This is a genomic window from Pseudomonas cyclaminis (assembly GCF_015163715.1).
In the GTDB taxonomy this organism is placed as follows: Bacteria; Pseudomonadota; Gammaproteobacteria; order Pseudomonadales; family Pseudomonadaceae; genus Aquipseudomonas; species Aquipseudomonas cyclaminis.
On record NZ_JADDUM010000092.1, the window covers coordinates 1 to 52525 of the forward strand.

The following is a 52525-nucleotide window of genomic DNA, read 5'->3' on the forward strand; positions in this document are numbered from 1 at the left end:
CTCGGAGGGGACACATCAATCTCACCGGAGAATATCGGCTGGCCAAAGCCTTAGCGTCAGATTCCGCCCCTCCCGCAACGACCCCTTCTCTCGCCGATCGCGCTGACGCTCAGGCGACCTTCGCGGTAGAGGGTTTCGGCCGCCATGGCGGTGGCCTCAGCCTTGGCTGGCAGGCCCTTGGGACGGCCACCGATCCGGCCACGCGCCCGTGCGGCCGACAGACCCGCCTGAGTCCGCTCGCGGATCAGCTCGCGCTCGAACTCCGCCAGCGAGGCGAACAGGTTGAACACCAGGCGGCCTTGGGCGTGGGTGGTGTCGATGGGGTCATTCAGGCTCTGTAAGCCGACCTTGCGCTCTGCCAGCTCGCCGACCAACTCGACCAGGTGCTTGAGGGAACGCCCAAGGCGATCCAGCTTCCAGATCACCACGGCATCACCCGGCCGCACGTTGGCCAGCAGTTTGTCCAACTCCGGCCGGGCGCTTTTCGCGCCGCTGGCGATGTCTTGGTAGATGCGTTCGCACCCGGCCTGTTTCAGGGCATCGACTTGTAGGTCGGCTTTCTGATCCCGAGTGCTCACTCGCGCATAACCGATCTTCATCAAAAGTACTGTTTACTCGACTACGTTAGTAATAGTTGAACTTTGATTAAGCGTACCAGTTATTTGAACCGTAGCGCGGGGAGCTTAACGAACCGAGCCATTCCTCGATAGAGTTCGGCAAAACCTTCGTTTTGTCGAACCATTGCATCGCCCTTTGTGATTGGCGTATAAACACACAAACACCTATTAGCGGAGAACGCTATGAATACCATTCGCTGGAATGTCGCCGTCTCGGCCGACACCGACCAGTCGCTTCGGATGTTTCTGGCCAGCCAGGGCGGCGGCCGTAAGGGCGACCTGTCGCGCTTCATCGAAGAAGCGGTACGGGCACACATCCTGGAGCTGAGCGCTGAGCAGGCCAAGGCCGCTAACGCCCATCTGAGTGAGGCAGAATTGACCAACGCGGTTGACGAAGCGCTCGACTGGGCACGTAAGCGCTGATGCGGGTCGTGTTGGATACCAACATCCTGTTCAGCGCCCTGATCTCGCCACATGGCGCGCCCGATGCGATCTACCGTGCCTGGCGGGCGGCGCGTTTCGAGGTGGTGACCTCGCGGATGCAACTCGATGAAATTCGTCGAGCCAGCCGCTATCCCAAGCTTCAGGCCATCCTACAGCCCGCCAAGGTGGGCGCCATGATCAATAACCTGCAACGGGCTGTGGTACTGGAGCGCCTGACCATCGAGGTCGAAGCCGATGATCCGGATGACTCGTTTTTGCTGGCCATGGCCTTGGCGGGCGATGCGGACTACCTGGTAACCGGTGATCGCCGCGCCGGCCTGCTGCAACGCGGGCACATCGAACGCACGCGGATCGTCACGCCCGCCGTGTTCTGCGTCGAGGTGCTGTGATCAATGCCGGTCGGTTTTCTGACTCAAGAGCAACGCGACGGTTTTGGCCGCTATGTTGATTCGCCCAGCCGTGAAGAGCTGGAACGTTACTTCCACCTGAGCGATGAAGACCGTGAAGCCATCCAGGTGCTGCGGGGTAACCATAACCGTCTGGGTTATGCCGTTCTGCTGACCACCGTCCGCTTCGTTGGCGTTCTGCCGGACAAGCCCGCCGCCGTGCCGGTGGAAGTCCTGCAGGTGCTTTGCCGACAACTGGCGATTCCAGACCCCGACTGCCTCCAGCGCTATAGCGATCATCGCCGCTGGATACATGCCACCGATATTCAGAACCGCTTTGGCTATCGTCATTTCACCGATCCGGGCATCGGCTTTCGCTTGAGCCGCTGGCTGTATGCCCTCTGCTGGACGGGCACCGACCGGCCGGGAGTGCTGTTTGAGCGAGCCACCTCGTGGCTGTTCACACAGAAAGTCCTCCTGCCTGGTGTGTCTCAACTAGAGCGCTTTATCGCCCAGTTGCGCAGTCGGGTCGAAGAACGCCTCTGGTTTACGCTGGGCCGCAGCGTGACTGAGGAACAGCGATTGCAACTGCAAGACTTGCTGACGGTGGCCGAAGGCAACCGCAGCTCCCGGCTGGATCAATTGCGCTCCGGCCCGGTCATGGTCAGTGGCCCCGCGTTGATTCGGGCACTGCGCCGGCTCGATGACGTGCGCGGCATCGGCATCACCTTGCCGGCGGCGGCGCACATCCCTCCCAGCCGTATCGCCGCCCTGGCCCGCTTCGCCAACACGGCCAAGGTCACCGCGATTAATCGGCTGCCGGCGTCGCGGCGGATGGCGACACTGGTGGCCTTCGCACTCTGCCTGGAGGCGACTGCGCACGACGACGCACTGGAAGTCCTGGAGGCCTTGCTGCGCGACCTGTTCAGCAACGCGGAGAAGGCCGACAAGAAAGCCCGCATGCGCAGCCTGAAAGACCTGGATCGGTCGGCCGCGACGCTCGCCGCCGCGTGCAAGGTCGTGCTGGACAGCTCGATCAGCGATGACAACGTGCGCGCCCGGCTGTTCAACGACCTGCCGAGGACCACCCTGGAAAAGGCCCTGGAAGAGGTCAACGCGCTGATCCGCCCGGTAGATGACGTCTATTTTCTTGCATTGGAAGCGCGCTACCGCAGCGTGCGCCGCTTCTGCCCGACCTGCTCAAGCACATCCGCTTCGGCTTCAGCCCGGCCGGCAAGGGCGTGGCGGCTAGTCTGGAGTGGCTGCAACTGAACCTGCCGCGCCGGAAGCCAGAGGATGACGCGCCGCAGGAGATCGTGGCCAAGGCTTGGCAGAAGCACATCACCCGCGAAGATGGCTCCCTCGACATGGGTGCCTATGTGTTCTGCACGCTCGATGCGCTGCGCACGGCCCTGCGCCGCCGCGATGTCTTCGTCTCGCCCAGTTGGCGCTATGCCGACCCGCGCCTTGGCCTGCTCGACGGTGCCGAATGGCTGGCGGCGCGACCGATCATCTGCCGGTCACTGGGCCTGACCATCGACGCCAAAACCACCCTGGACGCCTTGTCCGTCGAGCTGGATGCAACCTGGCTGGCAGTAGCCGCGCGCCTGCCCGACAACCCGGCGATTCAACTGAGCGAGAACACCGAGGGCAAGACCGAACTGTCGCTCGGGGCGCTGGACAAGCTGGACGAGCCCTGCTCGTTGCTGCAACTGCGGGCGGCCGTGTCTGACCTGATGCCGCGTGTCGATCTGCCGGAAATCCTCTTGGAAATCGCCGCCCGCACTGGCTTTTCCGAGGCCTTCACCCATGTCTCCGAACGCAATGCACGCGCCGACAACCTGGTCACCAGCCTCTGCGCGGTGCTGTTGGGCGGGGCCTGCAACACCGGCCTGGAGCCCTTGATCCGCACCGACAACCCGGCGCTGCGCCGTGACCGGCTGTCCTGGGTCAGCCAGAATTATATCCGCGACGACACCCTGTCAGCGGCTAACGCCATCCTGGTCGGAGCGCAAAGCCAACTGGAACTGGCCCAAGTCTGGGGTGGCGGCGAGGTCGCCTCCGCCGATGGCATGCGCTTCGTCGTACCGGTGCGCACCGTGCATGCCGGCCCCAATCCGAAGTATTTCGGCACCGGCCGGGGTGTCACCTGGTACAACCTGATTTCCGACCAATTCTCCGGCCTCAACGCCATCACCGTGCCCGGCACGCTGCGCGACAGCCTGGTGTTGCTGGCGGTCGTGCTGGAACAGCAGACCGAGTTGCAGCCGACGCAAATCATGACCGACACCGGGGCCTACAGCGATGTGGTGTTCGGGCTCTTCCGCCTACTTGGCTACCACTTCAGTCCGCGGCTGGCCGATGTCGGCGGTACCCGCTTCTGGCGCACGCGCCCGGACGCGGACTACGGCAAGCTCAACGGGCTGGCCCGCCAGTCGGTCAAACTCGACCTGATCGCCGAGCACTGGGACGACCTGCTGCGCCTGGCCGGCTCGCTCAAACTCGGCCGGGTGCCGGCGACTGGCATCATGCGCACGCTGCAAACGGGAGATAGACCCACCCGGCTGGCCCAGGCGCTGGCCGAATTCGGGCGGATCGAAAAGACTCTGCACACGTTGACCTATATCGACGACGAGTCCAAGCGCCGCGCCACCCTGACCCAGTTGAACCGAGGCGAAGGCCGGCACAGCCTGGCCCGCGCCGTGTTCCACGGCAAACGCGGCGAGCTCCGCCAGCGCTACCGCGAAGGCCAGGAAGACCAGCTCGGTGCTCTGGGCCTGGTGGTGAACATCATCGTGCTGTGGAACACCCTCTACATGACGGCGGCCGTGGAACGGCTCAAGCAGCACGGCTATCCAGTGCTGGAAGAGGATTTGGCCCGGCTATCGCCGCTGATCTACGAGCACATCAACATGCTCGGGCGGTATTCCTTTGCGGTACCGGAAGAAGTTGCGCGCGGCGAGCTGCGGCCACTGCGTAATCCAGACGACGACCTGTGATCCCCCTAAACGCTATGAGCAACACCCAAGCTGCTGCTGGATCGGCGGGCACTTCACCGAGCCGAACGAACAGAAAACGCAGCAATCCCCTGGGTTGGGGCGCAGCAGCGCCTTGCAGTTGCTGCACTCGTAATAGAACTGGCAGGCGTCCGTGGGCATGGTTTCCGGCTTGGCGAAGCCGCAGCGCGGGCAAGTCAGCACGGACTCAAGGACAATGGCGCTCATCGTGACCTCACTTCTGCACTGTGGAGGGGTATCCCGCGTTCGCGGTCGCCTCAGTCAGTGCCTCGGGCTGGGCCTTATCGGGATCGTAGGTGACGGTCGCCGTCTTCTGGTCGAAATTGACCTGGACGTCACTCACGCCGGACACCTTCTCCAGCGACTTCTTGACCGTGATCGGACAGAGTCCGCACGTCATGTTCTGCACGTCGAGCGTGACGGTTTTCGGGGGAGCCGCCAGCGCCACGAAGGGCAAGGCGAAAAGCACGGCGATCAGCAGTTTGCGCATGGTTAATCTCCTTCAGTAGAACAGCGGGGCGAGCCACGGCACGGCCAATAGGCCGAGCAGCAGCACGCTGACGATCCAGAACACGAGTCGCTGTCGCACGAGCGTGCGCGGATCGGCGCAGGGTGTACCTGGCGTACAAACCTGTGGCACCAGGTAGAGCTTGCGGAATGCCAATCCCAGGAACAGTAGAGTCAACCCGATGAAGAGGGGGCGTAGTGGCTCCATCATGGTCAGAGCGCCCACCCACGTACCGCCGACACCGAGTGCCAACAGCACCAGTGGCCCGACACAGCACACCGACGCACCGATGGCGGTCAGCGAACTCGCGACCAGCGAGCCTTTCCCGGTGAGTTGCATCCCCATTCCCATCTCCTGAGCCTGATTGCCTAGGTGCTATTCTAAACTCCGTACCAAAGTACGGAATCAAGGAGAAAGTGATGGCCACAGAGCTGACCATTGGCAAGCTGGCAGACGCCGCCGGGGTGAACGTCGAGACGATCCGCTACTACCAGCGACGCGGGCTGCTGGATGAACCAGCCAAACCCTTGGGTGGCCATCGGCGCTATCCGGTGGACATGGTGAAGCGACTGCGTTTCATCAAGCGGGCTCAGGCGCTGGGTTTCACGCTCTCGGAAGTCGGTGGACTGCTGACGCTGGATGAGTCGTGCGCCTGTGCCGAAACGCGAGCACGGGCTGCACGCAAGCTCGCGTTGATCGAGCAGAAGATGGCCGACTTGGTCGTCATGCAGCAACTGTTAGGCGAACTGGTGCAGCAATGTGATGCGGGAGACGGCGGAACGATCTGCCCGATCATCGAGGCACTGATCAGAGAGTAATGCCTGGCGGGTGAGCTGGAGATCGGAAAGCCCCTTTACGGTGGGATTCAGAGCTTACGTTGGTTTTTGGTTCCATTGCTCCCCAAACCCCGTATAGAAAACGTCCGACTCTTGCTCAATCGCGGCTATTTGGTTAGCCGGCGCATCCTGTGCTGAATCAGCATCTTCATCATCGTCAAGCGGCACCGGCGGAGGCAGGGAACCGTTTTTTTCTGAGGGCGGAAGTGGCTTATTGGTCAATGCAGGTTTCGATCTGCCCTCCTCCCTCATGTCCTTCGCGGCCTTACGAATAGCCTTAGGCCCACGGCTACACAACTCTTGCTGTGCTTCTTTCCCCAGCTTAGCCACCTGTTCAGCTGCGGATACGCTCACTTCGCCGGACTTGACAGCATCCAGCAGCTCTTGGGCACCGTCCCGCACAACCTTGCACGCAGAAGACACAGAGCGCGGACTGATACCCAGGACTTTGGCTGCCTCCTCAATAGCCATTTTGGCGGCTTCCAGCTCCTGCCCGGCGGCCTTCTCCAGGTCAACAGTGATAGCGCTACTCCCGCGCAGTGAGGACAGCTCGGCAGCGATCAAAGCCCGTTGTGCCACGGTGAGCTGCCGTCGATAGAGGTTCAGAGAGAGGACATAACCCAGGGCATCATCTCCTGTGTATTCCTCTGTTCGGGGTTCGATCAGCAGATCCTTGCAAACGCGGTATCGGTTGCGCCCATCAAGGATCTTTCCTTCATGGAGAACGATCGGGGCACGCTGTCCGTTGGTATCGATATCTTCAAGCAGGGCTTCGTAGTCATCACCAATGATTAGCGGAAATAGCTGAGCGTAATCGTGAAACTCCAAATCATAGCTTTGCATGAGCAGCTTCTCGTTCCATGTTCATCTAGGAACGATAAGTCGAATACATACATAAATGACGCTTTTTCAGGTCGTTTTTGCGTCTGAATTTGCGATCATTTTGCTGACCTGTCGTCGATATTCACGCAAAAAAAACCCTGCCGTTTAAGCAGGGGTTGTGATCTACAGAAGCCCAGGACAATAAATCTAAATCAATATTAAATCTTCTCTTGAAGTTGGCTTATTAATTCCTCGAGAGCTTCTTGATCTGGTTTTGTGTCAACGAATCTAAGTGACTTGTCTGAAAGGACTTCCATGACACCCCATTTCAATTCATGTAAATCCTGGCCCGGCTCCGGTGGCGTCTCCCAGTAGGGAAAGCTTCTGACTACATGAGGCGGCATCTTTGTGATCATGGCTGAATCTCGGTATTTTCTGTCAAGGCAAAGGCTGCATGCTAATCAGTGTATAAATATACAGTTCTGCACCACCACACAAAAAACGGCGTCAAAAGTTCGTCATCTTTTCAGCTCGTAAACTGGTTGCAGAACGGCAACACCTATAAAAGTTGTCTCATAGCACAGCATAAGCTAGGGCCATGTCTACAGCAAACATTAGGCCATCACTGACCATTTAGGGCGTGATAAGTTTCATTAATTTGGTGCTTTTTGAGTTTTTTGACCGCCGTAAGCTCGATCCCTTCCTACAGAAGGAAAGTGGGCTGGCTGTGGTTGAAGCATAGGTTATCGCGGAGATCTATGTAGATCATTTCCCGTCCGGAGCCTGGGACAGCGCGTGGACAGCCTCCCTTGGAGCTTCTGTGCTAGGCCTGCGGCTCTCGGCCTACTCTCCGTGCGTACTCAAGCAACCAGAGTAGCGAATGAGCTGGGCGGTCAATTGCGATTCGTGCAAAGGGATGCGCTTGTGAGCTTCCTGGATATCGATTTCAAGCGCCTCGACCTCAGAGCATGGCATCGGCCTCGGTTCATTCACACTCTCTCACTGACACCTTCGGCCTTAGCCAGCCTTGCCTGCGCACCTCCCCCATCGCCGCTTCCAGCTCAGGAATCGAGGAGATGTCGCAAGACACCGTTGGCTTTTTTCCTTTGCGGTCTGTGGGCAACTGCAATATGACCTGCTCAGGATCGCTTAGAGAGACCTGGAATTTTATGCTCGGGAGCCCGCTGAAGATGATGCTCGCCTTCGTTAGGTTCAACTCAGCTGAAGCCTGCCGCACCTCACCTTCGTGCTCATACGCCAGCGAGATACGGTGTTTGGTTGAATTGCTCATAGATAACCCCTGGCGCTTGGTCTGCGCAAATTTGCGTGACGCTTAATGCTTTGTTTTGAGCCCGCGCCTCGCCGCGGATGAACCGATCTTCGCTGCTCAACATGTGAATCCGCGCGGGGGCTGAACACTTCAGCCAGTGCTCTGAAATCACTGAAAACAGCTCGATACGACTTAGGCCGAGCAAATGCTCAGGCTCAATCTTTGGCAGCTGTGCGAGAGCGGTGAATCGTGTCTGCGGTTGCACCACTCTGAGTTCTGGTTGCGCGACTGCGGTTGCCATATATCCCTATCTCGAAGTCTGAAAAACCATATTCTGTCATGGCACTTCGCCTTCGTGTTCACGTTTTCTAACCAGTTTCGCGTCTGAAATCATTCATTACAATATAATTGATAATCATTCGCTTGTAATCAGGGAGCGATCTATGGTTTTCAAAAAGGCCTCAAATTGTTCAGCCAGCCGCTTCGCGTCGACAGTTTTCTCGCATCGAAGCTCGACCTTTTTCCCATCTACACGAACCTTGCCTATCCCACTGATCTCTTTGTCGGTGAACTTGCTCGGCGTTTTCTGCTGATCACGCGAGGCAACCTCCTTCGCTAACCACCGCAGAGCATGTTCCTGCGTCCATTGATGATCGCGCATAGAGGTAACTGCTTGCAGAAGCAGCGCCGGCTCGGTACGACTGAATTCAATGAAGTCTTTTGCCCATTTCCCACCGATAAGCCCTGGGTTCGTGTCGAGTATCGCTCGAACCTCCTCTGGCAGATCCATTAGGAGAAGGCATCTGCTAACTATCGAATGGTTGACCCCTACTCTGCGCGCCAGAGCACGAATCGAACTTTCTTCCCCAGCTCGCATAATCGCGGCATAGGAACGACCGCGCTCATACTCGGTTAGAGCTTCCTGTCCCTCGTTGTCGGTCAAGGCCAGGATCTTCGCCATTGCATCCGTAACGGAGCGAACATAGGCGGTGACGGTTTCTCTGCCCAGCAGCTTGTGAGCACGCCAACGACGCTCGCCGCCGATCAGCTCATACGCTCCTTCCCCTATAGGACGAACCGTCAACGGCTTTACCAGCCCAACAGAGGCGATCGAGTTCGCCAGATCCTCAATAGCAGCCTCGCTGAAGGTCAGGCGAGGCTGAAAGGGAGATACCCGAATCGACTCGACCTTTACTTCAGCGAGGACGCCGCTGTCACTTGCGGCAAGAGATTCATCGTTATGGCCTGGCGTTGGAGCTGCAACCGGGGTTGGAACTGGAGCGATGTCCTCCTGTTCCGCCCGTTGCGCTGCGAGCATGTCTGCAACGGAAACCCTTAGATTCGGCTCAGCAATTTCCGCTGGCGGGCGAACCCCGGTGACCCAAAGAGGGGGGGTCTTTTTTTGACCTGGGTAATCCTCCGACTTGGCCATACTTCCTCCGAAACCTAGTGGTGGTGCTCCGAGCACCCCTCATATTCTCAAGTTATAAGTGGTGCTCCGAGCACCACCATTTTCTGAACTCGCTGAGTGGTGCTCCGAGCACCACTCAAATCTAACGGCTCTGGTGCTCCGAGCACCACCTCAAATCACTGAGCGGCCAGATCGCGTATTCGTTTCAACGCCTCACCGAAAACACTGCGCATCGAGTCAATAGTCTTGGAAGAGGCACCTTTCCAGACCAGCAGGGGAACGCCTTGATCAAGCGCTTTACCGTAATCCTCGGAGTAATAGAGTTTTTCCTCAGATACCCGACCAGGGAAAAGATCGTTCAGGACGACCAGGTTGTTGAGGATGCGTTTGCGGTTGCGAATGAACATCGTAGGGATAGCGAGCACTCCTGGAGAGCGGCGATATGCTTTCGCAAATCGAACCATCCAGTCGTTTAGCCGCATCAGCGCCCTGAATGAAAACTTATCCATCCGTACAGGGCAGAGCACAAAGTCGCTGGCAACAATGGAGTTCTTGGTGAGCCTGGAGGCGGTAGGCGCGTTGTCGAACAGAATCACATCATAGGAGGAGATATCGACACCTGGGATTTCTCCGCTACGCGCCCGCTCAAGCCACCCTGCATACCAGAAGTCCATATTGTTTTCGGCATCGAGTGCCACGGCCAGGTCTTCCAGATATGCATCGGCAGGAATCAGGTGTGGCCCGTTCTCACCGAATGGCTTCTTGACGACTTCCTCGAAAGTCATCGGATCAAAGCATCTCACCCGGAGATCGGGACTCAGGAGGCTGCCAAAATGGCCGGCGACATAGCGATCGGCTGGTATTCCCATCGCCTCGAGATCTGATAGTGCGAGATCTGGATCGTAGCCAAACACGCTGGACGAATCGCCCTGAGGATCGTTATCAACGCAAAGCACCCTCAGACCTGCAAGCTGAAGGAATACAGCAAAGTTGACTGAGGTTGTCGTCTTTCCGGTACCGCCTTTCTGCACGAACGTTGAGATAACAATCTGCCGAGGCAGTCCCTTTGCGTAGCCTTTCGCTCGGCGAAGCGCAGCGATGTCAAAAATATCGCGAAGCGTATAAGCCCTTGAGGTGACAGTTCCTCGCGGAACCCGGCGAATCTCGATGCCGTTTTCGTCTTCAATATCTTTGAGGCGACGGGTGGTAAGGCCGAAGCAGTCGGCCGCGAACTGGGGGGGATAGAGGAGGGCGTCGAAGTCGGTGTAGTTGACCGTTTCTTCTTCAAACTGCTCGCTTGACTGCTGCATGACAATCCCTGCATTTGCTGAATACAGGGGGATGATAATACGTAACGCCATATTTTCAAGGCTAAATCATGGTACGGGCCTTTTTTCCGCTGCTTATCCCGAACTGATGGCTAGGTATTCTGCCGATCAGTTCGGGTTTATGGCTGTTTTTTATGGTTTGAAGCGAACTGGTTTTTGTATGGAAAGAGGAGGGCTGTTCTGTGATTTAGTTAGGCGTACTGTTTTTGAGCTTGGGTGCGTGCGCGTTTGAAGTCGGCGCTGATGTAATTGACTGTGAATTGGGTATCCAGGGGATGCGATTCGACAACCACCTCGGTGGAGCCAGACAAGAATGTCACGTTCTCAAAGCCAAGGCTGGATTCATCAGTGCTGATTTGCAGCTGGCTCTTCAAGCCATTCAGCACCTCCTCCAGGTGGAGCTTGTCAGCTTTTACCGTAGCGACATCCAGGACCCCTTCAGCGTTGAAGGCCAGCTGAATGTCAGTGACACCCTCGAGGTTGACCTCCCACTCTGAAAGGTTAAGTACCGGCCCGCCGGTGTAGGAAGTACCAATCTTGTCGATGATGGTGTAGTGCTGCTGGACGTCTACGATCGTCGTAACGCCTACAGCTAGGCTTACCGGCTCCGGCGCTATAGCAGCCATGCTGAGCAGATAAGCTGCGACGCCCGCGAAAGCGGCAGTATTCATTGGGTTCCTCCAGGTCGTGTTCGGTTGGGATCATTTTCTCCTCGCCGACCTGGTGGGTGTGCTGCTTTCGAACCGAATTGTCGTCGGAAAAACGGCCCTCGGTTTCTGAGTCTGCTTTTGGCTTTGGATTTGGCCTTTGCTTCTCAACCTTCAGAAAATCAGCTTTCCAGTTTTAAAAGCCTTTTAATTGTTTTTCTCTTGTTGTTCTCTTGTTTTTAGAAGGCTGGAGCCCTTGTGCCACGGGGCCTCCAGAGGACTATCGACTACAAATTACGGCATTGCGACTACAGATTCCGGCTTTGCGACTATGGATTACGGCTGATGCGACTACAGATTCCGGCTGTGACGACTACAGATTCCGGCCGTTATCCACAGGCCAGATGAAGGCCCTGGGCTGCGTCTAACGACTACAGATTCCGGCTGTTGGGTTGTGCACGTAGCACGAGTTTGAGTTTTTATGGCTCGATTTCAAGCCATTTTGTGCTCTGAATTTGCCAGCCTGGCCTTTGCCTACAGCAAAAACTCTGTAAGTCCTTGTTTTTAAATGATATTTATATTTATTCGCCGTTTCTTTGACGTTTCTCGATGTTTTGCCCCACTCCTGCGTGGAATCGCCAATAAATAGTCTTTCCTGTCCTCACCTGAGCCTATCGACTACAGATTACGGCTGCGATAGCAGCCATTTGCTCGATACGACTACAGATTACGGCTATGCCTGGACGGCCATTGCCCGTAGCAGTGCCACCCAATTCTTTGCTATCGACTACAGATTACGGCTGCGGATCGAAGGTGCCGCGCACCATCGACTACAGATTACGGCTGTTGTACGGGGTGGACGGAAGCCTATCGACTACAAATTACGGCTGCTATCTATCGACTACAGATTCATGCGACGCCGAGCCAAGTGAACAGGTGGTGATCTGCGGGGCCCGTGGTTACTGGGGTCGAGAGATTAAAAAAATCCTGGGTATCGACTACAGGGGAAACTCTCTGTAGGGTTTCGTTACTAATCGTAGGGCCAGTTATGTCCAATTTACCCAAACCTACCAAGCCGGAACCTAAGCCGCTCCGGGTCACGAAATCCAATACGCTGATTACCGCATCGTACCGGCTGACTCTCAACGAGCAGCGATTGATCCTCGCGGCTATTAGCAAGCTCGATCCAAGAAGGCCCATGCCGAAAAAGGTGTCAGTGTCGGCCGTGGACTATTCGGATATCTACGGCGTCCAGCTCAGGCATGCCTATGAGCAGATGAAAGTGGCAGCTGATGAGCTATACGAGCGCGATATCAAGACCTTTGACGGGTCTGGAATGGAGCGAAAGCGGTGGGTTGATCGGGCCAAATATCTGGATGGTGAAGGTCGCGTTGAATTGTCGTTCACCATCCATGTCATGCCCTATCTCACGATGCTGTACAGCAAAGTGACCAGCTATGATCTACGGCGCGTTGCCTGCCTGGACTCAAGCCATTCGTTCCGGCTATTCGAGATGCTGATGCAGTTTCGGAAGACTGGATGGGCCTACATCGAGGTTGAAGCCTTGCGGGTCGCCCTTGGCTTGTCGGATGCCTATCAACGATTCAACAACCTTCGCCAGAGAGTCATAGATCCGGCAGTTGAGGAGCTGAAGACTAAGAGCAACCTGGATGTCAGCTACGAGTTGAGGAGGGAAGGGCGGAAGGTGATCGCAATCAAGTTCACCTTCTGTGACCTCGCACAGCTCCCGCTTAATCTGGAACTTGACCCTGAAGATCTTCCCCCGCTTCCTGAGTATGACCCTGCCGAAGAAAGCGAATGGCTGATCACGAAGCCTTTGGGTGAGTTGGCTGAAGCACAAGAAGCCGGTCTGCTGTTCGCTGTTTCGGCAGAGGAAGGAGAGCAACCAGATTAGCTTGCGTCGTCATCTGACGACCGTTTGTGCCTTTTTGAGCAGTGTCGCCGGTGCCGTTTTTTTCCGCCTAGGTATTCGAATCGTCATTTGCCGTCCTTTTGGTGCCACTTCCACAAAAAACCCGCCTTTAATGGCGGGTTTTTCTTGGCCTGGTCTGGGGCGCGCAGTGCTCAGTAATTAGGCACAAGCGTGAAGAGGCTTCGCCGCCATTGGCATACATCCTCGCCTGATGCTCGGCCTGCATTTTTTAGCGCGTCGAAGACGCTCAGGGCAAATGACATTGCAGCCTGGTCGTCTTCGTGGAGGTCGACAATCACCACCGGAAACTGGTCGCCGTCATCAGCATCAGGTGTTGCTATGGCGACTGTCTGAATCCCCCAGGTGATGCCGTCATCGTAAGGTTCTACAACAAATCGCTTTAGCCGGCGAATCATGCCGTCACGAATCATCTGAATCAGATCGGTGCATACCGGCTCCGATTGGCGCTGCTGGAAAAGTTGGATGGCTGTCATAAGCTACGGCTCCCTTGATCTGCATTCATCCTGCCAGCAGTCCCGTAAATCCCAAACGGAATTCCCCTGGCTTTGTTCGGCATCGGATTGGCGACAAACCCTAGCATTCTTTTTTCCCTTGGTTGGGCGTGCCATTCCCCGCGGGTGGTTGCGGAAGATCAACAAGGGAGGGAGTGGCTACGCAAAATGCTGTTTGCATGCCAGAAACATCACCGTCCCAACACTCGCATTCGGCATCCCAAGCTTCTCGATCAAAGTGGAAAATTGTCCCAAGATCAACAGCCCCATCCAGGGTGGCGTATGCCCCGCTCAAAGTTCCGTTGATCAGCACCGCGTAGCAATCGTCGCCGATTTGCAATGCTTTCCCTGGATTGGCTTCAAGAAGACGCTGATAGGAAGCAAGGGTCTCGTCGTAAGTCATGGTTGCTGCTCTGATTCCGGGTGTGAGAAGACATTGCCACCTCTCCAGGAATACCCAAATCCTGTAGATGGCAGAGCTAGCAGCCCCCGCTTGGGTTTGTGCGTGGCTATGCAACCATGGAGGCATATCAGAACGGAGATCCAAGGGATGAACTTCACCCACGAACAGGGGCCTGCGATTAACTCGTTGGCCCGTATCGTCAAGCTTGTGGCTTTTGCTGGAACTGGGAAGACCACCACGCTTGTTGGCTATGCCAAGGCTCGGCCTCAATGCCGTCTGCTCTACCTCTGCTACAACAAAAGCGTCGAGATTGCTGCCAAGCAAAAGTTTCCGCCGAACGTGACGTGCAAAACAGCCCACGGCTTGGCTTATGCGTCGATCGGATCGAAGTACAGACACAAGCTCACGAGCAACCTGCGCCTGACCGACATCGCAAGAATTATCGGCTCACAGAACTGGGAATTGGTGCGCAGCGTGCAAGAGACGCTGAACAATTATTTGGCCAGCGCGGATGACGACATCGAGCTATGTCACTGCCCCGTCAACAAGCTCAAAACGGAGCGAATGAAGCGCGCCGCCGGCAGCATCGTAGAGGGAGCCAGGCAGCTTTGGTTGCAAATGTGCGACATCCAAAACGAGGCTGCGAATATCACTCACGACGGCTATCTCAAGCTTTGGGCACTCTCGAAACCAAATCTGCGGGATCGTTACGATATTGCGCTTGGAGACGAGGCGCAGGACATCAATCCAGTGATTGCTGGTGTGCTTGCGCAGCAGGCGGCATACGGAATGGGCGTAGTCGTTTGTGGTGATGGCCATCAGATGCTGTACCGCTTCAGGGGGGCCGTAGATGCTCTCAATGCAACCTGGCTCGACAAAGCGGAAGTCCACTACCTCACTCAGTCGTTTCGGTTCGGGTCTGCCGTTGCGCACGTCGCCAACATGGTTCTCGCGTTCAAGGGTGAATCCCGCCAACTGGCTGGGCTTGGCGGCGAGACTCGTGTTTCCAAGGCACTACCTGCTGACCTTGAACATCGCACCGTACTCTGCCGGACGGTGGTTGGAGTGATCGAGACGGCGCTGGCCAATGTAGAGACTGGTGCAAAGATCTACTGGGTTGGGGGGATCGAGGGTTACAACCTCCAGGATCTTGAAGACCTACATGCGCTATCGAAGGGGTGGCGTGACCGAGTGAAGGGGAAAAAACTCCTCCAGGAATATCCCGATTACGATCTCTACAAGCAGATTGCCGATGAAAGCCAAGACCCTGAGATGAACCGCTCGATCAAGATCATCGAGCAGTACAGCGCGGATCTCCCGGAGTTGTTTGCCAAGCTGCGGCGCAATGCGGTCACTGATGAGCTTGAAGCCACCATCACCCTCAGCACCGCACATCGTTCGAAGGGCTTGGAGTGGGATGCGGTGCAACTGGCTGAGGATTTCACCTTCGATCCATTCAATCCAGAGAACGAAAAGGAACCATGGATTGATGAGATGAACCTCCTCTACGTCGCGTGTACCCGCGCCATGCGAGTTCTTGCTGTCAACTCGACGATGTTGGAGATCATGAAAGAGTTCGTCGACCGGCGTGACGGCCGCAAGCCAAATACCCCGATGGTTTTCAGGAAGAAACAGGTGGCTGCCGCGTAGTGCTCCTCGAGCATGCTTCGACTTTTGAAAATCACCCACTGATCACAGGAGATATTTTCATGCCCATTTCCAGCGACCAGGCAGCTTTGCTTCAGCAGCTGCGGAATCAAGGCTATGTAGTCTTGCTCGTTGAGCCGAGCGAAACTGAACACATCAGTCGAGAAAGGTTGGAGAGCCGTTTGCGGGCCGATGCAGCGGATCACATTGAGGATCTGTTGTCCCTTGAGGCAGTCCAAATTCGTTGAGCTGACACGTAGCAAAAAAAGCCCGTTTCGAACGGGTTTTTTTATGAGCGGATTTTGGGATACTCGATAATACCACCCCTTCAATCGCGAGATCGCTTTTCGCACCCTCGGCGTCGCACCTGGTTAACATGGTGCGGAGGGGGAGGAGGGCATACGGTATAGCCGTAGTGAAGGGGTGGTATTATGAGGAATCCTAGATGACTGACGCAATTGTCTCCGCTTACGAGCGCTTGGTCGAAACCGTTGGGGCTTTCAATGAGAAGTGGCCCGCATTGGTTGTCGGCGGGATGATATGGCGCATCCCGCTCCTCACTGAACAGAGGACGCCATCTCGAATCCACGTCCAGGTACTGACAGGAACTGACGCGATCAAGGCCGCTGTAGAGGCGTTACGCGAGTTTGAGCGCGATCTCGGCCAGGCTCCAGGAACCGTGCTGCGTTTGCCGGGGTACTTTATCCTCTCCGGATCGATACTCGATGAGGGCAGGGCGGTGAACCGCTGCAAGAGCGAGCTGGTGGATGCGATCGAGGCTGAGCGAGTGTTTCGCAACGTTGCCGTCAGCCGCCGTTCTCACATCATGCGCCAGGCCCTGGGGAAAAATTTCTCTCTCAACCAGCTGAAGCGCGCAATCCAGGTTTTTGATGCTGCCCCAAGACAGATCACATTCACCTGGGCCGGTCACACCTCAGGTAAAGAGCGTGTCACTGTTGCCCACGTCCGTGAGGTGCTGCTCGCCGAGGCCCATGAAAAATCTATGGCCACCGGCGAGCCGGTGGTGAATAGCCCCCAGTGGATCGATCTGCGCAGCATCGCGAACATGGCTGAAACCGATATGTTGGATGTGCCGAAGCCCATCGCTCCGCATCCGCGGGCCATGCTGTGGTTTTCCGAGCGCAGCCGGTATGACGCAATGCTGCATGCCAACCTTCCATTCTTCGTACTCGATGGGCAACCCGCTGCAAGGATCGTTGGCCTCAAGAACTTCGATAGAGACTCGCGATCAGCAAAACGGCCAGACGTAAAGCAACGGTTGCCGGCACTCCCTGGGGGGCGCTTTTTCGTAGCCTCATCCACTGCGGACCCAGTTGCTCAGGAGCCCGGCGCGCCAGAGACACCCGAGGTGCTATCGACGTACCGAGAGTCAGTAAAAAACATCTCAGACCGATAGCTTACCCTTCAAAATCAACAGCTTAGACTTCGCATAATAGGGATTATGTTAAACTCGGTAGCACGCTAATAATTAGGTAGCAAAGATTATCTCCTTATGCGCTGAGCTGTTCAAGCCACTCGTGAACCGCGTACGCTCCTCTGAGGCCGCTTGCATTCCGCTAGCTGCCTGAAACGGAGATCGAGAAGATGATGATTGATGGCGTTGAGAAACGAATTGAAGCCGGCGTGAATACGGCCCTGGACATGGTTGAGGTATTGGTTGCAGCTGGCCAGCCCCTCAAAGCTGCGATTGCCACCTCGCGAATACTCACGATGGAAGTTGTCCGCGAGTCTCTGGCAAAGAACCTCGCAAACAAAAGCGGCTCGGTGATTACTCATACCTTGGCCACTACGCCAGCCCAATCTGGGCCGGTACCGGCCCAGCACACTGCAAAAACGAAACAGCATCAGACCGTTGATTGATCATCGAGGCCGGCCGGGAGATCTTTACGATACACCCGGCCAGGCACGCAATACGCGCTCCCTCACCTCACGCTTCCCGTCAGCACGGGCTGTAACGACTGCACAGCGCCCTGGAGGCTCAGGGAGGGTTAACCTGGCCCTGAGGCCCTGCGATCGGCTACAAAACCGCATATCCCCTCCGAATGGCCCTTATCGGCAGTTTCCGGCCCGTATGAACCCCGCAGCTTCGGCGTCCGCAGCGCTCGCAAACTCTACCCGGTTCCGCATTCCGACCTTTTCATAGCTCGGGCAGCCGAATGGCAGGTGGTAAACGTTGCTATTGCGGTTGCCAATCACCGGCGAAAGCACGCTGGAGGAGTATCCACCGGACACCTGGTGTTCAACTGGTTCGCTCCGAATGGCCTGTGCCATTGTACCGGCTCCCTTCACTCGCATACCGAGATTCCAGGATCTTTCACCTGTTACGAATGGGTTGCTATGCCCCATTACTCTGGCGATCCGCCGGTCACGCTCCTGTTCCCACGCGCTCACCGGGTATTGACGATCCCAGGCCATCAGCAACTGCTGTTGTGCTCTGGACATCGATAGCCCGTAACGGTCGTGCATGTAGAAGTAGATTCGGGCAACCGCGCCCTTCACCTGGTCGCGAGGTTCTGTCACGCGTTGCTGAAAATCTGTTCTGGTCGGGCAAGCCCCGTATTGCATCGGTGTTGAGGGTAAAACGCCATAGCGAAAATTGCTCCGGTCAGCATTGACCTCGCCCACACTCACCGCGAGGTTGTGCATGTCCGCTTCCATTTTGCGAAATACCGGATCGGTGTCGATGCAGTTCTTGCGCCCCCCGTTCTGCCAACACTGCCGCTGGCTGCCGAAGGCGTATGCCGGCAAGACGTGCTCCCATTCGATGCGCTGGGCGCGATTTTCCTGGGCGCGCACTTCGTACCCGCACGAGGCGAAGTCCACCCGGCCTCCCGATCGCCCTACCCACTTCCAACTGCACCCACAGTAAAGATCGCCGGCTTCGCTGGTGTTGCGGTCGTAGTAGACCTTCTGACGTAGTTCAACCTTGGCCTGCTCGAAGGTCGTAGGGGCTGAGGCAAGAGCGAGGTGAGACGTGGCCATCAGCATGGCCGTAAACATCATGAGGGTCGATTTCACGGTCTTTTCCTTAAAACAAGGGTGGTTCCAGGCTATTCAGGGGAAAAAAAACCCAAGCAAGGCTTGGGTTTGAGCGCTGCTCGCAGGAGCTACCGCAGCGGGGTAAGAAGCTCGCCAATGCGACGAACCCTGCGAAAGATAATTTGCGCGATCGATTCATGGCCCGTGGCAATGACCCCAAACAACCCTGCCAGGAGAAGTGCCCAGAAGCTGTTGCGCTTCCAGTCGCTTGCCTCGGCCAAGGCACTCTGGCGATGCTGTTCGGCTCGATCAGAAAGAGACGGGCTTTCTGGGCCAAGCGCAGTTGCCTCGATGGCGTAGGCAATGCCGGCCGGCACGGAAAAATCGCCCTTGATTTTTCCCTCTCGCAGGTTTTTCGCTGTCAGCACGACCCATTTTGAAGAGCTGCCGCCGGCAACAGATGCTTGGGCCAGCACATACGCCCTGGCCACCTCGTCCAGATCCTCTCTGGAGCTGAGCAGGCGCTGAAGCGTCGGTAGGTTCTTCGACTCAACCGCGGAATAAAACTCGCTGGGCCTACTTGCTGTGCTCGTCGTACCCGGATCGAGTATCCCCAGAAACGCGCCCATGACGTGCGGCATCATGCCAATCATTACAGCTGGAACGATGTTGAAAATGCGTCCGGTAATGACCGCAAGGCCTATGCCCGCAATCATTGCAACCGCACTGATCATTTTGAGCGCTGTGCTATTGAGGATCGAGTCGACGGCTGATTCGACCCCCATCAACCCGCCAATACCGCCGCCCTCGTGGCCCGATGCTTGGAAGGCCTTGGCGATCGCATCAGGAACCAGGATCTGGTCAATAGCCGTTGTTGGCTCTGCGGCGATACCCAGCGCGTAAAATACGCCCCCGAATACCGCTAAACCCAGGGCGGTACCACCGTAGATGAGCGTGCCTTTGCGTAGCTTCTTCGCCCGCGAGATCAGTTCCTGGAGGGGCGCGTCAAAAGGCGTCGGCGCTTTTGCCGGCAAAGCTGGTTCGGGTTGGGCTCGATGTGTCTTCGGCGCTGTCGGCTCTACTTTCGCTTCGTTTGAGGCTTGTTCGTGCTTGGCGGTGACATGTACCGTCTGCCCAACCGGCTGCCGTAATAGCTTCAGATCCTGACCGAGCACACGCTGTGTCTTGCCTGCAACGAGACCACGAGATATTTCCTTTCTACGAGCACCGTAATTAGCGAGGAGCTTGTCGAGCTCTGCATCAGGAACGTCCTTCGCGGCGACTTTTCCATCAACAAGCAGCGTGTACAACTGCGGGTCAACCTCTGGAGTCTGCCTGGACAGTTCCAGCTCTTGACCGAGAACGCGCTCGGTCTGGCCAGCCATCAGCCTATTCAAGGTACTGTCCTCCACGACGCCATAGTCATTCAAGAGACTCGATAGCTGCGCTAAGGGAATGTTTTCCTTCGCAACGAGGCCGTCGACCCGCAACCGGAAAAGTTGGACTGGTTCGGTCATCAGTGAAGCTCCTTCACTTCATCAGTCCTGCCCAGGCGCTTCTGGAGATCGAGACGCATGCCCTGGATCTCTTTCTCTGCGGCCTTGCGTTGAGCTACGCCCTCACGCTGGATTTTGATTACGTCTTCGACGGTCTGGATCAGCGTGGCCTGGACCTTCTGCAAGGTGTCCACGTCGATTACCAACCGCTGGTTAGCTTTGGCCGTCTCTACGGAGTTGCGGTGCAGCAGCTCGGCGTTGCGTTTGAGGAGATCGTTGGTGGTGTCGTCGATTTTGGTGGCCAGCTGGACGGCGTTCCGCTGCTCGTTCAGCGTCAAAGCCAGCATGAATTGGCGCTTCCAGGCCGGCACAGTGATTTCCCGGATGGTGTGGAACTTGTCCACCAGCATCTGGTTATTCGCTTGAATCATCCGAATCGTCGGGAGGCTCTGCATCGCAGACTGCTGGAGCGCCGTGAGGTCGCCAATACGCTTGTCGAGGTTGGAGATCAGTGCATCCAGATCCGCAACTTGCTGCAAGCGGGCCGGGTCGTTCCCGATGTTCGCCCGAAGCTGAGAAACCTGCATCTGTAGCTCCGCAAGGCGCTGCTTACCGGCGGCAATGTGGATGCCAAGCAGGCGATGCTCCTCGCGTACCGCAACGAACATGGACTCGAGGCCGGTATTCCGAGCAGAAATGCCCGCTTGTGTTTGGTCGACTTCAGCAACGAGCTTTTCAATTTGCTCTCGCGTGGTGTCGAACTGACCCATGACGGACTTGCCGCGCAGGGTTACTTTGTCGATCAGCGGGCCGATGACAGGGATGCGCGAACGGCGATTGGAAAGCGCGCTGACATTGAGCGACTGCGCGACGGCAACCACCTCGCTCAGCTTTGCGCCGGCATCGTCCAGGTCGCTGTTACGAACCTGGTCGAGCAAGCTGTCGGCGTAGGAGGACGTGTGTTCTGCCACTTCCCTGCCGAACTGAGAAACCGAGAGCGGGTTTTCTGCCTGGATCAGTGCCGCTACAGCCTTGATCTGGGGGATGTCCTGTTCCTGGAGACCAAGAGCCTGAAGCCCAGCTGGAGTAAGCTCGGTGTTGGTAGTGGCGAGATCTGTCACGGTAATTTCCTGCTGCATGTTTTGCTCCTCAGTGCTTCACGCCATTCAGGCTTTCAGACAGGCTGGCCATCAGCGCCTGATGCGCCTTGCTGGCAGCCTCGACCATCGCCGGGCTCATGTGTTTGGTAGTGATCAGGGTAAGGGTGTGTTGCCGCCATACTGGAACCAGTACGGTGACTGTCTCTCGGAAGCGATCGAGCATGTCGAGGGCTTGAGCGCGGCTCAGCTTCATCTGGCTAACGCTCAGTTCGTGTGAAGCCAGAAGTGTTGCCAAGTTGGCGAGCTTTCGCGCCAGCCGCTCTCGCGGCCGATCAAACTCGATCTCCCCCTCCGCTACCGTCCCGATGAGAGGGTTCTCTTCGAGGAATTCGCGCCCGGCCTGGATGAACACTTTCAGTGCTTCCGCCTCTTCGGCGTGGGCAACGATCATTCTGCTGATGGCACTGACCGTATCGCGTACACCTTGGGCATGCCCTTCAGCTTCGGCCAGTAGCTGTTCCAGTGTTGACCGGGCGACTTGATAGCGAACCTGCTTTTCCACGGCTCCGCCCAGAACCTTCTCGAACCAGGTCGGCTTCCGGGTAATCTGCTCCGGCGAGGCGTCGGCCATTTTCGAGAGGATTTCTGCGATTTTCGCCGCAAGCGCTGCCGCCGACCCGCTCTCCATGAGATCTGATAGTTGATCGATTTTGGCAGAGCTATCCGCTACGCCCCCGTACTCGCCGAGGCGAGCCGGGAAAGCAAACAACTCAGGGAGTACCTGCTGTTTGAGGTGGTCGATGTTGACCACTGAATGAGTCATGGCGGAAAATTTCTCCTTGGATTTGTTGGAGATCGTACCTGCCGTATTCCTTGGCGGGTTGTTATTTCAGACGCTTTTACCGACTGAAAGCGCAGCTCGAAGTCGTTGTATCGCGATCTCGAAATAACCCAAACCTCCCCGAGTCGCTTCAAAATGGCGCGAATAATCGCCACATTTCCCTAGCTATGCGAGTTTCGACCTGAAGTCATTCAGGGGGTAGGTAGAGCGCAACCAGTGGCACGCATAGGCGAACGGCTCCCCGCATGTGCAGAGTGGTCGGCGAATGGACAATCCGGTCAAGCAGCCACGTCCACGATTTGACGAGCCGTTCTTCAGGAGGTGTTGAATCCTCCAGGTGCTGCTTGAATTCGGCGAACTTTGCGTGGCTATGCTCGAAAACGCCGGTCTGCCGGCAGATTTCGGCCAGGGCCCGGATGTCGTCACCGTTCTGAATCAGCGTCGAGCGCATGTCTGAGTCGTCTTGATCCATCGCGGAAAGCAGGTCGGTCATCATGCGGTCGATCAATCGCGACTCGTCTTGCTGGGGATCGTTGGTGTCTGGCATAGCTGTCTCCTTTGACTTGTTCGAAATCGGTTTTACCGGAGACTTCAAGAATCCCAAGCATGCGAGAAGACGAGACATCCCCACAAATGCCCTGCCGCGCGAGCACCCGCAAGCAACTGGCTGCGACCTGCGAGTTTTGCGGACAGATGAGTTTTGGTTTTGCGGCAGCGGACTGTGGGTGTGTCCTGAGCCAGCTCTTCCTGGAAGGGAAGAAGTCTGCATACCCCGGACGAGGCAGGCCGCGGGCCTCGAAATCAAGGGCTGCATCGTCAAAACGGTGACTTTCTCATCGCGGCAAGACAGCAAAAAGCCCAGCACTTCTGCTGGGCTTTTTGCTGTTCAGGGCGCTTGCTAGAACAACCTCGAATCAGGGGTGAAAAGCTCAACCTGAATAGTCGCGCTCTGTGCTTCTGGGTGCCGAGGGTTGAACAGGTAGTTCACCGTGCTCGGTATGATAGCGCTGGGCACTGGCAGTAGCAGTGCGTTGCACTCATCAAGGAACTGGTTACCAATGCCTCTGGTGAGCTCGGTCTCTGCCGACCAACCAGCCGGCAAAGTGGGCATCTGGGCTTGTGATACAGAGTCAGGCACTTCGATACGGAGAAGCTGCATCGTCGCCGGAAAATCCTCTGGATCAATTTCCAGATGAACAAGCACCTCGAGCATTGCTCCCGGCGGGCTGGTCGCGGTGTAGACGACCGGTCTGCCGGCCTGGTGCCAACGGCCGCTCACCCGCAAGCCGCCTGTCCCGCTCAAGTCAGCATATGAGCTGATCCGCCACAGAATCACAGAGCGAAGCCTTCGGCGATTTGCAGCAGCATCTCTTCAACCTGGCTTGTGCCTTGCTGAGTTGTGAGCAGTTGCATGGGCGTCAACCCAGAGAATCGTTCCTTGGGCTTGGAGAGCCATCGCTTGGCCTTGTCGGCGTCCCCAAAAATAGCCTCAGCCATCGCGGTAATGTGCGCCGATCGGAAGAGCCGGTCGCTTTCCTCGACAGTGAGGGGCTGATCGCGCTCGATCCGGTTTTTCAGGGTGCGCAGCGGGATAATCTGGTCTCGCTCCAGCGGGGTAACCACCCCCTCTTCAGTGAGCCTCATTAACCGCGCTGCGGAAAAGCCATGGCTGATTCTGGTGTGAATCTCGAAGTCGCTGGCAGACTCTGGGATCTCCAGCAGTATTTGTAAGCGAGCACGGTAAGCTGAATACCCGTGGTCGCGTAGGACTTCAGCAAGCATGATGGTTCTCCTGTCCGGCGTTTCCCGGTTAGTATGCGGGAAACGCCGGAGGATGCAAGCTTACCGTTTGGGTGGCCCGGCTGGCGGTCGCCTGGCGGTCGCCTGGCGGTAGAGATGTGGCGGTCACTTTCAACCCATCCAAGATGATGCTCGAGGAGCGCCTTTGGTGGGTCAGCCTACTGGCTGCGTTGGCCAAACATGTCTGCTTGTTGGTTCGCTTGATCTGTTTTCGGCGTGTTGAGCGGGTGGCCTAGCTGCCGGCGCACCTCGGCGAGCCACGCCTTGTAGGGAGTGTTTTTTCGTTCTCCCCACGGGTATGCCTCGGCCAGCGCCTTTCGGAGGGCCTGCTGGTCGCTTCGCCCTATGCGGCGAATTACCTCCCCAACAATCGGTGCTGCTCGATCTGCCCAGGACATGCCCTTTCCCTCAGCTGTCACGGCTGATGCGCCTCAGGCTGAAATTGAGCAACGTAGCCGAGCACGGCAGCAACCCGCAGGCCCGTCGCACTGCCCTTGTCGGTGCACTCGCGGTAGGCTTGGCCGCTCTGGACGATTTCGCCCAGCAGCTCGGCCGCGTTGTCCAGGTACTTCTCGGTTTCGTTGGTGTGCTCAATGAGCCGTTGGTGAGCCTGTTGCGACTCAACATGGCGCCGGGCCATGGCCTGGACGATTTCGAGCAAGCGATCGGTGCCAATTTCATCGGTATCGCCCAGGCAGTAGCGGTCGCCCACCTCCTGAGTACATTGGCAATCGTCGGTAAGTGCTTCCGAACTACCGACCCACCCACAGAGAGTGCACTCGGAGGCATAGTAGCTCCCCACTAGCGGCTTCTGTCCGATGCAGGATGGTATGCGTTCCTTCTTCTCAACGTTGCTCATGGCTGATTTCCTCGTTCAATCTGGCGATGGCCTCAGCATCTCACGAGGCCTCGGAAACCCAAGTACATCCCTGTTCAGCGATGCGTTGTGATCAGGACTTGGCAGGGAAAGGAGGGATATTTTTTCCTTTCGGGTCAGCCGCGGCATTCCACGACCACCACCCTGCCCCGCCGTACTCCCGATTGTACCAAGCCGTTTTGACGGCCTTCCGTTCCAGGTAGGCAGGTGTGCTCATGCCGAACACTTCCAGGGGGTAGTCCTTGCCCGTGTCCAAAAGCCAGAAGTCAGGGAAAACCTCACTTTCATCAGCGTCGTAGCGAAGAGGTTTATCGAAGCTGCGGCCAGCGGCGTGGAGCTTGGCCTCAATCACCCCTTCGTAATCTGAGTCGACAGGAATCCAACGCTCACTGACCTGCATCAGGGCCAGCTCAACGACATCTGCTTGCGAAAACGACTCGCCCTTCCGCGGCGTAACCTGAGCTATGGCGATAACTCGACTTCCGCGCTTCCAGGCGGAAAGTTCTCTCTCGAATCTGCGGGCGGCGGTTACCCAGACTGCCGGGGGCAAATTCAGCATGGGCATCCCGAAGGGCCCGGCCAGAGGCAATCTGCTGATGTCTCCAGAATGGCGCTCAGGGTTGTAGCGTGCCAGCGGCGATATCGCGACGAGTCGCAGATCCCGCGTGATTGCAGACTTGACGATCGCCTGGTTGCGAACCGCTCCCTTGCTGTCCTTTTGAGCAGCCAGCAGCAGCACTTCGCTCAACTTCATTCGGCTTGCGGCGACACGCTCCGCAGCCTGTAGAAGCGCGTAGTTCACAATGCCGCTATTGCGCTTGCCCTCCATTGCTGGATACCAGGTAGAGAGTCGGGACTCAGACCAAAGCAGGTGCAGAAGCCCAAGCAACGTCATAGCCGGCTTGCTCTTTCCAGGCGCTCTTGTCACCGAGGTGCTTTCGCTTTCCTCGGATCGAGGGGCCTGGACTCGAATGCCTCGAGCCAGGCGCACGCGAATGCTGCCATCTTCGCCCTCCTCGACTACGCCAACGGCATACCCTTGCATGCCGGAACGCTCCGGGGCCGGCGCGTAGTACCGACAATCGTTTGAGTGTTCATGACCTGTACCGGCGAACCGCGCCAGGTGAAAACCATCGCTATCTTCACGTCGCTTGATCGAGAGTTTTCGGGAACCGCTGCTTGGGCACTGGCAAATTGCATGAGTGCCGTAGGCCCTCTCCAAAACGATTTTCCAGTTTTTTGCGTACTGCTGATCGGTCTGGAACTCCGGCGAGTAACGTTTCCCAGAGATCAGTACGGGATATCGACGGTTGAGCATGATCCTTTCTCTCCTGATTCGGGTCAGGCAATCGCCCGCTGCCGGCGGGCATAGGCTGCTTCAGCCCGGTTTGCTTCGATCTGTATATGCAGCTTCACCAGCAACTCGTATCCAGACTTGGGGCTCATGAGCGCAATACCGAACAATTCGTCTGCTGGAATGCTCCCGCCCTCCCCATGGAACCGACCCTTTCGCTCGATCATGGAAAATATCCCTTCGAGGTATCCGGTCTCAACGGCCTCAGCAGAAAGACTGGGGTTTTTCAGGTCGAAGATCTCTCCGGTTGGCCACTCCAGCCCATCAAGTGGGGGGAGGTTTTCCAGCGCCCAGTGACCAGTACGCATGACGGCACGCGCTATCTCGTAATGTTCCTGGTCAGTCTGATACCAGCTATCGACGGAAAGGAGCCGGTGGCGGGCCTGGTCAAGGCATTCGAGCTGCTTGGCGCGTGTAGCGCGCTCATCATCAGAAAGGCTGTCGAAGCCATCGACCCATACAGGGAGGATACGCAGCGCCTCCCAGCGCAGCAGGCAGCGCATCAGGGACGAGCGGGTACCGCTCATGACGACCTCGCCCGGTTCCAGTAGCTGGTTGTGACTGTTGTGCAGGCCGACGATGCAGTTTGCATGGAGCCAGCGGTTTCTCTGGATGAAGTCGTGGATCGCTTCAGGCTCGTGCTCAAGCGGATCTATGCCGGCGGGGATGCTGAATGCCTTGGGCGAGAGAGTGACCATTTGTCGGTCAGCGGAGTACGCCCTCATTTTGCCGAGGGCGCAGAGACTGCGGATTTTCATGAGAGCGAATCCTCCTGGTGTATTCGATCAGGAGGCTATCGCGGGATGAGGAGTAGAAATTTCGTTTTCAGGACACTGGAGCGTCGGAATTACTTTTGATGGGGCTCCGGCGGGTCAGAGCCAGCGCAGGGGGGCCGGAACCTCAACCGTTTCGTCAGCCACCTGAATAGCGGTTGCCAGTGAAGGAGTGCCAATTTTTTCGGCGCACTCGGAGATGGTCAGCATGCGCACAGGGGCTTGATTTGGCGGGATCTCGGACGGACCGCGCAAGCACTCCCGGTAACGAGCCACTGCGTCAGCCGCGTCTGGATTCGATTTAGCCCAGGCCGAGATTGCAGACTCACGCGCCAGCGCCACGTCCTTGGACGTCATGACAAACTGAGTGCCTACAAGCGCTATAAGTCCGAACAAACCCACCGCTACGGTTCGAGTGATGTACTTCAATTTCATGCGAGGCTTTCCTTGATTTGCTGTTGCATGGTCGGTGACATCGCGTGTGGTACACATTACGCACCGCCCTTAGGAGGCAGGCCCTCGTTGTACTCGGCGAGTGCGTCTGCTGCTATCTGGGCAAGCTCGGAGTCGCGATCCATGATGCCTGTGGAGCCAGTTGCGATTTTCCCCAGGGCCTCGAGCAGCCCGGCAATCGCAGGGTTGGTGCGCAGCTTCTCCACCTCCTCCAACGCCATAGTCACATTCATGAATCCCAACGCCTTGGCTTTGCTCCATACCTCGTCGTACAGCTCGGCTTTGTAGCTCAGGCCAGAAATTACGCGCTCGGCGTCGGATTTGAACACCAGGGCATCATCGTTGACTGCATTGTCGAAGTTGATCCGATCGCTGCGGGTTTCGATGTAGGTCGTTTCTTCGTCGTAGCTCATCACTTCGATGGTGGCTACGACTTCCAGCTCCGGTTGGGCTTCGGTGGTTTGCTTGCTCATTACGCTTCACCTTGATCAGTTGATGTGGCCAGCATCCCATGGGTTGAAAAACTCCCAACCACGGACGGCTGGTGGATGAGCCAGAACGCCACGTCCGGCTCAACTGAGCAGGGTGATCAGCTCCGGAATTTCACCGGCTGTGTTCTGAGCTCGCGTACCACCACTGTTCCGGCGAGCTTGTCGTGCCACCCCTGCTTACGGCGATCGAATGCCGCCCAGAAGAAGCCAAGCCCCAGCGGTAGGGTCGACACTACATAGCCGAGGTATCGGCCGATGCACTGTCGAACGCTTGCGGTGTTGCCGCTTTCAGCGTCGAGAACCCGCAATTTCAGCGCCATCTTCCCCGGCGTAGCCTGGAGACGACGCCACAGAACTACCGTCAGGATCGCTGGCAGGACAAAGTTGATTGCTAAATCCGCTGGCCCTTGGATCAGCTTGTCGCTGCTGAAATAGCCCGTGCCATAGATCATCATCAGGAGCGGCAGGGAAACCAGGGTGAAAAGGATGCCGTCAACAATGCACGCCCCTGTTCTCGCCCAGAAACCCGCGTATTCAAGTTGTTCGTTCTGCATGAAAAATATTCCCTGTGATTGGTTAGCAAGCCACTTTGGCTTGGCCTGATGCTATCGGGCTGGGAACTAGGCCGGGCGCGTTTTCACGCTGGTTTTGTGCCTGAAATGGAGGTCGTCCAACAGCCTGTTGGACAAATACGGCCCGGTTATTGGAGTTGGGTTTTCTGGGGACGCATTCACCCTGAAGGCTATCCAGTTCAATCGAGTCATTTGCATGAGCCAGAAAAACTCCAAAGAGCCACTGACCTTCACCGCTCGCTTGGTGAACTCCCATCACGGTTTTCAGGATTTCGATATCGACGGGCATCCTGTGGTGCGGCGTGCCTGTGTTCCGAATTCGATCAAGAAGGGCGAGCACTTCAACGTCTATCACGGGGAAAGCTCGAAGTCGGGCGCTGTATGGACAGGGACGCTCGGTGACTCCCTCCGCAAATTTGCGCTTATCTGAGGGGTGCCTATGTGTTTCCCTCGTAAACCCAGTCTTGGCCGGTACAGCGCGACCAGGGCTGATTGGAGTCGGTGCTACCGGCAAGCTCGCATTGCTGCTGGCCGCGGCTTAGCTCCCGACCCGAAGTCATCTGGTATCGCCTGGAAGGCCCAGCTCATCGTAGCTTTTGAACGCCGAGGCCACGATCCTCTGGCGTATCCCGTCCAGTGTCGGCTCAATGCTCATCGGATCATCAATGAAATTCGAGCCGAAGAAATCTCCCTGGAACATGTGAAGGACTGACCTATGACCCTGTATTTCGAGTGGATCGGAAGCCTCTGTGGCGTCCTCGGCGCGCTGATGATCTCCACCAATACCCGTGTTTCTCCGTGGGGATGGTGGCTATTCCTCGTGTCGAGCTTGAGCCTCTGCTGCTACGCCGTTCTCGCGCAGGCCTGGGGATTGTTGCTGCTGAATGGTTGTTTCGTTGCTACGAACATTACCGGGTTGATCCGCTGGTGGTACCCCGCTGTGTCGACCATGCGTGCAACTTGCCATGCAGGCGTCAAGGGGTAAGCCGCTTGCGCGACCTTCGGCAGAGTGCGTGCTTGACGGCTTGGGTTTTGCGGAATGGTCGGCATGCTGGGGGCATTCGTCACTGGGAGCCACCACATGCAACTATTCAACCCGATCCACAAGGCAGAGCTGATCTCTATCGTCGAAGAAGCGTCAGCAAAAGCAGCGAAGAATGCTGGTGTTGTCCAGGAGTTGGTTTTCCCGCACATCTACTTCGTTCTCAGCAAACGCCTCAGCGTAGTAGACGGGGCATCGGCTACTGCGGAGGCCAAAGATTCTGCTCTGTTGGCTGCTCTCACTGAGGCAAAAAAAGCGCTTCAGGATTGCGTGTCGGTGATGAGCAACGATCTGGGGGGCTTAAAGCTGATACAGCCAGAGCTTGAGGGGGCGCGCCAGGCCTTGGCGGCAGTTGAAGCGGTATTTGTTGGTCAGTGATTCTCTGTTTCTATGAAACCTAAAAGCCCAGCGATGACCTGGGCTTTTATCTAAACGTAATGGTCGATGGGCATTGGCTAGATTTCCAAGAACAACATCGCTAGCGGCTGCATCATCTGGAGTCCCCAGGCGAAAAGCTCGAATCGAAGCAAGCCCAGCAGGCAGGTGATAAAGAATCCCACCACGATCCCTACCAGGAAGACCGAGTACAAAGTTCCAACGCCTGGGCTACTGGATTCGCCCCCCTCTCTTTCCCCTCCCCAGTTCGGAACTTTGATGCGAAGCCGCTCGCGACGGAAATCTTTTGGGTTGTAGTAGGCATCCTTTACCGGATCGTTCTCTGAGCGGTCTGTCTGATTCCCTTCGCGGGCGCGTTGCCTCGCTCGCTCCTGCATGTACTCCCTATCGTCCAGTCCCACATACGTCTCCTACAGTTTTCCGAGAAAGGGGGTTGGGGAGCAATGGAACTGAAAACCAACGTAAGCCGAATTAGAGTTCGTTTTACTCGTCAGCGACTGCGAATTAACGAACTTTGATTCGTGAGAAAGGTTTATTGCACTGATTTTCGGGTGTTGGTGACCTTTCCTCGCGATAGCGGAAACGGTTTCATAAAACGGTCGTTTTTCGAAACTATCCAGACGTTGCAAGGGTTTGCGGGGCAGCGACTGAGCTTAAGTGCACTTTCTGTTCCGTTGCTCCCCCAACCCCTATTTCCAGCAGCGAGGTGATGAATTCGTTTTGCTGTTGTGCGGCGGCGACAAAAGCAGCCAAAGCCGTGATATTGAAGCGGCTAAAAAACTCGCCAGCGAGTGGAGGTCAGAATGAGCGAAAAAATTTACGACTACGACCCAGCAGCAGCCCTAGACGGCCCTGAAGCAATCGCCGTCTTCATGGCGGAGCCCTGCCATTTCCTCTCAGCGCCATAATCCAGGACCTTCATCTCCTCTCTCCTTGATTCCGTACTTAACTACGGAGGTAGAGTTGAATCGTGGATCGAAAACCCGAGAGGAGATCGCCGTTATGAAACACCTAAGACTGCTGCTGGTAGTGGGTGCGACTCTGCTGTCATCCACCGTATGGGCCGAGGGCGGGAGCGACCGAGCGATTGAGCGAATTGCTGCACGCGAGAGGGCTGAAGCGACCCTGGTGGCGGAAACCGTCAAGGAGATTAAGCAACTGGGCCCCACGGCGGCAGGCCGTAGCGAAGCGCAGCCCGCCTGTCCGCCTGCAAAGTAGAGCCTGTGCTACTCGACCAGATGCAACGTGAGCCCACTCTGCTGAGGCGCGAGGGCAAATAGCAATACCAAACTGTGCCCTTTGCAAGTGCTCCTTTGGCCATTCAGCGGCGCTCATTGAGCGCCGCTTTTTTCTAAGCGCAAGCCGACCAACAGGGGCGCCTTACGCAACGGGAAATCCTCGGTTAACGCCCGAGTTGTCCCCATGCAGCGAAACGATCAGCGGACAGGAAACAGTCCCGTGGCTCGCACAACAGTCGTGAACCAGTTGCTCCAAAACTGACTCGATCCGTCGCAGATCCGCGAGCTTGCCACGCACATCCCCAAGCTTCTGCTCGGCGAGCACACGCGCTTCATCGCAGTGAGCACCGTCATCCAGCCTCAACAGCCCGGCCACTTCATCGAGGCTAAAGCCCAGCCGTTGCGCGGATTTAACGAATTTCACCCGGGCGACATCCGCCTCACCGTAACGGCGAATGCTGCCGTAGGGCTTGTCCGGTTCGGGTAACAGCGCCTTGCGTTGATAGAACCGGATGGTTTCCACGTTGACCCCGGCCGCCTTGGCGAAAGCGCCAATGGTCAGGCTTTCCAAATTGTTTTTCATACCGCTTGATTCCGTACATGACTACGGGACTAACCTTAAACCATCGATCAAATGCTCGAAAGGAGAAATGCATGTCTGAACCATCAAACGGGCGCGCCCCTCTTGTCGCCGGGGGGCTTGCGGCGATTCTCGCCTCGGCTTGCTGCCTGGGGCCGCTGGTTCTGATCGCCCTGGGGTTCAGCGGCGCTTGGATCGGCAACTTGACGGTGTTGGAACCTTATCGCCCGATCTTCATCGGCGCGGCGCTGGTTGCACTGTTCTTTGCCTGGCGGCGCATCGTCCGACCGACCGCAGCCTGCAAGCCGGGCGAGGTGTGCGCGATTCCGCAAGTGCGCACCACCTACAAGCTCATTTTCTGGTTCGTCGCCGTGTTGGTCTTGGTCGCGCTTGGTTTTCCCTACGTCATGCCATTTTTCTACTAACCAGGAGTTCATCATGAAAAAACTGTTTGCCTCCCTCGCTCTCGCCGCTTTCGTTGCCCCCGTGTTCGCCGCCACCCAGACCGTCACGCTGTCCGTACCGGGCATGACCTGCTCCACCTGCCCGATCACCGTCAAGAAGGCGATTTCCAAGGTCGAAGGCGTCAGCAAAGTTAACGTGACCTTCGAGACACGCGAAGCGGTTGTCACCTTCGATGATGCCAAGACCAGCGTGCAGAAGCTGACCAAGGCCACCGAAGACGCAGGCTATCCGTCCAGCGTCAAGAAGTGAGGCACTGAAAACGGCAGCGCAGCACATCTGACGCCCTTGTCTGCTACCACAAACGAAAAAGGATCTGTCGCATGACCCATCTAAAAATCACCGGCATGACCTGCGACTCGTGCGCGGCGCACGTCAAGGAAGCGCTGGAAAAAGTACCCGGCGTCCAATCTGCCATAGTGTCCTATGCCAAGGGCGCGGCCCAGCTCGCCCTTGATCCAGGCACAGCGCCGGACGCACTGACCGCCGCCGTGGCTGGCCTGGGCTACAAAGCGATGCTCGCCGATGCCCCGCCGACCGACAACCGCACTGGGCTGTTCGACAAGGTGCGCGGCTGGATGGGTGCCGCCGACAAGGGCAGCGGCGGCGAGCGCCCGTTGCAAGTCGCCGTGATCGGCAGCGGTGGAGCCGCGATGGCGGCAGCACTGAAGGCCGTCGAGCAAGGCGCGCAGGTCACGCTGATTGAGCGCGGCACCATCGGTGGCACCTGCGTCAACGTCGGTTGTGTGCCGTCCAAGATCATGATCCGCGCCGCCCACATCGCCCATCTGCGCCGGGAAAGCCCATTCGACGGCGGCATGCCACCCACACCGCCGACGATCTTGCGCGAGCGGCTGCTGGCCCAGCAGCAGGCCCGTGTCGAAGAACTCCGTCATGCCAAGTACGAAGGCATCCTGGACGGCAATTCAGCCATCACCGTTCTGCACGGTGAAGCGCGTTTCAAGGACGACCAGAGCCTTATCGTTAGTTTGAACGAGGGTGGTGAGCGCGTCGTGATGTTCGACCGCTGCCTGGTCGCCACGGGTGCCAGTCCGGCCATGCCGCCGATTCCGGGCCTGAAAGAGTCACCCTACTGGACTTCGACCGAGGCCTTGGTCAGCGACACCATTCCCGAACGCCTGGCCGTCATCGGCTCGTCGGTGGTGGCGCTGGAACTGGCGCAAGCCTTCGCCCGGCTGGGTAGCCAGGTCACGATCCTTGCGCGCAGCACGCTGTTCTTCCGCGAAGACCCTGCCATCGGCGAGGCCGTCACAGCCGCCTTCCGTGCCGAAGGAATCAAGGTACTGGAACATACGCAAGCCAGCCAAGTCGCCCATGTGGACGGCGAATTCGTGCTGACCACTGGACAGGGCGAAGTGCGCGCCGACAAGCTGCTGGTCGCCACGGCCGGACACCGAACACGCGCAGCCTGGCATTGGAAGCGGCGGGGGTAGCCGTCAATGCGCAGGGGGCCATCGTCATCGACAAGGGCATGCGCACCAGTAGCCCGAACATCTACGCGGCCGGCGACTGCACCGACCAGCCGCAGTTCGTCTATGTGGCGGCAGCGGCCGGCACTCGTGCGGCCATTAACATGACCGGCGGCGACGCAACGCTCGATCTCGACGCTATGCCGGCAGTCGTGTTCACTGATCCGCAAGTTGCCACGGTTGGCTACAGTGAAGCAGAAGCCCAGCGCATCGGCCTGCAAACCGACAGTCGTACTCTCACGCTCGACAATGTGCCGCGTGCACTCGCCAACTTCGACACGCGCGGCTTTATCAAGCTTGTCGCTGAGGCTGGATCTGGACGCATTCTTGGGGTTCAGGCTGTAACACCGGAAGCAGGCGAGATCATCCAGACTGCCGCGATTGCCATCCGGGCTCGCATGACCGTCCAGGATCTTGCCAACCAACTTTTCACCTACCTCACCATGGTGGAAGGTCTCAAACTGGTGGCACAGACTTTCTCGAAGGATGTGACACAGCTATCGTGCTGTGCGGGCTAAACCAAGGACACGAAAAGAGCGACAGAGGAGTTTTTATGTTTTGCGATATTAGACTAACAGCACGTTGCACCCGTGCATGCTTAACCATTCTGTTGGCGGGTACTGCAGCGTTTGGCTTGTCAAACAATGCGCTGGCGGCCTACGACTTTTCTAAGCTGGGAGCAGCGATCGAAACATTGGCGCCGGAGACCGTCGACGGCTGGGAAAAGAAAGCGAGGGCGGGCGATGCCATGGCGCAGAACATCATGGGTCTTGCCTACAAATGCGGTATGGGCGTAAAACAAGACCATGCTGCATCGATCCAGTGGTTTCGCAGGGCGGCCGAGCAGGGTGAAGCTGATGCGCAGTTCAACCTGGGGCGCCTCTACGCAAGCGAAGTCGACGGTATGTATAAGAAAGGGCGTGCGGCTCCTGCCGACGATGCACAGGCGTTCAAGTGGTACCGCCTCTCTGCCGAGCAGGGACACACGCAGGCTCAAGTCAGGCTGGCTCAACTGTTTGCGAAGGGGCTCGGTGAGGTCGCGCGCGACCAGGTTCAGGCCTACAAGTGGATGAGTCTGGCAGCAGCGTCAGGAGAACCAACGGCAGCAAAAGTCATTGCCGACTATGCGGCTCAAATGAAGCCCGAACAGGTGCAGCAAGCGCAATTGCTGGTCCAGGAATGGAAACGCCGGCAAAGCGCACGCTGACGTGATCTTTGAAAAGCGCGGCATGTAATCGCCAAGGGTGGGTTTATGCCGCGTAACCGCTGCTTGGATGTTGGAGGTGGAATTTGGACAAGACTATATATTCCAAAAAGATTGCCGAGAGCCTCTCATCTGGCAATCATCCAGAAGAGTTCGCAACCCTCTTCGTCACCCTGCTTCGTCAGCTTGTGATGGGAAGGCCTGTGTCACGCGAAGCGCTCGGCACCGCACTCGGATGGTCTGGGCAGAGGGTTGCAACTGTACTTGAGCCGGCGCCCGGTACCGAATATGACGAGCAGGGCAATATCATTGGACTGGCCCTGACGCTACGCGAAACCCCTCACGTTTTTGAAGTGGATGGCCGCCGTTTATACACCTGGTGTGCGCTCGACACCTTGATGTTTCCCGCTTTGATTGGCAAAACAGCCCGTGTCACGTCGCGCTGTGCTGCCACCGGCAGGCCGATTACGCTCACAGTTGCGCCAGAAGCAGTGCTTCAGGTTGAACCGGCGGAAACAATGGTGTCTCTGCTAACGCCGGATGCTTCACCCGACATTCGCTGTTCCTTTTGCTGTCATGTGCATTTTTTTGCATCGCCTTCTGTTGCAAATGCATGGGCTTCGACGCACCCGGGGATAGAGCTCGTGCCTGTCGAGAATGCATTCGGTCTCGGACATCTGATCGCGCATAAGCTGTTAGAAGACAGCGAGCGAAACACGGCATGAATGCCTACTCGATTTCGAAGCTTGCTGAAGATGCAGGCGTAAGCGTGCATGTTGTGCGCGACTACTTGATGCGCGGGTTGTTGCATCCCGCCTGGCGAACCGAAGGTGGCTACAACGTTTTCGATGCCAAAACACTGGAACGGTTGCGTTTCCTGCGCGTGGCCTTCGAGTCGGGACCCAGGCTCGACGAGTTAACGCGACTTTGCAGGGCGTTGGATGCAGGCGATAGCAAGTGCGTACACGGATGTGTCGAGCAACTGCGTCGGAAGATCGATGTGCGCCGAAAAGAGCTGATGGTGATCGAGACCTCTTTAGGCGAGTTGGCGTCCAGTGCATAACCTCACTATCTGTCGCCAGTGCGGCTACGTCGAAGAGCTGCACCTTGATGAAATTAGCGATCAGCTTGCCGCCCTGGCCCAGGCCAAGGCTTCAACGTTGAGCGCCAAACGATTGAGCTTCAGGGCTTATGTCAAGCATGCCGATCCGTGAGTAATGCCTAATGTCCCAATTTGATGAACTCGCCCCTCAACAGCTTTTTAAGGCGTTAGAGTCAGCGACCACAACAGCTTCCCTGCCCAAGCTTGCAACGCTACTAGATGCCATTCGCTTTAATGAAGACGGCCTGATTCCCGCCATTGCCCAGCAACATGATACGGGCGAAGTACTGATGATGGCGTGGATGAACCGAGAAGCCCTGGAAGAGACGTTAACAACGCAGCGAGTTTGCTACTTCTCACGCTCGCGCCAAAAGCTATGGCGCAAAGGTGAGACATCAGGACAGCAACAGCGCCTTAAAAGCGCAGCGCTAGATTGCGATGGTGATACGCTGCTGGTTCAGGTGGAGCAAACTGGTCCCGCGTGCCATTCCGGCCGTCGCAGCTGCTTTTATGTGTCGCTCGGTGCAGACAGCGCCAAGATTACCAGCGAGCCGCTGATTGATCCGGCCACGCTATACGGTAAAAAAGCGCCGTGAAAAATTGGCTGTTCGCCATTAAACAGGTTTTTCTTAAGCTGCTAACAGCAGTGATGGTGGGCTGTATTCGCGTTTACCAATACACCATCAGCCCACTGCTTGGCCCTCGCTGCCGCTTCTGGCCAAGCTGCTCTTCCTATACCATCGAGGCCATCCAGGTGCACGGCCCTTTCAAAGGCGGCTGGATGGCTGTCAAACGCATCGTGAAATGCCACCCAGGCAGCCCAGGCGGCATGGATCCGGTGCCCGGTGGGCGCAGCGAAGCGCTCTGCCGTGAAAATGACGACCGCCCTACTGAGCGTTGCCGCTCAACCTTCTGCCGCCACTAACGTTTATCCTTGCTTAGCCACCTGATAGATACGCTCTAACATGGCGTGCAGGCCGTTACTGCGCGTGGGTGAAAGGTGCTTATCAAGCCCGAGATCTTTCAAGAAATGCGGCTCGGTCTGATTGATCTCTTCGGCTGTGCGCTCACTATAGATACGCAGCAATACGGCAATTAACCCTGATACGATGGCAGCATCCGATGTAGCCTTGAACACCAGTTTGTCGCCTGCCTGTTCATGGCACGTCCACACGTTGGATTGGCAGCCTTGGATTTTATATTCTTCCGTACGACGCTCCTCCGGAAAGTCAGGCAGCTGCTTTCCCATATCAATAATGTACTGATAACGGTCCATCCAGTTATCAAACATCTCAAACTCTTCGACCAGCTCCTGTTGGGCTAGCTCTGCGCCTGAAGTTGCCATGGCGTATCCTTTGCGTTGATGAATCACAGTCGCGGCTATTATAACGTTTCAGCCCCTGCTTTTGGGGGCGTTTTCAAGCGGTGGCGCTGCTGCTCTTGATGCCACTCATCGGCTTCGGTGTGCAAATAACGGCTGGTGGTATCTAGCTTGGCATGGCGAGCGCTTTCCGCTAAGTAACGCGAGTTATTGTCAAATTCTGTGTATGGCCGGTCAGGCGGCAGTCCTGTCTGACTGATCGGTCAAGGGTTCGCCGTCCTTGAACTGGACGTTGTTCACGACCAGCTCCAGCTTGTTGAACCCCTTGATCCGCTTCCAGCGCTTCTGGGCGCTCTGAAGCAGCTTGAAGACCATCGCCAGGGTCGTCGCTCTGGAGCCGCAGTTCCGGCTGCGCTTGCTCCGCAGGCGGACCGTGGCGAAGGTCGACTCGATCGGGTTGGTGGTGCGGATATGCACCCAGTGTTCTGCCGGGTAGTCATAGAACGCCAGCAGCTCCTCCCGATCCTTGGCCAGGCACTCCATGGCTCTGGGGTACTTGGCCTCGAAGCGTTTCACCGTGCGATCGAAAGCCTTGTGCGCCTCATCGCGGGTCTCGGCCATCCAGATCTCATGGAGGTCGGCCTTGACCTTGGGCTGCACGGATTTCGGCAGTTTATTCAATACGTTGGCAGTCTTATGGACCCAGCAGCGCTGGTGCTCGGTCTCTGGATAGACCTTGCTCAACGCCGCCCAGAAGCCCATGGCGCCGTCGCCAACCGCTAGCTTGGGGGCCGTCGTCAGCCCGCGCTCGCGTAGCCCCGTGAGCAGCTCTTTCCAGCTGGCCTCTGACTCACGCTGCCCATCCTCGACGACGACCAACTCCTTGCGGCCCTGCTCAGTGACGCCGATGATCACCAGCAGACACAGACGGTCATCCATGCGCACGTTGCTGTACACGCCGTCTGCCCACCAGTAGACGTAGCGCTGCTCTGATAAGCCCCGCTTCTGCCACTCGGCGTGCTCAGCCTCCCACTGCTTCTTGAGCCGCGACACAGTATTGGGGTCGTCTCAGAATTCGGAAAATAAAGCACGCTAAGGCGTAGTCACCCCGTGACTCCCCCGCGCCGATGCAGCGAGCTTCGTTCCGTCTTGCAGTGACGCAATCAGCGGGCAGGAAACGTTCCCTTTCCGCGCATGGCAGGCGCACACCAGTTCAGACAGCACGGCCTCCATGCGTGCCAAGTCGGCCATCTTCTCGCGCACATCCTTGAGCTTGTGCTCGGCCAGGCCGCTGGCTTCCTCGCAATGGGTGCCATCCTCCAGCCGCAGTAGCTCGGCGATTTCGTCCAGGCTAAAGCCCAGCCGCTGGGTCGATTTCACGAACCGCACTCGTGTTACATCCGCCTCGCCATAGCGGCGAATGCTGCCATAGGGCTTGTCTGGCTCCGGCAGCAGGCCCTTGCGCTGGTAGAACCGGATGGTCTCCACATTGACCCCGGCCGCCTTGGCAAAAACGCCAATGGTCAGATTCTCCAAATTTTTTCCATATCGCTTGACTCCGTACATAACTACGGAAGTAAGCTTAAGCTATCCAAACCAAATTTGAAAGGGCAAGCGTATGTCTGAACCTCAAAACGGGCGCGGGGCGCTCTTCACTGGCGGGCTAGCCGCCATCCTCGCCTCGGCTTGCTGCCTGGGGCCGCTGGTTCTGATCGCCCTGGGATTCAGCGGGGCCTGGATCGGTAACCTGACCGTGCTGGAACCGTACCGCCCGCTCTTCATCGGCGCGGCACTGGTGGCGCTGTTCTTCGCCTACCGGCGCATTTTCCGCCCCGCTCAAGCCTGCGCACCGGGCGAGGTCTGCGCCATCCCTCAGGTACGTACCTCCTACAAGCTGCTGTACTGGCTGGTGGCGGCCTTGGTGCTGGTCGCGCTCGGCTTCCCCTACATCCTTCCCTTGTTCTACTGATCAGGAGTTCACCATGAGAAAACTGCTCGCATCCTTAGCCCTCGCCAGCCTGGTCGCCACACCCGTCTGGGCGGCCACGCAGACCGTCACCCTGGCGGTGCCGGGCATGACCTGCGCCGCCTGCCCGATTACGGTGAAGACGGCGTTGACCAAGGTCGATGGCGTGACCAAGGCTGAGGTGAGTTTCGAGAACCGCGAGGCCATCGTCACCTTCGACGATACCAAGACCAATGCCCTGGCGCTGACTAAGGCGACCGAGGACGCTGGCTATCCGTCCAGCGTCAAGCAATAGGAGGGACTTCCGATGGCAAATCCTCTCAATCTGTTCACGCGGATCGGTGACAAAGCCGGCTCCGTCGGCGTGCTGATTTCTGCCATAGGCTGCGCCATGTGCTTTCCCGCCCTTGCTAGTCTGGGGGCCGCGTTCGGTCTGGGCTTTTTGAGCCAGTGGGAAGGCCTGTTCATCACCACGCTGCTGCCTCTGTTTGCTGGACTGGCTCTGCTCGTCAATGCCCTCGGCTGGCTCAATCATCGGCAGTGGCGACGGACTGCGCTCGGCCTGATCGGTCCTACCCTGGTACTGGCAGCGGTATTTTTTATGCGGGCTTATGGCTGGCGGAGCGGTTGGCTGCTCTATATCGGCCTGGCCCTCATGTTTGGGGTGTCGATATGGGATCTCGTGTCGCCCGCTCATCGCCGTTGTGGGCCGGATGCCTGTCCGACGCCGCCAAACCAGTGAACCTGACAAGAGACGATCTAATGAGTAACGAAATGACCGAACTGAAAATCATTGGTATGACCTGCGCCTCCTGTGTCGTGCATGTGAAAGAGGCCTTGGAGAAGATTCCGGGCGTGCATCGGGCGGATGTTTCCTACGCCAGCGGGAAGGCCGAACTGAAGGTCGACGAGGGCGCAAGCCGTGAGCAGATGCAGGCCGCTGTCGAGGCCCTGGGGTATCGAGCGGCGTTCGAAGACGCCATGGTACAAGCCCGTCCTGGCCTGCTCGATAAGGCACGGGGTTGGTTGAGCAGCACTGACGCCGGGAAAGAGGGCGACAAGCTCCACGTCGCGGTCATCGGCAGTGGTGGCGCCGCCATGGCGGCCGCGCTCAAGGCGGTGGAAGGCGGTGCCCGCGTCACCCTGATCGAGCGCGGCATCATCGGCGGCACCTGCGTCAACGTGGGCTGCGTGCCCTCCAAGATCATGATTCGTGCCGCGCATGTGGCCCATCTGCGCCGCGAGAGCCCGTTCGACGCCGGGCTTTCCGCCATGACGCCGACCGTCCTACGCGAACGTCTGCTCGCGCAGCAACAAGACCGTGTCGCCGAACTGCGCCACGCCAAGTACGAAAGCATCCTGGAGAGCACGCCGGCGATCAGCGTGCTGCGCGGCACCGCCCGTTTCCAGGACGGCCACACGCTCAGCGTGAAACTGGCCGAGGGTGGCGAGCACATCGTAGCCTTCGACCGCTGCCTGGTCGCCACCGGCGCAAGCGCGGCCGTTCCACCGATTCCAGGACTGAAAGACACGCCGTACTGGACCTCAGACCAGGCACTGGCGAGCGATACAATCCCTAAGCGGCTCGCCGTGATCGGCGCCTCCGTAGTGGCAGTGGAACTGGCGCAGGCCTTCGCCCGGCTGGGTAGCGAGGTCACGATCCTGGCACGCAGTGCGATGTTCTTCCACGAAGACCCGGCCATCGGCGCGGCGGTGACGGAGGCCTTCCGTATGGAGGGCATCGAAGTGCTGGAGCAAACGCAAGCCAGCCAGGTGTCCCACGCCAACGGCGAGTTCGTACTGGCCACCAACCATGGTGAGTTACGTGCCGACCAACTGCTCGTCGCCACCGGCCGCACGCCCAATACCCAGGGCCTGAACCTGGAAGCGGCCGACGTGCAGCTGGACGAGCGCGGCGGCATCCAGATCGACGAGCGCATGCGCACCAGCGCAGCGGATATCTATGCGGCCGGCGACTGCACCGACCAACCGCAGTTCGTCTACGTCGCGGCAGCGGCTGGCACCCGCGCGGCAATCAACATGACCGGCGGCGAGGCCAAGCTCAATCTCGACGTCATGCCGGCCGTGGTGTTCACCGATCCGCAAGTGGCCACCGTCGGCTACAGCGAAGCCGAAGCGCAGCACGCCGGGATCGAAACCGACAGCCGCACCTTGACCCTGGACAACGTGCCGCGCGCGTTGGCCAACTTCGACACGCGGGGTTTCATCAAGTTGGTTGCCGAAGCGGGCTCCGGCCGACTGCTGGGAGTGCAGGCTGTGGCCCCGGAAGCAGGAGAACTGATCCAGACGGCGGTACTCGCCATCCGCAACCGTATGACCGTGCAGGAATTGGCTGACCAGTTGTTCCCCTACCTGACGATGGTCGAGGGACTGAAACTCGCCGCACAGACCTTTAACAAAGACGTCAAACAATTGTCCTGCTGCGCAGGGTAATGAGAGAGGGAGGTTGAAACATGAGCAACACGGCAGACGATCTCGGTAGGTGCGACAGCCTACGCAAGACATGGCAGTTGGTCAGCTTCTGGGGCCTGCCTGCCGTCGTGGCGACGATAGCGATTGTTCTGTCTAATCGACGCCCCGCGTTGTTCCTGGCAGCAGGCGCCGCGCTGGCCGTGATGGGCGGCGCCTGCCTGGTCAACGCCACGCGTTGTCGCCGCCTTCACTGCTACATAACGGGGCCTCACTTCCTGTTGCTCGCAGTTGGTGCGCTATTGGCTTATGTGTTTGACCAAAACGGCGAGCATCTCTCCAGGTTGTGGCTGCTACTGGCTCTGGGAGCTGCACCGTTGCTCATCTGGCTACCTGAGCGCCTAGCCGGAAGGAAATATCTGAGCGCCCCAGTTTGCGGTGAAGGTCGGGAGTGTCGGCGATGAATGCCTACTCCATATCCAGATTGGCCGAGGACGCGGGCGTCAGTGTCCATATAGTCCGAGATTATATGCTGCGCGGCTTGCTGCACCCCGCGCGGCGCACGGAAAGCGGTTACGGCATTTTCGATGAGCGGTCCCTGGCGCGGCTGTGCTTCGTACGTGCCGCCTTTGAGTCCGGTATCGGGCTCGACGAATTGGCGCGGCTCTGTCGAGCGCTCGATGCAGACGATAGTACCGATGTGATCGGGTGTATCGACCGCTTGCTTGGGCAAATCGCGACCCGGCTGGCAGCTTTAGACGCAGTGAAAACGGAGTTGGCCGGGCTGACTCATCGTGCCATCGAAGGTCACACCCATGCGTAATACCAACCAATCCGAATCAATCAAGATGCCCCGCTGGCACGCCTACACGTGGGGTGTGCTCGCCGCGCTCACTTGCCCCTGCCATCTGCCGGTGCTGGCATTACTGCTCTCGGGGACTGCGGCCGGGGCCTTCGTCAGCGAGCATTGGAGCCTCGCGACGCTCGTGCTGACGGTTCTCTTCGTCCTCTTCCTGAGAGCGGCTCTACGGGCCTTTCGGAAGCGGGCGTGACCCGCTCGGAGCACGGCGCGGTCTCCGCTGCCGAGTTGCGGCAGGCTTGGGAGCGTTGGGAATTGTTGCTGCACTGCCAGCCGCAGGTCGATCTGCGCGCAGGTTCGATCGCAGGTGTGGAAGAGTTACTAGGTTTTCTTGGACGATGGAGAAACCCCATCATGAACGCAAACGACACCCCCACTATCAGTTGCTGCGAATGTTGCAAGGAAATTTCCCTTGACGCCGCACTGACGCCGGAAGGTACCGAGTACGTCGTGCACTTCTGTGGCCTTGAATGCTATCAGCGCTTCATATCGCGCGCGGATAAGAGAGCGGCATCCGAGCCTGATCACCCCTGCACACCAGAGGTCAGTACCCGTCACGACGACTAATCTTTGCCTCTGGAAAGTGGCTCTGGTTTTTTTTAGAAAGCGTGAGTCCATTGAGATTTAATGCAAGTCCGCTCGTGGCTAATGTAAGCCCGAAGGCTTCGTCAGTAGTTTTATCTAGGCCGATGCCCGGGAGGATGGCAGCGTGCCTACAGGGCGTCAAAACCGGCTACCCAGAGTCAAATTCACCCCACAGTACAGCGATGCTATAGAGTTACTCGTCAGTCCTGCAGCATCAGTTTTACTCTGCACCTCCATTGTATTCAGTCTGCCGGCAGCCCATTTGCACGAATAGTCTAGTCCTGATAGTCAGGAGCAAGCGCTGCCAAAGGAGCAACGTGTTTAGAACCCGCCTGCAAGCATGAACATAAAGCAGAAATATCCTCTTGAAGGGCCATCGCCTGCGCCCAAATACTGTCGACATCACTGGTAGCCACAGTGAGGGGGAAACCTTCCAGTACCGTCATGGCCATGCCATGCAGGCGTAGGAAGTCTTCTCGAATGCTGCCGACCCCTCCGATTTCAGCAAGGCAGGCATCCAGCCGGTCGACCAAGTTGAGCAACTGAGCGGTGTCGTAGCTTGCACGCAGAGAGTCGAGTACCTTGGTATCGACGTCCCCATAAGGTGTCACGCGGAACGAAGCTGGCGGGATATGCATCAGTTCGTCACCTCAACGTTGCTGTCAGACATCTGTTTCGCACGCATTGATCCCGCAGCCTGCTGGAAAATGGAATCCTTGATCCAGGGTTCCGGTGGGCGTTTGAGTTTCAGGTTGAACTCCCCAAAACGTTTGACATTGCTGGTTAGGTAGGGGCTGAGAAACGATACGTCGTCGTCAGTGAACTGCCAGCCATCACGGGCGAGCTTCTGCAGGATGCGCATCATGTCCACGGTGTTCTGCAGGATCACCGACGAGGCCACCATGTCGTTGTAGCGCAGGCGTTTCTGTTGCTCGTCCGGATCGTTTTCGGCGATCACGTCACCGCCAAAGGACAGCCACTTAGAGAAGCCGTTGTAGGACTCGATCTTATTGGTGTTGGCGGTGACTTCCTGGCGCAACTCGCGGCTGCCGATCCAGTTGAGTAGGAAGATCGTCCGGATCACGCTGCCCAGCGCTTGCGCGGCATGATAGAGCTTGTTGCGCCGACTGTAGGAGCCAAGTTTGCGCAGCAGCATAGGTGAGGAAATCTTGCCGGCCTGGATTGACAACGCGACCTGCATCAGATCCTGCCAGTGGGTTTCGATCAGGTGCCAGTCGGCGGTGTCGGTGAACAGACGGTTGATGTGTTTATACGAAACGCCGCGATCTGGCCGGCACATCACCAGGTCGCGCCAGTTGCGGATACGCGGCATCAGATTGATGCCCAGCAGATGAGTGAAGGCGAACACCGTGGCCGACTGGCCCTGGGTGTCAGAGTACACCGTATCGGGTTCGACGCTGAGGTCGACCTTGAGCAACCCCTCAATCACATAGATTGCCTCCCAGATACCAGGCGGGATGAAGTGCTGGAACACCGCGATGTAGTTATTGGCCACGTGTCGGTACGCCACGGCCCCCATCTTGCGATAGCGGAAGTGGTAGCCGGCCAGCAGATTGTCGTCATAGAAGTCGAACTGCGTACCGTCCGCGGCCACCGCCTTGCCATCGCCCCAGAGCTTGGGCAGGTCAAGTTGCAGATAGAGTTCCACCAGCTCGCGGTTAGCCTTGTCTAACTTCTCAAGCGAGAGATGGCGGCGATTCGTATAGGACAGCATGTGCGGCGTGACATTACCGGCCAGATGCCGTGCGGCCTGGTTGGGGCCAAGGTTGCAGCCCATGGCGAAGATCGTCATCAGGTAGCGCTCGGCCGGTTCTTTGAGCTTTGGCTCGTTGCCGGACATCGGCCCGAAATGCCGAGTGAACTGAATCCAATGCTCAATGTTGGCCATGATGTCGAGCACGTGCCTGGCCGGCATGCGCTGCATAAGCGCCGTCTGTAGCGAGATGGCCGAAGGCGGGATGTCCCGCGCTATCACTCGGCGTAGCACCGGTTCGCCGGCTTCATTGATCGATACGTCACCTCGGCAAGAAGGGAATTTTTCATCCAGATGCTGCGCGGTTTCCTCCAGCTGAATCTTGAGGGAGGCGACAAACTCCTTCGCCGTGCCAGGCAGCCCCACCTTTTCGCAGTAGGCCGGTAGACGATGGAAACATTCTTCCCAGGGCAGCAACTGCTTACGGTAGTCGGCGAAAGATTCCGACCCCAGCACGCACATATCACCCGAGCGCAGCTCACTGGCCAGGTAAGAGAACACGCAGACTTCCAGATAGCGCCGGTTGGTAGGTGGCCCTTCACTGGCAGGACGACGCACGACCTTAACCCAGCGCTCCGACGCAAACGACAAGTCGACATGCTCGTCGATCCACTCGCGGTGTAGATTTTCGCTGTCCTGGATGAGCTGAAGCGCCTGGATAAGTGAGCGATCCTGAGTCGTGGGTTCCAGTTGAAGAAGGTGGCTCAGACGGAACAACAGCGAGCGATGGGACTTGAAGTGCTTCCAGATCAGCGGCAGGTAGTTGTTACCGCCCGTAGCCTGGACTTCGGCGCAAGTCTCGCGCAACCGATCCAGGTTGCCATCGGGAGAGAGGAATTCCCGGATCAGACTGCCAGCCTCCTGGTCATCCGGTTCCTGAACAAGAATCTGCACCACGCCATCCAGGGTGGCCGCCAGTTGCTCCAGCTTCTGGCGTTGCCGCGCCTGGATTTGCTCCAACTCCTCCTTGGCGCGTTTGTGGATCGTCGAAATCCGTCGGATGAACATCTCGGCCAGGTGATCCCGAGTTCGCACCCGCATCCGATAGATCAAGGCCAGCATCAGTGTGTAGCGTTTCGGCAGCGAGCAGTCCTTCAGCTCGGCGACGTCCGACGCGGCGGCTTGGGTGGCGAAGTGGCGGATCTTAGCATCGATGACCCCCTCAAGAATGGCATCCAGATCTCCGAAGCTCTCTAACCACGCCAGGTGGTCGATCAACACCTCCAGGTGCTTGCGGGAAGGCTTCTTGGGTGCCTGCTTGAGTGCGTTGAAGTCACTCTGCCGACGCCCGAAATCCGTGTCGAGCAGCTCCTTTAGCTTGTAGATCACCTCGATTGGCGCTCGGAGCACGATCAGGTTGAAGGTAACTTCCTGAGCACTCGCCAAAGCGGTTTCTGCGATGTTGTTGAGCGTCGAATAAGCCGGAAGCTCATAGCCACGCTGAATCAGCTCATCAAGCATGGCATTAATGAGATCGACTCGCTGCTCAAGCACTACAGCGCAGTCACGTGCGATTTCCTCAGTGATCGCTAGCCCGTCGCTGCTATAGAAGGGTGTAACCTGCAGGTACTGCCGAACCGCCGCTTGGTGTCGGTAAAGGGTGCGGGGGTTGCTGTAGCGCGGAGCTATTCGTGCGCCGTAGCGAAGGCATTGTCGGACATGACTGATGAGCTCCTGAGGAAGCTCCTCGAACGGAACAAAATAGTGTAGCTGCTGAAACACCTTTAGTTGGATTGCCAGCCCAATCGATAGCGCTGGACTCTTAGCGGTGTTATTGACCCATTCGATCTCTGAATCAGACAGGGAATAGCATCGATGCAGCTCCTTAGCTGGCAACTGACTGGGCAAGAGCGGGTAGGCTGTCCTTTCCACCGAAGCCATTGAGTTCATCCCCCAAGTAAGGCAAAACATCAGCATAGACGGCTAGTCAGGCGGGGGATGACCAGCAATCAAGAACTCAATAAATTTCCTTTTAGTTCAATATCTTGCAGAACGAATGTCCTAATTTTTGCCTTATCTCGGCATAACCCCTGGTCGGTTTCATCCATTGGTGCCAGTTATCGATGCATTTGGCCGCGAAGGCAGGATTTGGTCAGCATAGCGGTCAACCGGGAAGCGAAACACACCCCGCAAGTTGATGCTCTCCAGCCTGGTGGGCGCAATCTTCTCGATCAGTTCCGGTGGAATGACCTGGCGGCGGTTCGACCAGCGATCCAGGACCGCCTGCATCTGTGAGGTATTCCACGCCATCACGATGTTGGCCATCAGGCTCAACGCATCGGCCACAGCCTGCATTTCATCGACACGTTTGGCCTGCGCCGGGCTGATCCGGCCGGTATAAATGGCGCGCTTGAGGGCGTTAACAGCCTCGCCCCGATTGAGCACCCGGCGCAACTCGTTCCTGAAAGCGTCCTTGACAAAGTAGTCAGCCAAAAACGCCGTACGCAGCAACCGCCCCAATTGCACGCCAGCCTCATAGATTGGATCGCCCTGGGCGGCAGAACCGAACCGCGCAAGAGCTGCCACCGCACTGGCATGTCCGCTCATGACCGAGGCTGCCAGGTGCACCAGACTATCCCAATGCTTTTCGATCAAAGCGACGTCGACATTGGCTTCGCACACCGCAGCGATTTCTGCGGGCACTTTGGTGCCGCGTGGCACAAAGAGGTGGCGCTGTTTGAGTTCCTTCAACCGCGGGCAAAGATCAAAACCAAGCAAACGGGCATGTGACATGGCAAAGTCGGTGTAGCCATGGGTATCCACAGCAAGCTGGCTGGTCTCCAGCTTTTCTTGGCGGATGACACCTTCAATGGCCACGCCCGCCTGGCGCTCATTGAGCACAAAGGGCTGCGCATGGAAGATGCCCCACCGGTCTTTTACATGGGAGTAGATTCCAATGGAAGGTGTGTTGCGCCGAGGATCAAGCCGGGCTTGCCACACCCGTTTGGTGGTCTCCATGGTCATCATGTCAGAAGATGCCAAATCGGACCGCCCCCAGGTGGCGGCAATCGGGTGTCGCTGCATGAATTCCAGCACAGCCTGGCAGGCCTGGCTCAGACGCCGTTCGTCCCGCGCCCAGCGCATGGCCTGGCGAATGCTGGTGGCAGACAATTGCGGAATCATGCGCGCGCATTCGACCGCAGTCAGACTGGTGCCGTGGGCCATGATGCCGGCATAGACCATCAGCAGCTCGTCGGTAGAGCGCGGCTCACGTCCGAGCATGATCCAGCTAAAGCGCACCTGGGCGTCAACGGCCAGAATCACTTCCGGCAATTGAACCTCACCGATGCGGTGATCCAAAGCCGCGCGCAGCTTGGTCACTTCTGGGTCTTCGTCCTCTGCGGGCAATGGCGACAAATGGAGTTCATCATCCACGCGCAGTACGCCACTGCGGGCTGCAGCGGCCACCGCATCGACACCGGCAGTTACTCTGGCCAGCAAAGGCTTCAAGAAAGTGGCAGCCTTGCTGGGTAACGATAGACGGGCATAGTGTTTCTTGGACTCTGCCTGCCAACGCTCGTCCGTGAAGAACAAGCGCGCACGACCCCGAAAGCTCAGGCTGTGCTCAATCCAGACCGAGCCATTGCGCACCGCGCGGCGCAGGGCAAACAGGGTGGCCACCTCCAACGCCTGAAACGCCCGTTCCCGGTCTGGGCTGGAGATCGAAACCTGCCAGATCATTCCCAGACTTGGTGCCACCACTTCAACTGGCAGCTTTCTGGATCCTTTGAGATATAAAGCTTGCAGCTTGGCAAGGTACTCGATGGCAGGATGCTCGCCGGTGGCCTGCCAGGGCAGCTTTGCAATGGCGACGAGCAACGACCGCACGGGGCGAATTCCATCAATCAATCCCTCGCGGACCAGGGAGGCCCTGCTCGGTGGTTTGCGTTTCTGGGTTTCGGTGATCAAGGCTTCAAGACGGGCACGCAACTCAGCATCTGGCACCGCACCTTGCGCGCTCAAGGCAACAAGTTCGCCGAGCAGCGTTTTGTACATTGCGGCCCAATTGACGGTAGCGGGGACATCGGCGGCAGCCTGACGCCACAGATCGGCGATCCGGCGCTGCACCATAAGGATCAACTGGTCTGTGGTGGTGAACAGGCAATACCGAAGAAAGCATGCGACCTCCACGGTGCGCGCTGGCTCTTTGATCTTGGCTCCGGCTGAGGGCGGCCTGGAGACAAGTCGGCGCGCGTAGCGGCGCAAGATGAGATCGGGGATGTCTGCCAGGTGCTTATGAACGTCCAGCGTGTAAAGCAGGTCGATGCGCTCCAGTACCTCGCTGATTTGGCGGGTTGAGTGTTTCGCCGGTGCAGCCCATAGCCAACTCTGCTGGGTTTGTCCATCTGGGCGCAGCTCTGAAACTGAGGCTCGCCAGCGATCAAGTGTTGCTGGATCAACGCTGGCGGCGATGGCGGTGCCTGTTTCAACTTCAAGCTGGGCAAGTGCCGCCGCAATCAGTGTCCGAATTGCCCGCTCGTGCACGATCACCAGCTTGTTCTTGTACAGCCATTGACGCGCCCGCACGAGTAGCTGATCGCGGTCGGCGCAGCGCGCCACTTCGTCGCGCAGTTCACGTACCAGTGAGCGGCGCTGGTGCTCGCTCATCCACTGGAATCCAAGGACCGTGCAGGCTACTTGTTGGTGATCGAATAGCGTGCGCCCGCGTTCATACATGGCTCTCAGCGAGGCGACTTCTGGTGCTGCAATGCCAAGCTCGTTGCCAAGGTGGCGCCACAAGGCTACTGGAATTACCCGAAAGGCACCGAGCAAACGCCCACTCATGCGCAGGAAACCAATATGGAGCGCCAGACCAAGCTTGTGGGAATCACCTCGGCGTGCATTGATTGCGTCGCGCTCGGCACCATCGAAGGTGAAAAATGCCTTCATCTCGAAGTCGCTGATATCGCGGGGGAGCCCACGCATCCCCAAAAACGTTGTGTGCCAACCCTGCATCGTGAACCTCAAAAGTGGGAGGCCACCATACCCGTTTACAAAGCGAACAGGAAAGTCAATGAAATCAACGGTCTACCCAGACCACCCCCGCGCCAGTGCTAGCTTTGCGTACCGTCACTTATTGCACTGAAAACGAGGAGACCCCCAATAGGGTCGTCAGATCTGTGGACGCTCAATCGTACTGTTCGATGTGGCGCATCTCGTTGTACCCGTCGATGTCGAACGGGCAACCTATGGAGAAACGCAATGACACTATTTGTTAGCTGTGAAGCCGTCGAAGGCAAACTTATCGCAAACCCGAACGGCGGCAAGGCCGGGGAGCCCGACTACTGTGGATGCCTAGAGTTGGTGATGGGTGACTGGGAAGGGGTGCCCCGTCTGCGGGTGCCACTCCTGGCGTTCGAGGAAGGGCAGGGAGATGCCCTCAGGTACCGGCTGAATCTCAGCGGTATCGAGGGATTCATGGAACTCAAAACCGTCAAGTACAGCCCGTTAAGCGCAGACTTCGAAGGCATCATCGACAAACAGCTCGAGGTGGCGGCTTGGCGCGAATACAACTCGAAGGATGGATGGCACCTGCGGCTTCGCGCATGGGGCTACTTGTTCTCGAACGGCGAATGGACAAGGTCCACGGAAGCCCTTATCTTTTGATCTAAACAGGTCCCTCTCGTTCATCGCGGGAGGGGCAACACCAACCTAGGAGTGCATCATGTCCAAGCCCCTCAGCATCGGCGCTTTCGCCGCCGTGCAATACCTGCCGCATATCGAAACCTTCCTGGCCACCGGCGACGGTGACTTCGACGGCCCGATCTGGGCCAAGGCCACCAGTGAAATCAAGTTCGTCGACGCCGCGCGAGCTTCACGATGGTTCATGAATTCATGAGCCGCGACGGCAGCCGCATCTCGACGGTCGACACCGCCACAGGCATCCAGGTGCCGGGCATCGACGAGGTCTCGCTCACCGTCATGCACAAGGTGGTCGATTCCACCGGCAAGTTCGAAGGCCTGCGCGGCACCTTCCCGAGCTTCGGACTGCACAACTTTGCCACCGGCAAGGGCGTGCAGCGCTTCGGCGGCGAACTGAGCTGAAGTCAGCGCTAAGCAGCAGGTGCACCCGCTGATCGTGGGTGCGCCGGACGACCTCTCAAGGCGCGCCGCCGGCACAGACCGACGGCGCCGCTTCTTCAAGGAGCACAGACGTGACACCCGAAGTTGAGGCAGCACTGCCGCGCCGCCTTCTGCACACCATGCTGCGCGTGGGCGACCTGGATCGCTCCCTGCGCTTCTACACCGAGGTTTTCGGTATGGACGTGTTGCGCCGCGAGGACTACCCGGACGGCCAGTTCACGCTCGCCTTTCTGGGCTACGGCAGTGAGGCCGATCACAGCGTGATCGAGCTCACCCACAACTGGGGTCGCAGCGAATACGAGCGTGGAAACGCCTACGGTCATATCGCCTTGGCCGTGGATGACGTGTATGCCGCCGTAGAGCGCTTGAAGCAGCTCGGCGCGAGCGTCAGCCGGCCCGCCGGTCCACTGAGCAGCCGCCCAGCGGATGGCAGCGAGCCCGACGTGATTGCTTTCGTCGACGACCCCGACGGCTACCGAATCGAGTTGATCCAACGCCGCTGAATCCAACGCGGCACCCACACTTTTTTAAGGAACCAGCATGAATTCATTCGACACGTTCAACTGGCTTCGCTCTGCGCGTCGCCTTCTTAGCGCCGGACTGGTCGCAACGACCATCGGTCTTGGCCTGGGCGCATCGCTCGCCTCGCACGCTGCACCCACAGCGGCTCCAGCAGCCGCTGCAGCAAGCACGCCGGTCGCATACCGTTATGCTGTCGTCGACGGCGTGCGCGTCTTCTACCGCGAGGCCGGACCCGCCGAAGGCCCGCAGGTGCTGCTGCTCATGGGCTTCGGTGGCTCGTCATACATGTTCCGCGATCTCATCCCGAAGCTTGCGGCCGCCAACTATCACGTCATCGCGCCCGACCTTCCGGGGTTCGGCCTCACCGAAGTGCCGCCGGCGCGCAACTACCGCTATCGCTTCGAGAACATCGCCAACACGATGGAAGCCTTTACCGAAGCGGTGAAGTTGGGGTTTGGGGAGCAATGGAACCAAAAACCAACGTAAGCCCTACCAACGCTTTTCGGTGTCTTCTTCCCAGGCGCCCATCTCGACAAAACAGTTGCGCATGTCGGCCTCCTGGCTGATCTCGGTCAGCAGGTCATGCACGCTCTTGTCCAGCTCATCGTCGCTCCGATACGGAATGGTCAACTCATAGTGGCCGGCATCCAGCCGCTTCATGCCATAGGGCTCCAGGCAGTAGCGCTCAATGTTCTCCGTGGCCCGCTTCCGGCCGCGCACGAACTTGCTGTTATTCACCACCGCGAGGCGCAGGGTGACGGTGGCCACCCGCTCGGCGGCGGGCGGCTCTGCCGGCGACGCGGCCGAAGGCTGCTGGTCGCGTGACCTGGCGCTCTTCTGGTACGCGCCGATCTCGACACCACGGTGGCGCAGGTAGCTGTACAGCGTGCTCTTGGAGATGTGCAGCTTCTCGGGGTCGTTTGCGGGAGAGG

Annotated in this window: 65 protein-coding genes and 4 pseudogenes; 36 read left to right on the plus strand and 33 right to left on the minus strand. The window is 57.9% G+C overall.

Annotated features, from left to right (window positions below):
* Positions 1 to 56 precede the first annotated feature (56 nt).
* Positions 57 to 599, minus strand: coding sequence for a recombinase family protein (locus tag IQK56_RS12940; protein ID WP_193901720.1), 543 nt, complete (start codon positions 597 to 599; stop codon positions 57 to 59).
* Between the two features lie 201 nt (positions 600 to 800).
* Here IQK56_RS12940 and IQK56_RS12945 point away from each other — a divergent pair, with 201 nt between their 5' ends.
* The 3 genes and pseudogenes from IQK56_RS12945 to IQK56_RS12955 all read left to right on the plus strand — a co-directional run bounded on the left by IQK56_RS12945 (position 801) and on the right by IQK56_RS12955 (position 4446).
* Positions 801 to 1040, plus strand: coding sequence for a ribbon-helix-helix domain-containing protein (locus IQK56_RS12945; protein WP_003089107.1), 240 nt, complete (start codon positions 801 to 803; stop codon positions 1038 to 1040).
* Positions 1040 to 1450, plus strand: a complete 411-nt coding sequence (locus IQK56_RS12950; protein WP_003150546.1) for a putative toxin-antitoxin system toxin component, PIN family — start codon at positions 1040 to 1042, stop codon at positions 1448 to 1450. The genes IQK56_RS12945 and IQK56_RS12950 overlap by 1 nt, the downstream gene beginning before the upstream one ends.
* A 3-nt stretch (positions 1451 to 1453) precedes the next feature.
* Positions 1454 to 4446: pseudogene (locus IQK56_RS12955) on the plus strand (Tn3 family transposase).
* 12 nt (positions 4447 to 4458) lie between these two features.
* Here IQK56_RS12955 and IQK56_RS12960 read toward each other — a convergent pair.
* The 3 genes from IQK56_RS12960 to IQK56_RS12970 are packed head-to-tail and all read right to left on the minus strand — an operon-like array spanning position 4459 to position 5317.
* A complete protein-coding gene (locus tag IQK56_RS12960) occupies positions 4459 to 4671 on the minus strand; it encodes a GDCCVxC domain-containing (seleno)protein (RefSeq protein WP_003089113.1) in 213 nt (70 codons plus the stop codon).
* 7 nt (positions 4672 to 4678) lie between these two features.
* Positions 4679 to 4954 (minus strand): mercury resistance system periplasmic binding protein MerP, encoded by a 276-nt coding sequence (gene merP, locus IQK56_RS12965; RefSeq protein ID WP_003150552.1) that lies wholly within the window; start codon positions 4952 to 4954, stop codon positions 4679 to 4681.
* Positions 4955 to 4966: 12 nt separating this feature from the next.
* A complete protein-coding gene (locus IQK56_RS12970) occupies positions 4967 to 5317 on the minus strand; it encodes a mercuric transporter MerT family protein (protein ID WP_003089115.1) in 351 nt (116 codons plus the stop codon).
* Between the two features lie 74 nt (positions 5318 to 5391).
* Here IQK56_RS12970 and merR (IQK56_RS12975) point away from each other — a divergent pair, with 74 nt between their 5' ends.
* Positions 5392 to 5790, plus strand: a complete 399-nt coding sequence (gene merR / locus IQK56_RS12975; protein WP_003089120.1) for an Hg(II)-responsive transcriptional regulator — start codon at positions 5392 to 5394, stop codon at positions 5788 to 5790.
* 54 nt (positions 5791 to 5844) lie between these two features.
* Here merR (IQK56_RS12975) and IQK56_RS12980 read toward each other — a convergent pair whose 3' ends face one another.
* From IQK56_RS12980 to IQK56_RS13000, 5 genes are all read right to left on the minus strand, one after another.
* Positions 5845 to 6651, minus strand: a complete 807-nt coding sequence (locus IQK56_RS12980) for a ParB/RepB/Spo0J family partition protein (protein WP_193901721.1) — start codon at positions 6649 to 6651, stop codon at positions 5845 to 5847.
* A gap of 964 nt (positions 6652 to 7615) precedes the next feature.
* Positions 7616 to 7921 carry a hypothetical protein gene (locus IQK56_RS12985; protein ID WP_193862323.1) on the minus strand — a complete coding sequence of 102 codons (306 nt, stop codon included), beginning with the start codon at positions 7919 to 7921 and terminating at the stop codon, positions 7616 to 7618.
* Between the two features lie 394 nt (positions 7922 to 8315).
* Positions 8316 to 9332, minus strand: coding sequence for a ParB/RepB/Spo0J family partition protein (locus IQK56_RS12990; protein ID WP_193862322.1), 1017 nt, complete (start codon positions 9330 to 9332; stop codon positions 8316 to 8318).
* A 155-nt stretch (positions 9333 to 9487) separates the two neighbouring features.
* Positions 9488 to 10621 (minus strand): ParA family protein, encoded by a 1134-nt coding sequence (locus tag IQK56_RS12995; protein WP_011600725.1) that lies wholly within the window; start codon positions 10619 to 10621, stop codon positions 9488 to 9490.
* 209 nt (positions 10622 to 10830) lie between these two features.
* Positions 10831 to 11310: a hypothetical protein gene (locus IQK56_RS13000; RefSeq protein ID WP_023049062.1), complete on the minus strand. Its 480-nt coding sequence runs from the start codon at positions 11308 to 11310 to the stop codon at positions 10831 to 10833.
* Positions 11311 to 12334: 1024 nt separating this feature from the next.
* Here IQK56_RS13000 and IQK56_RS13005 point away from each other — a divergent pair.
* Positions 12335 to 13201 carry a replication initiation protein gene (locus tag IQK56_RS13005; protein ID WP_011154372.1) on the plus strand — a complete coding sequence of 289 codons (867 nt, stop codon included), beginning with the start codon at positions 12335 to 12337 and terminating at the stop codon, positions 13199 to 13201.
* Between the two features lie 170 nt (positions 13202 to 13371).
* Here IQK56_RS13005 and IQK56_RS13010 read toward each other — a convergent pair whose 3' ends face one another.
* Positions 13372 to 13713 (minus strand): hypothetical protein, encoded by a 342-nt coding sequence (locus IQK56_RS13010; protein ID WP_016502326.1) that lies wholly within the window; start codon positions 13711 to 13713, stop codon positions 13372 to 13374.
* Positions 13714 to 13813: 100 nt separating this feature from the next.
* Positions 13814 to 14134, minus strand: coding sequence for a hypothetical protein (locus IQK56_RS13015; RefSeq protein WP_102685584.1), 321 nt, complete (start codon positions 14132 to 14134; stop codon positions 13814 to 13816).
* A 147-nt stretch (positions 14135 to 14281) separates the two neighbouring features.
* On the opposite strand from IQK56_RS13015, the gene IQK56_RS13020 reads away from it, so the two are divergent.
* From IQK56_RS13020 to IQK56_RS13035, 4 genes are all read left to right on the plus strand, one after another.
* Positions 14282 to 15784: a 3'-5' exonuclease gene (locus IQK56_RS13020; protein ID WP_033050535.1), complete on the plus strand. Its 1503-nt coding sequence runs from the start codon at positions 14282 to 14284 to the stop codon at positions 15782 to 15784.
* Positions 15785 to 15843: 59 nt separating this feature from the next.
* Positions 15844 to 16029 (plus strand): hypothetical protein, encoded by a 186-nt coding sequence (locus tag IQK56_RS13025; protein ID WP_043094363.1) that lies wholly within the window; start codon positions 15844 to 15846, stop codon positions 16027 to 16029.
* A 197-nt stretch (positions 16030 to 16226) separates the two neighbouring features.
* On the plus strand, positions 16227 to 17198 hold the full coding sequence (locus tag IQK56_RS13030; protein ID WP_102685583.1) for a DNA replication terminus site-binding protein: 972 nt from the start codon (positions 16227 to 16229) through the stop codon (positions 17196 to 17198).
* A 188-nt stretch (positions 17199 to 17386) separates the two neighbouring features.
* Positions 17387 to 17662: a hypothetical protein gene (locus IQK56_RS13035; RefSeq protein ID WP_172691823.1), complete on the plus strand. Its 276-nt coding sequence runs from the start codon at positions 17387 to 17389 to the stop codon at positions 17660 to 17662.
* 189 nt (positions 17663 to 17851) lie between these two features.
* Here IQK56_RS13035 and IQK56_RS13040 read toward each other — a convergent pair whose 3' ends face one another.
* The 13 genes from IQK56_RS13040 to IQK56_RS13100 form a co-directional block, all read right to left on the minus strand.
* On the minus strand, positions 17852 to 18805 hold the full coding sequence (locus tag IQK56_RS13040; RefSeq protein WP_193862326.1) for an endonuclease: 954 nt from the start codon (positions 18803 to 18805) through the stop codon (positions 17852 to 17854).
* Positions 18806 to 18909: 104 nt separating this feature from the next.
* A complete protein-coding gene (locus IQK56_RS13045; RefSeq protein WP_193862320.1) occupies positions 18910 to 20298 on the minus strand; it encodes a hypothetical protein in 1389 nt (462 codons plus the stop codon).
* On the minus strand, positions 20298 to 21416 hold the full coding sequence (locus IQK56_RS13050) for a toxic anion resistance protein (RefSeq protein WP_011600754.1): 1119 nt from the start codon (positions 21414 to 21416) through the stop codon (positions 20298 to 20300). The genes IQK56_RS13045 and IQK56_RS13050 overlap by 1 nt, the downstream gene beginning before the upstream one ends.
* A gap of 10 nt (positions 21417 to 21426) precedes the next feature.
* Positions 21427 to 22200 carry a tellurite resistance protein gene (locus IQK56_RS13055; protein WP_011600753.1) on the minus strand — a complete coding sequence of 258 codons (774 nt, stop codon included), beginning with the start codon at positions 22198 to 22200 and terminating at the stop codon, positions 21427 to 21429.
* A 205-nt stretch (positions 22201 to 22405) separates the two neighbouring features.
* The gene (locus IQK56_RS13060) at positions 22406 to 22765 is read right to left on the minus strand and encodes a hypothetical protein (protein ID WP_193862319.1); all 360 of its coding nucleotides are present in this window, start codon (positions 22763 to 22765) and stop codon (positions 22406 to 22408) included.
* Positions 22766 to 23116: 351 nt separating this feature from the next.
* Positions 23117 to 23554, minus strand: a complete 438-nt coding sequence (locus IQK56_RS13065) for an RES family NAD+ phosphorylase (protein ID WP_011078034.1) — start codon at positions 23552 to 23554, stop codon at positions 23117 to 23119.
* Positions 23551 to 24000: an antitoxin Xre/MbcA/ParS toxin-binding domain-containing protein gene (locus tag IQK56_RS13070; RefSeq protein WP_011078033.1), complete on the minus strand. Its 450-nt coding sequence runs from the start codon at positions 23998 to 24000 to the stop codon at positions 23551 to 23553. The genes IQK56_RS13065 and IQK56_RS13070 overlap by 4 nt, the downstream gene beginning before the upstream one ends.
* Before the next feature lie 433 nt (positions 24001 to 24433).
* Positions 24434 to 24730 (minus strand): hypothetical protein, encoded by a 297-nt coding sequence (locus IQK56_RS13075; RefSeq protein ID WP_023663044.1) that lies wholly within the window; start codon positions 24728 to 24730, stop codon positions 24434 to 24436.
* A 238-nt stretch (positions 24731 to 24968) separates the two neighbouring features.
* Positions 24969 to 26213, minus strand: coding sequence for a DUF1173 family protein (locus IQK56_RS13080; RefSeq protein ID WP_193862318.1), 1245 nt, complete (start codon positions 26211 to 26213; stop codon positions 24969 to 24971).
* 23 nt (positions 26214 to 26236) lie between these two features.
* On the minus strand, positions 26237 to 27007 hold the full coding sequence (locus IQK56_RS13085; RefSeq protein ID WP_193862317.1) for a hypothetical protein: 771 nt from the start codon (positions 27005 to 27007) through the stop codon (positions 26237 to 26239).
* A 114-nt stretch (positions 27008 to 27121) separates the two neighbouring features.
* Positions 27122 to 27457, minus strand: coding sequence for a hypothetical protein (locus IQK56_RS13090; protein WP_193862316.1), 336 nt, complete (start codon positions 27455 to 27457; stop codon positions 27122 to 27124).
* A gap of 56 nt (positions 27458 to 27513) precedes the next feature.
* Entirely contained in the window at positions 27514 to 27948 is a 435-nt protein-coding gene (locus IQK56_RS13095; RefSeq protein ID WP_193862315.1) for a hypothetical protein, read from the minus strand.
* Between the two features lie 116 nt (positions 27949 to 28064).
* Entirely contained in the window at positions 28065 to 28520 is a 456-nt protein-coding gene (locus IQK56_RS13100; protein WP_083377966.1) for an RDD family protein, read from the minus strand.
* 214 nt (positions 28521 to 28734) lie between these two features.
* On the opposite strand from IQK56_RS13100, the gene IQK56_RS13105 reads away from it, so the two are divergent.
* The 3 genes from IQK56_RS13105 to IQK56_RS13115 all read left to right on the plus strand — a co-directional run bounded on the left by IQK56_RS13105 (position 28735) and on the right by IQK56_RS13115 (position 29958).
* Positions 28735 to 28968: a hypothetical protein gene (locus IQK56_RS13105; RefSeq protein WP_096079078.1), complete on the plus strand. Its 234-nt coding sequence runs from the start codon at positions 28735 to 28737 to the stop codon at positions 28966 to 28968.
* Positions 28969 to 29253: 285 nt separating this feature from the next.
* The gene (locus IQK56_RS13110; protein WP_011600746.1) at positions 29254 to 29523 is read left to right on the plus strand and encodes a nicotinamide mononucleotide transporter; all 270 of its coding nucleotides are present in this window, start codon (positions 29254 to 29256) and stop codon (positions 29521 to 29523) included.
* Positions 29524 to 29619: 96 nt separating this feature from the next.
* Positions 29620 to 29958 carry a hypothetical protein gene (locus tag IQK56_RS13115; protein ID WP_193862314.1) on the plus strand — a complete coding sequence of 113 codons (339 nt, stop codon included), beginning with the start codon at positions 29620 to 29622 and terminating at the stop codon, positions 29956 to 29958.
* 77 nt (positions 29959 to 30035) lie between these two features.
* Here the strand turns inward: IQK56_RS13115 and IQK56_RS13120 are convergent, their stop codons facing one another.
* Positions 30036 to 30377 (minus strand): hypothetical protein, encoded by a 342-nt coding sequence (locus IQK56_RS13120; RefSeq protein ID WP_011600745.1) that lies wholly within the window; start codon positions 30375 to 30377, stop codon positions 30036 to 30038.
* 289 nt (positions 30378 to 30666) lie between these two features.
* Between IQK56_RS13120 and IQK56_RS31155 the strand changes: the two are divergent.
* Both IQK56_RS31155 and IQK56_RS13125 read left to right on the plus strand, forming a co-directional pair.
* Positions 30667 to 30783, plus strand: a pseudogene (locus IQK56_RS31155) (type II toxin-antitoxin system RelE/ParE family toxin); the annotation flags it as partial.
* A 195-nt stretch (positions 30784 to 30978) separates the two neighbouring features.
* The gene (locus IQK56_RS13125) at positions 30979 to 31194 is read left to right on the plus strand and encodes a co-regulatory protein PtrA N-terminal domain-containing protein (protein WP_017849619.1); all 216 of its coding nucleotides are present in this window, start codon (positions 30979 to 30981) and stop codon (positions 31192 to 31194) included.
* A 162-nt stretch (positions 31195 to 31356) separates the two neighbouring features.
* Here the strand turns inward: IQK56_RS13125 and merR (IQK56_RS13130) are convergent, their stop codons facing one another.
* Positions 31357 to 31797, minus strand: coding sequence for an Hg(II)-responsive transcriptional regulator (gene merR / locus IQK56_RS13130; protein ID WP_003131870.1), 441 nt, complete (start codon positions 31795 to 31797; stop codon positions 31357 to 31359).
* A 71-nt stretch (positions 31798 to 31868) separates the two neighbouring features.
* On the opposite strand from merR (IQK56_RS13130), the gene merT (IQK56_RS13135) reads away from it, so the two are divergent.
* The 9 genes and pseudogenes from merT (IQK56_RS13135) (at position 31869) to yidD (ending at position 36977) form a co-directional block, all read left to right on the plus strand.
* Positions 31869 to 32219, plus strand: a complete 351-nt coding sequence (merT, locus tag IQK56_RS13135; RefSeq protein WP_033869416.1) for a mercuric ion transporter MerT — start codon at positions 31869 to 31871, stop codon at positions 32217 to 32219.
* 13 nt (positions 32220 to 32232) lie between these two features.
* Complete coding sequence (merP, locus tag IQK56_RS13140; RefSeq protein WP_003131872.1) at positions 32233 to 32508, plus strand: mercury resistance system periplasmic binding protein MerP; 276 nt, start codon at positions 32233 to 32235, stop codon at positions 32506 to 32508.
* 71 nt (positions 32509 to 32579) lie between these two features.
* Positions 32580 to 34264, plus strand: a pseudogene (gene merA, locus IQK56_RS13145) (mercury(II) reductase).
* Positions 34265 to 34299: 35 nt separating this feature from the next.
* Positions 34300 to 34953: a phenylmercury resistance protein MerG gene (merG, locus tag IQK56_RS13150; RefSeq protein ID WP_033869423.1), complete on the plus strand. Its 654-nt coding sequence runs from the start codon at positions 34300 to 34302 to the stop codon at positions 34951 to 34953.
* 83 nt (positions 34954 to 35036) lie between these two features.
* Positions 35037 to 35675 (plus strand): organomercurial lyase MerB, encoded by a 639-nt coding sequence (gene merB, locus IQK56_RS13155; RefSeq protein WP_063977244.1) that lies wholly within the window; start codon positions 35037 to 35039, stop codon positions 35673 to 35675.
* The gene (gene merD, locus IQK56_RS13160) at positions 35672 to 36013 is read left to right on the plus strand and encodes a mercuric resistance transcriptional repressor MerD (RefSeq protein ID WP_033869424.1); all 342 of its coding nucleotides are present in this window, start codon (positions 35672 to 35674) and stop codon (positions 36011 to 36013) included. Before merB ends, merD (IQK56_RS13160) begins: the two co-directional genes overlap by 4 nt.
* Positions 36006 to 36164, plus strand: a complete 159-nt coding sequence (locus tag IQK56_RS13165) for a hypothetical protein (RefSeq protein WP_206691822.1) — start codon at positions 36006 to 36008, stop codon at positions 36162 to 36164. The genes merD (IQK56_RS13160) and IQK56_RS13165 overlap by 8 nt, the downstream gene beginning before the upstream one ends.
* Positions 36165 to 36174: 10 nt before the next feature.
* Positions 36175 to 36648: a phosphoribosyl-AMP cyclohydrolase gene (gene hisI / locus IQK56_RS13170; RefSeq protein WP_034389874.1), complete on the plus strand. Its 474-nt coding sequence runs from the start codon at positions 36175 to 36177 to the stop codon at positions 36646 to 36648.
* The gene (gene yidD, locus IQK56_RS13175; protein ID WP_034389870.1) at positions 36645 to 36977 is read left to right on the plus strand and encodes a membrane protein insertion efficiency factor YidD; all 333 of its coding nucleotides are present in this window, start codon (positions 36645 to 36647) and stop codon (positions 36975 to 36977) included. Before hisI ends, yidD begins: the two co-directional genes overlap by 4 nt.
* 3 nt (positions 36978 to 36980) lie before the next feature.
* Here the strand turns inward: yidD and IQK56_RS13180 are convergent, their stop codons facing one another.
* The 3 genes and pseudogenes from IQK56_RS13180 to merR (IQK56_RS13190) all read right to left on the minus strand — a co-directional run bounded on the left by IQK56_RS13180 (position 36981) and on the right by merR (IQK56_RS13190) (position 38939).
* Positions 36981 to 37397, minus strand: coding sequence for a SufE family protein (locus tag IQK56_RS13180; protein ID WP_033869425.1), 417 nt, complete (start codon positions 37395 to 37397; stop codon positions 36981 to 36983).
* A gap of 210 nt (positions 37398 to 37607) precedes the next feature.
* A pseudogene (locus IQK56_RS13185) lies at positions 37608 to 38432 on the minus strand (IS256 family transposase); the annotation flags it as partial.
* 33 nt (positions 38433 to 38465) lie between these two features.
* Positions 38466 to 38939, minus strand: a complete 474-nt coding sequence (merR, locus tag IQK56_RS13190; protein ID WP_023102386.1) for an Hg(II)-responsive transcriptional regulator — start codon at positions 38937 to 38939, stop codon at positions 38466 to 38468.
* 52 nt (positions 38940 to 38991) lie between these two features.
* Between merR (IQK56_RS13190) and merT (IQK56_RS13195) the strand changes: the two genes are divergently transcribed.
* The 8 genes from merT (IQK56_RS13195) to IQK56_RS31750 are packed head-to-tail and all read left to right on the plus strand — an operon-like array spanning position 38992 to position 43195.
* Positions 38992 to 39342, plus strand: a complete 351-nt coding sequence (merT, locus tag IQK56_RS13195) for a mercuric ion transporter MerT (protein WP_023102385.1) — start codon at positions 38992 to 38994, stop codon at positions 39340 to 39342.
* A 13-nt stretch (positions 39343 to 39355) separates the two neighbouring features.
* Positions 39356 to 39634 carry a mercury resistance system periplasmic binding protein MerP gene (gene merP, locus IQK56_RS13200; protein ID WP_003131880.1) on the plus strand — a complete coding sequence of 93 codons (279 nt, stop codon included), beginning with the start codon at positions 39356 to 39358 and terminating at the stop codon, positions 39632 to 39634.
* A 12-nt stretch (positions 39635 to 39646) separates the two neighbouring features.
* Positions 39647 to 40081, plus strand: coding sequence for an organomercurial transporter MerC (gene merC / locus IQK56_RS13205; RefSeq protein ID WP_003131881.1), 435 nt, complete (start codon positions 39647 to 39649; stop codon positions 40079 to 40081).
* Between the two features lie 32 nt (positions 40082 to 40113).
* On the plus strand, positions 40114 to 41793 hold the full coding sequence (merA, locus tag IQK56_RS13210; protein ID WP_031633059.1) for a mercury(II) reductase: 1680 nt from the start codon (positions 40114 to 40116) through the stop codon (positions 41791 to 41793).
* A 20-nt stretch (positions 41794 to 41813) separates the two neighbouring features.
* Entirely contained in the window at positions 41814 to 42233 is a 420-nt protein-coding gene (locus IQK56_RS13215; protein ID WP_017849615.1) for a hypothetical protein, read from the plus strand.
* Entirely contained in the window at positions 42230 to 42592 is a 363-nt protein-coding gene (gene merD / locus IQK56_RS13220; RefSeq protein ID WP_017849614.1) for a mercuric resistance transcriptional repressor MerD, read from the plus strand. Before IQK56_RS13215 ends, merD (IQK56_RS13220) begins: the two co-directional genes overlap by 4 nt.
* Positions 42585 to 42821 carry a broad-spectrum mercury transporter MerE gene (gene merE / locus IQK56_RS13225; RefSeq protein WP_017849613.1) on the plus strand — a complete coding sequence of 79 codons (237 nt, stop codon included), beginning with the start codon at positions 42585 to 42587 and terminating at the stop codon, positions 42819 to 42821. The genes merD (IQK56_RS13220) and merE overlap by 8 nt, the downstream gene beginning before the upstream one ends.
* Entirely contained in the window at positions 42818 to 43195 is a 378-nt protein-coding gene (locus IQK56_RS31750) for a DUF3330 domain-containing protein (RefSeq protein ID WP_425274543.1), read from the plus strand. Before merE ends, IQK56_RS31750 begins: the two co-directional genes overlap by 4 nt.
* A 293-nt stretch (positions 43196 to 43488) precedes the next feature.
* On the opposite strand, the gene tnpC is transcribed toward IQK56_RS31750, so the two are convergent.
* From tnpC to IQK56_RS13245, 3 genes are all read right to left on the minus strand, one after another.
* Positions 43489 to 43851: a Tn3 family transposase post-transcriptional regulator TnpC gene (gene tnpC, locus IQK56_RS13235; protein WP_017849612.1), complete on the minus strand. Its 363-nt coding sequence runs from the start codon at positions 43849 to 43851 to the stop codon at positions 43489 to 43491.
* On the minus strand, positions 43851 to 46868 hold the full coding sequence (locus IQK56_RS13240; RefSeq protein WP_033992796.1) for a Tn3 family transposase: 3018 nt from the start codon (positions 46866 to 46868) through the stop codon (positions 43851 to 43853). The genes tnpC and IQK56_RS13240 overlap by 1 nt, the downstream gene beginning before the upstream one ends.
* A 159-nt stretch (positions 46869 to 47027) precedes the next feature.
* Entirely contained in the window at positions 47028 to 49943 is a 2916-nt protein-coding gene (locus tag IQK56_RS13245) for a Tn3-like element IS1071 family transposase (protein ID WP_034350331.1), read from the minus strand.
* A 246-nt stretch (positions 49944 to 50189) separates the two neighbouring features.
* Between IQK56_RS13245 and IQK56_RS13250 the strand changes: the two genes are divergently transcribed.
* The 5 genes from IQK56_RS13250 (at position 50190) to IQK56_RS13270 (ending at position 52079) form a co-directional block, all read left to right on the plus strand.
* The gene (locus tag IQK56_RS13250) at positions 50190 to 50594 is read left to right on the plus strand and encodes a hypothetical protein (RefSeq protein ID WP_064493289.1); all 405 of its coding nucleotides are present in this window, start codon (positions 50190 to 50192) and stop codon (positions 50592 to 50594) included.
* Between the two features lie 58 nt (positions 50595 to 50652).
* Positions 50653 to 50826, plus strand: coding sequence for a hypothetical protein (locus IQK56_RS13255; RefSeq protein WP_193901722.1), 174 nt, complete (start codon positions 50653 to 50655; stop codon positions 50824 to 50826).
* A complete protein-coding gene (locus IQK56_RS13260) occupies positions 50823 to 51032 on the plus strand; it encodes a hypothetical protein (RefSeq protein WP_193901723.1) in 210 nt (69 codons plus the stop codon). Before IQK56_RS13255 ends, IQK56_RS13260 begins: the two co-directional genes overlap by 4 nt.
* A 158-nt stretch (positions 51033 to 51190) precedes the next feature.
* A complete protein-coding gene (gloA, locus tag IQK56_RS13265; RefSeq protein WP_044342709.1) occupies positions 51191 to 51574 on the plus strand; it encodes a lactoylglutathione lyase in 384 nt (127 codons plus the stop codon).
* Positions 51575 to 51611: 37 nt separating this feature from the next.
* On the plus strand, positions 51612 to 52079 hold the full coding sequence (locus IQK56_RS13270; protein WP_104685793.1) for an alpha/beta fold hydrolase: 468 nt from the start codon (positions 51612 to 51614) through the stop codon (positions 52077 to 52079).
* Between the two features lie 3 nt (positions 52080 to 52082).
* Here IQK56_RS13270 and IQK56_RS31160 read toward each other — a convergent pair whose 3' ends face one another.
* The gene (locus IQK56_RS31160; RefSeq protein WP_425274544.1) at positions 52083 to 52499 is read right to left on the minus strand and encodes a transposase; all 417 of its coding nucleotides are present in this window, start codon (positions 52497 to 52499) and stop codon (positions 52083 to 52085) included.
* Between the last annotated feature and the right edge of the window lie 26 nt (positions 52500 to 52525).

Excerpts from the sequence above, each read along its gene's own strand:
- gloA (WP_044342709.1), top strand. The coding sequence starts at position 51,191 with ATGCTGCGCGTGGGCGACCTGGATCGCTCCCTGCGCTTCTACACCGAG.
- IQK56_RS13255 (WP_193901722.1), top strand. The coding sequence starts at position 50,653 with ATGTCCAAGCCCCTCAGCATCGGCGCTTTCGCCGCCGTGCAATACCTG.
- IQK56_RS13070 (WP_011078033.1), bottom strand. The coding sequence starts at position 24,000 with ATGCTTGCTGAAGTCCTACGCGACCACGGGTATTCAGCTTACCGTGCT.
- IQK56_RS13090 (WP_193862316.1), bottom strand. The coding sequence starts at position 27,457 with ATGAAATTGAAGTACATCACTCGAACCGTAGCGGTGGGTTTGTTCGGA.
- IQK56_RS13105 (WP_096079078.1), top strand. The coding sequence starts at position 28,735 with ATGAGCCAGAAAAACTCCAAAGAGCCACTGACCTTCACCGCTCGCTTG.
- merC (WP_003131881.1), top strand. The coding sequence starts at position 39,647 with ATGGCAAATCCTCTCAATCTGTTCACGCGGATCGGTGACAAAGCCGGC.
- IQK56_RS13080 (WP_193862318.1), bottom strand. The coding sequence starts at position 26,213 with ATGCTCAACCGTCGATATCCCGTACTGATCTCTGGGAAACGTTACTCG.
- merR (WP_003131870.1), bottom strand. The coding sequence starts at position 31,797 with ATGAAAAACAATTTGGAAAGCCTGACCATTGGCGCTTTCGCCAAGGCG.
- merP (WP_003131880.1), top strand. The coding sequence starts at position 39,356 with ATGAGAAAACTGCTCGCATCCTTAGCCCTCGCCAGCCTGGTCGCCACA.
- IQK56_RS13025 (WP_043094363.1), top strand. The coding sequence starts at position 15,844 with ATGCCCATTTCCAGCGACCAGGCAGCTTTGCTTCAGCAGCTGCGGAAT.
- IQK56_RS13125 (WP_017849619.1), top strand. The coding sequence starts at position 30,979 with ATGAAACACCTAAGACTGCTGCTGGTAGTGGGTGCGACTCTGCTGTCA.
- IQK56_RS13055 (WP_011600753.1), bottom strand. The coding sequence starts at position 22,200 with ATGACTCATTCAGTGGTCAACATCGACCACCTCAAACAGCAGGTACTC.
- IQK56_RS13015 (WP_102685584.1), bottom strand. The coding sequence starts at position 14,134 with ATGACTTACGACGAGACCCTTGCTTCCTATCAGCGTCTTCTTGAAGCC.
- merP (WP_003150552.1), bottom strand. The coding sequence starts at position 4,954 with ATGCGCAAACTGCTGATCGCCGTGCTTTTCGCCTTGCCCTTCGTGGCG.
- IQK56_RS13030 (WP_102685583.1), top strand. The coding sequence starts at position 16,227 with ATGACTGACGCAATTGTCTCCGCTTACGAGCGCTTGGTCGAAACCGTT.
- merE (WP_017849613.1), top strand. The coding sequence starts at position 42,585 with ATGCGTAATACCAACCAATCCGAATCAATCAAGATGCCCCGCTGGCAC.
- IQK56_RS13180 (WP_033869425.1), bottom strand. The coding sequence starts at position 37,397 with ATGGCAACTTCAGGCGCAGAGCTAGCCCAACAGGAGCTGGTCGAAGAG.
- IQK56_RS13045 (WP_193862320.1), bottom strand. The coding sequence starts at position 20,298 with ATGACCGAACCAGTCCAACTTTTCCGGTTGCGGGTCGACGGCCTCGTT.
- IQK56_RS13000 (WP_023049062.1), bottom strand. The coding sequence starts at position 11,310 with ATGAATACTGCCGCTTTCGCGGGCGTCGCAGCTTATCTGCTCAGCATG.
- IQK56_RS12995 (WP_011600725.1), bottom strand. The coding sequence starts at position 10,621 with ATGCAGCAGTCAAGCGAGCAGTTTGAAGAAGAAACGGTCAACTACACC.
- merA (WP_031633059.1), top strand. The coding sequence starts at position 40,114 with ATGACCGAACTGAAAATCATTGGTATGACCTGCGCCTCCTGTGTCGTG.
- merR (WP_023102386.1), bottom strand. The coding sequence starts at position 38,939 with ATGTACGGAGTCAAGCGATATGGAAAAAATTTGGAGAATCTGACCATT.
- merT (WP_033869416.1), top strand. The coding sequence starts at position 31,869 with ATGTCTGAACCATCAAACGGGCGCGCCCCTCTTGTCGCCGGGGGGCTT.
- IQK56_RS13050 (WP_011600754.1), bottom strand. The coding sequence starts at position 21,416 with ATGCAGCAGGAAATTACCGTGACAGATCTCGCCACTACCAACACCGAG.
- IQK56_RS13110 (WP_011600746.1), top strand. The coding sequence starts at position 29,254 with ATGACCCTGTATTTCGAGTGGATCGGAAGCCTCTGTGGCGTCCTCGGC.
- IQK56_RS13035 (WP_172691823.1), top strand. The coding sequence starts at position 17,387 with ATGATGATTGATGGCGTTGAGAAACGAATTGAAGCCGGCGTGAATACG.
- IQK56_RS13115 (WP_193862314.1), top strand. The coding sequence starts at position 29,620 with ATGCAACTATTCAACCCGATCCACAAGGCAGAGCTGATCTCTATCGTC.
- IQK56_RS12950 (WP_003150546.1), top strand. The coding sequence starts at position 1,040 with ATGCGGGTCGTGTTGGATACCAACATCCTGTTCAGCGCCCTGATCTCG.
- IQK56_RS13250 (WP_064493289.1), top strand. The coding sequence starts at position 50,190 with ATGACACTATTTGTTAGCTGTGAAGCCGTCGAAGGCAAACTTATCGCA.
- IQK56_RS12990 (WP_193862322.1), bottom strand. The coding sequence starts at position 9,332 with ATGGCCAAGTCGGAGGATTACCCAGGTCAAAAAAAGACCCCCCCTCTT.
- IQK56_RS12945 (WP_003089107.1), top strand. The coding sequence starts at position 801 with ATGAATACCATTCGCTGGAATGTCGCCGTCTCGGCCGACACCGACCAG.
- merT (WP_023102385.1), top strand. The coding sequence starts at position 38,992 with ATGTCTGAACCTCAAAACGGGCGCGGGGCGCTCTTCACTGGCGGGCTA.
- IQK56_RS12970 (WP_003089115.1), bottom strand. The coding sequence starts at position 5,317 with ATGGGGATGCAACTCACCGGGAAAGGCTCGCTGGTCGCGAGTTCGCTG.
- IQK56_RS13010 (WP_016502326.1), bottom strand. The coding sequence starts at position 13,713 with ATGACAGCCATCCAACTTTTCCAGCAGCGCCAATCGGAGCCGGTATGC.
- IQK56_RS13100 (WP_083377966.1), bottom strand. The coding sequence starts at position 28,520 with ATGCAGAACGAACAACTTGAATACGCGGGTTTCTGGGCGAGAACAGGG.
- IQK56_RS13060 (WP_193862319.1), bottom strand. The coding sequence starts at position 22,765 with ATGCCAGACACCAACGATCCCCAGCAAGACGAGTCGCGATTGATCGAC.
- IQK56_RS13240 (WP_033992796.1), bottom strand. The coding sequence starts at position 46,868 with ATGGCTTCGGTGGAAAGGACAGCCTACCCGCTCTTGCCCAGTCAGTTG.
- IQK56_RS13020 (WP_033050535.1), top strand. The coding sequence starts at position 14,282 with ATGAACTTCACCCACGAACAGGGGCCTGCGATTAACTCGTTGGCCCGT.
- IQK56_RS13085 (WP_193862317.1), bottom strand. The coding sequence starts at position 27,007 with ATGAAAATCCGCAGTCTCTGCGCCCTCGGCAAAATGAGGGCGTACTCC.
- IQK56_RS13270 (WP_104685793.1), top strand. The coding sequence starts at position 51,612 with ATGAATTCATTCGACACGTTCAACTGGCTTCGCTCTGCGCGTCGCCTT.
- IQK56_RS12985 (WP_193862323.1), bottom strand. The coding sequence starts at position 7,921 with ATGAGCAATTCAACCAAACACCGTATCTCGCTGGCGTATGAGCACGAA.
- tnpC (WP_017849612.1), bottom strand. The coding sequence starts at position 43,851 with ATGCATATCCCGCCAGCTTCGTTCCGCGTGACACCTTATGGGGACGTC.
- IQK56_RS12960 (WP_003089113.1), bottom strand. The coding sequence starts at position 4,671 with ATGAGCGCCATTGTCCTTGAGTCCGTGCTGACTTGCCCGCGCTGCGGC.
- IQK56_RS12940 (WP_193901720.1), bottom strand. The coding sequence starts at position 599 with ATGAAGATCGGTTATGCGCGAGTGAGCACTCGGGATCAGAAAGCCGAC.
- IQK56_RS13005 (WP_011154372.1), top strand. The coding sequence starts at position 12,335 with ATGTCCAATTTACCCAAACCTACCAAGCCGGAACCTAAGCCGCTCCGG.
- merP (WP_003131872.1), top strand. The coding sequence starts at position 32,233 with ATGAAAAAACTGTTTGCCTCCCTCGCTCTCGCCGCTTTCGTTGCCCCC.
- merD (WP_017849614.1), top strand. The coding sequence starts at position 42,230 with ATGAATGCCTACTCCATATCCAGATTGGCCGAGGACGCGGGCGTCAGT.
- IQK56_RS13245 (WP_034350331.1), bottom strand. The coding sequence starts at position 49,943 with ATGCAGGGTTGGCACACAACGTTTTTGGGGATGCGTGGGCTCCCCCGC.
- IQK56_RS13215 (WP_017849615.1), top strand. The coding sequence starts at position 41,814 with ATGAGCAACACGGCAGACGATCTCGGTAGGTGCGACAGCCTACGCAAG.
- hisI (WP_034389874.1), top strand. The coding sequence starts at position 36,175 with ATGTCCCAATTTGATGAACTCGCCCCTCAACAGCTTTTTAAGGCGTTA.
- merD (WP_033869424.1), top strand. The coding sequence starts at position 35,672 with ATGAATGCCTACTCGATTTCGAAGCTTGCTGAAGATGCAGGCGTAAGC.
- IQK56_RS13095 (WP_193862315.1), bottom strand. The coding sequence starts at position 27,948 with ATGAGCAAGCAAACCACCGAAGCCCAACCGGAGCTGGAAGTCGTAGCC.
- IQK56_RS12980 (WP_193901721.1), bottom strand. The coding sequence starts at position 6,651 with ATGCAAAGCTATGATTTGGAGTTTCACGATTACGCTCAGCTATTTCCG.
- merG (WP_033869423.1), top strand. The coding sequence starts at position 34,300 with ATGTTTTGCGATATTAGACTAACAGCACGTTGCACCCGTGCATGCTTA.
- merR (WP_003089120.1), top strand. The coding sequence starts at position 5,392 with ATGGCCACAGAGCTGACCATTGGCAAGCTGGCAGACGCCGCCGGGGTG.
- IQK56_RS13040 (WP_193862326.1), bottom strand. The coding sequence starts at position 18,805 with ATGATGTTTACGGCCATGCTGATGGCCACGTCTCACCTCGCTCTTGCC.
- IQK56_RS13260 (WP_193901723.1), top strand. The coding sequence starts at position 50,823 with ATGAGCCGCGACGGCAGCCGCATCTCGACGGTCGACACCGCCACAGGC.